Source organism: Stenotrophomonas sp. SMYL86 (assembly GCF_036320025.1).
In the GTDB taxonomy this organism is placed as follows: domain Bacteria; phylum Pseudomonadota; class Gammaproteobacteria; order Xanthomonadales; family Xanthomonadaceae; genus Stenotrophomonas; species Stenotrophomonas maltophilia_A.
This window is the reverse complement of sequence record NZ_JAWIRU010000029.1, coordinates 1-45,151: the sequence shown is the minus strand read 5'-3', so window position 1 is coordinate 45,151 and position 45,151 is coordinate 1. Positions and strand designations below refer to the sequence as shown.

40 protein-coding genes are annotated in these 45,151 nt (G+C 67.1%); 22 read left to right on the top strand and 18 right to left on the bottom strand.

What is annotated here, in order from left to right:
* Positions 1–183: 183 nt before the first annotated feature.
* From V3B64_RS21120 to V3B64_RS21090, 7 genes are all read right to left on the bottom strand, one after another.
* Entirely contained in the window at positions 184–690 is a 507-nt protein-coding gene (locus V3B64_RS21120; protein WP_012511394.1) for a hypothetical protein, read from the bottom strand.
* A gap of 81 nt (positions 691–771) precedes the next feature.
* On the bottom strand, positions 772–3,882 hold the full coding sequence (locus V3B64_RS21115) for an error-prone DNA polymerase (RefSeq protein WP_329914902.1): 3,111 nt from the start codon (positions 3,880–3,882) through the stop codon (positions 772–774).
* A 6-nt stretch (positions 3,883–3,888) separates the two neighbouring features.
* Positions 3,889–5,298: a DNA polymerase Y family protein gene (locus V3B64_RS21110; protein ID WP_329914901.1), complete on the bottom strand. Its 1,410-nt coding sequence runs from the start codon at positions 5,296–5,298 to the stop codon at positions 3,889–3,891.
* 9 nt (positions 5,299–5,307) lie between these two features.
* Positions 5,308–5,922 (bottom strand): translesion DNA synthesis-associated protein ImuA, encoded by a 615-nt coding sequence (gene imuA, locus V3B64_RS21105; protein WP_014037572.1) that lies wholly within the window; start codon positions 5,920–5,922, stop codon positions 5,308–5,310.
* A 296-nt stretch (positions 5,923–6,218) separates the two neighbouring features.
* Positions 6,219–7,226: a cyclase family protein gene (locus V3B64_RS21100; RefSeq protein WP_121503546.1), complete on the bottom strand. Its 1,008-nt coding sequence runs from the start codon at positions 7,224–7,226 to the stop codon at positions 6,219–6,221.
* A gap of 35 nt (positions 7,227–7,261) precedes the next feature.
* Entirely contained in the window at positions 7,262–7,912 is a 651-nt protein-coding gene (locus tag V3B64_RS21095; RefSeq protein ID WP_329914898.1) for a DsbA family protein, read from the bottom strand.
* A gap of 92 nt (positions 7,913–8,004) precedes the next feature.
* The gene (locus V3B64_RS21090) at positions 8,005–8,955 is read right to left on the bottom strand and encodes a LysR family transcriptional regulator (protein WP_329914896.1); all 951 of its coding nucleotides are present in this window, start codon (positions 8,953–8,955) and stop codon (positions 8,005–8,007) included.
* 131 nt (positions 8,956–9,086) lie between these two features.
* Here V3B64_RS21090 and V3B64_RS21085 point away from each other — a divergent pair, with 131 nt between their 5' ends.
* On the top strand, positions 9,087–9,977 hold the full coding sequence (locus tag V3B64_RS21085; protein ID WP_121503544.1) for a sterol desaturase family protein: 891 nt from the start codon (positions 9,087–9,089) through the stop codon (positions 9,975–9,977).
* 9 nt (positions 9,978–9,986) lie between these two features.
* On the opposite strand, the gene V3B64_RS21080 is transcribed toward V3B64_RS21085, so the two are convergent.
* Together V3B64_RS21080 and V3B64_RS21075 are read right to left on the bottom strand one after the other, a co-directional pair.
* Positions 9,987–10,691, bottom strand: a complete 705-nt coding sequence (locus tag V3B64_RS21080) for an AraC family transcriptional regulator (RefSeq protein WP_121503543.1) — start codon at positions 10,689–10,691, stop codon at positions 9,987–9,989.
* Between the two features lie 279 nt (positions 10,692–10,970).
* A complete protein-coding gene (locus V3B64_RS21075; protein WP_049429041.1) occupies positions 10,971–11,405 on the bottom strand; it encodes a glyoxalase/bleomycin resistance/dioxygenase family protein in 435 nt (144 codons plus the stop codon).
* A 337-nt stretch (positions 11,406–11,742) separates the two neighbouring features.
* Here V3B64_RS21075 and V3B64_RS21070 point away from each other — a divergent pair, with 337 nt between their 5' ends.
* Positions 11,743–14,538 carry a glycoside hydrolase family 3 C-terminal domain-containing protein gene (locus tag V3B64_RS21070; RefSeq protein ID WP_329914895.1) on the top strand — a complete coding sequence of 932 codons (2,796 nt, stop codon included), beginning with the start codon at positions 11,743–11,745 and terminating at the stop codon, positions 14,536–14,538.
* A gap of 100 nt (positions 14,539–14,638) precedes the next feature.
* On the opposite strand, the gene V3B64_RS21065 is transcribed toward V3B64_RS21070, so the two are convergent.
* Entirely contained in the window at positions 14,639–15,535 is an 897-nt protein-coding gene (locus tag V3B64_RS21065; protein WP_329914894.1) for a LysR family transcriptional regulator, read from the bottom strand.
* Between the two features lie 105 nt (positions 15,536–15,640).
* On the opposite strand from V3B64_RS21065, the gene V3B64_RS21060 reads away from it, so the two are divergent.
* Together V3B64_RS21060 and V3B64_RS21055 are read left to right on the top strand one after the other, a co-directional pair.
* A complete protein-coding gene (locus V3B64_RS21060) occupies positions 15,641–16,999 on the top strand; it encodes an MFS transporter (RefSeq protein WP_329914893.1) in 1,359 nt (452 codons plus the stop codon).
* The gene (locus V3B64_RS21055; protein WP_329914892.1) at positions 16,999–17,385 is read left to right on the top strand and encodes a DUF4440 domain-containing protein; all 387 of its coding nucleotides are present in this window, start codon (positions 16,999–17,001) and stop codon (positions 17,383–17,385) included. The genes V3B64_RS21060 and V3B64_RS21055 overlap by 1 nt, the downstream gene beginning before the upstream one ends.
* 49 nt (positions 17,386–17,434) lie before the next feature.
* On the opposite strand, the gene V3B64_RS21050 is transcribed toward V3B64_RS21055, so the two are convergent.
* Positions 17,435–17,824, bottom strand: coding sequence for a hypothetical protein (locus V3B64_RS21050; RefSeq protein WP_152593528.1), 390 nt, complete (start codon positions 17,822–17,824; stop codon positions 17,435–17,437).
* Positions 17,825–18,001: 177 nt separating this feature from the next.
* Between V3B64_RS21050 and V3B64_RS21045 the strand changes: the two genes are divergently transcribed.
* A complete protein-coding gene (locus tag V3B64_RS21045) occupies positions 18,002–19,912 on the top strand; it encodes a CocE/NonD family hydrolase (protein ID WP_180854594.1) in 1,911 nt (636 codons plus the stop codon).
* 325 nt (positions 19,913–20,237) lie between these two features.
* Here V3B64_RS21045 and V3B64_RS21040 read toward each other — a convergent pair whose 3' ends face one another.
* Entirely contained in the window at positions 20,238–21,191 is a 954-nt protein-coding gene (locus tag V3B64_RS21040) for an AraC family transcriptional regulator (RefSeq protein ID WP_032129614.1), read from the bottom strand.
* 57 nt (positions 21,192–21,248) lie between these two features.
* On the opposite strand from V3B64_RS21040, the gene V3B64_RS21035 reads away from it, so the two are divergent.
* The 9 genes from V3B64_RS21035 to V3B64_RS20995 all read left to right on the top strand — a co-directional run bounded on the left by V3B64_RS21035 (position 21,249) and on the right by V3B64_RS20995 (position 30,257).
* Complete coding sequence (locus V3B64_RS21035) at positions 21,249–21,542, top strand: hypothetical protein (RefSeq protein ID WP_125894599.1); 294 nt, start codon at positions 21,249–21,251, stop codon at positions 21,540–21,542.
* Positions 21,543–21,637: 95 nt separating this feature from the next.
* Positions 21,638–22,396, top strand: coding sequence for an SDR family NAD(P)-dependent oxidoreductase (locus tag V3B64_RS21030; RefSeq protein ID WP_049398446.1), 759 nt, complete (start codon positions 21,638–21,640; stop codon positions 22,394–22,396).
* Between the two features lie 159 nt (positions 22,397–22,555).
* Positions 22,556–23,008 carry an MgtC/SapB family protein gene (locus V3B64_RS21025; RefSeq protein WP_005410036.1) on the top strand — a complete coding sequence of 151 codons (453 nt, stop codon included), beginning with the start codon at positions 22,556–22,558 and terminating at the stop codon, positions 23,006–23,008.
* Between the two features lie 222 nt (positions 23,009–23,230).
* On the top strand, positions 23,231–24,889 hold the full coding sequence (gene lldP / locus V3B64_RS21020; RefSeq protein WP_121503536.1) for an L-lactate permease: 1,659 nt from the start codon (positions 23,231–23,233) through the stop codon (positions 24,887–24,889).
* Between the two features lie 53 nt (positions 24,890–24,942).
* Entirely contained in the window at positions 24,943–25,707 is a 765-nt protein-coding gene (gene lldR / locus V3B64_RS21015; protein WP_012480578.1) for a transcriptional regulator LldR, read from the top strand.
* Positions 25,708–25,711: 4 nt separating this feature from the next.
* The gene (gene lldD / locus V3B64_RS21010; RefSeq protein ID WP_014037557.1) at positions 25,712–26,851 is read left to right on the top strand and encodes an FMN-dependent L-lactate dehydrogenase LldD; all 1,140 of its coding nucleotides are present in this window, start codon (positions 25,712–25,714) and stop codon (positions 26,849–26,851) included.
* The gene (gene dld, locus V3B64_RS21005) at positions 26,848–28,554 is read left to right on the top strand and encodes a D-lactate dehydrogenase (RefSeq protein ID WP_329914889.1); all 1,707 of its coding nucleotides are present in this window, start codon (positions 26,848–26,850) and stop codon (positions 28,552–28,554) included. Before lldD ends, dld begins: the two co-directional genes overlap by 4 nt.
* Positions 28,555–28,646: 92 nt before the next feature.
* Entirely contained in the window at positions 28,647–29,255 is a 609-nt protein-coding gene (locus tag V3B64_RS21000) for an SMI1/KNR4 family protein (RefSeq protein WP_329914888.1), read from the top strand.
* A gap of 117 nt (positions 29,256–29,372) precedes the next feature.
* The gene (locus V3B64_RS20995) at positions 29,373–30,257 is read left to right on the top strand and encodes a hypothetical protein (protein ID WP_049398451.1); all 885 of its coding nucleotides are present in this window, start codon (positions 29,373–29,375) and stop codon (positions 30,255–30,257) included.
* A 163-nt stretch (positions 30,258–30,420) separates the two neighbouring features.
* On the opposite strand, the gene V3B64_RS20990 is transcribed toward V3B64_RS20995, so the two are convergent.
* Positions 30,421–30,717: an I78 family peptidase inhibitor gene (locus V3B64_RS20990; protein WP_006373100.1), complete on the bottom strand. Its 297-nt coding sequence runs from the start codon at positions 30,715–30,717 to the stop codon at positions 30,421–30,423.
* A 171-nt stretch (positions 30,718–30,888) separates the two neighbouring features.
* Here V3B64_RS20990 and V3B64_RS20985 point away from each other — a divergent pair, with 171 nt between their 5' ends.
* Entirely contained in the window at positions 30,889–31,545 is a 657-nt protein-coding gene (locus V3B64_RS20985; RefSeq protein WP_049463092.1) for a hypothetical protein, read from the top strand.
* A 67-nt stretch (positions 31,546–31,612) separates the two neighbouring features.
* Positions 31,613–32,389: a CDP-diacylglycerol diphosphatase gene (locus V3B64_RS20980; protein ID WP_164081234.1), complete on the top strand. Its 777-nt coding sequence runs from the start codon at positions 31,613–31,615 to the stop codon at positions 32,387–32,389.
* Here V3B64_RS20980 and V3B64_RS20975 read toward each other — a convergent pair.
* Positions 32,386–32,985, bottom strand: a complete 600-nt coding sequence (locus tag V3B64_RS20975; RefSeq protein ID WP_071229112.1) for a GNAT family protein — start codon at positions 32,983–32,985, stop codon at positions 32,386–32,388. The genes V3B64_RS20980 and V3B64_RS20975 overlap by 4 nt on opposite strands.
* Positions 32,986–33,204: 219 nt before the next feature.
* Between V3B64_RS20975 and V3B64_RS20970 the strand changes: the two genes are divergently transcribed.
* Positions 33,205–35,931, top strand: a complete 2,727-nt coding sequence (locus tag V3B64_RS20970) for a TonB-dependent receptor (RefSeq protein ID WP_329914886.1) — start codon at positions 33,205–33,207, stop codon at positions 35,929–35,931.
* A 110-nt stretch (positions 35,932–36,041) separates the two neighbouring features.
* Positions 36,042–36,668, top strand: coding sequence for a hypothetical protein (locus V3B64_RS20965; protein ID WP_049398455.1), 627 nt, complete (start codon positions 36,042–36,044; stop codon positions 36,666–36,668).
* Positions 36,669–36,695: 27 nt separating this feature from the next.
* Here the strand turns inward: V3B64_RS20965 and V3B64_RS20960 are convergent, their stop codons facing one another.
* Entirely contained in the window at positions 36,696–37,337 is a 642-nt protein-coding gene (locus V3B64_RS20960; protein ID WP_049398456.1) for a hypothetical protein, read from the bottom strand.
* 183 nt (positions 37,338–37,520) lie between these two features.
* On the opposite strand from V3B64_RS20960, the gene V3B64_RS20955 reads away from it, so the two are divergent.
* Positions 37,521–38,681: an amidohydrolase family protein gene (locus V3B64_RS20955; RefSeq protein WP_071229109.1), complete on the top strand. Its 1,161-nt coding sequence runs from the start codon at positions 37,521–37,523 to the stop codon at positions 38,679–38,681.
* Positions 38,682–38,796: 115 nt separating this feature from the next.
* Here V3B64_RS20955 and V3B64_RS20950 read toward each other — a convergent pair whose 3' ends face one another.
* Positions 38,797–39,234 carry a DUF3806 domain-containing protein gene (locus V3B64_RS20950; RefSeq protein WP_132810334.1) on the bottom strand — a complete coding sequence of 146 codons (438 nt, stop codon included), beginning with the start codon at positions 39,232–39,234 and terminating at the stop codon, positions 38,797–38,799.
* A gap of 173 nt (positions 39,235–39,407) precedes the next feature.
* Positions 39,408–40,289, bottom strand: a complete 882-nt coding sequence (locus V3B64_RS20945) for a LysR substrate-binding domain-containing protein (protein WP_329914883.1) — start codon at positions 40,287–40,289, stop codon at positions 39,408–39,410.
* 122 nt (positions 40,290–40,411) lie between these two features.
* On the opposite strand from V3B64_RS20945, the gene V3B64_RS20940 reads away from it, so the two are divergent.
* Both V3B64_RS20940 and V3B64_RS20935 read left to right on the top strand, forming a co-directional pair.
* The gene (locus tag V3B64_RS20940) at positions 40,412–41,113 is read left to right on the top strand and encodes an ankyrin repeat domain-containing protein (protein WP_121503527.1); all 702 of its coding nucleotides are present in this window, start codon (positions 40,412–40,414) and stop codon (positions 41,111–41,113) included.
* Between the two features lie 52 nt (positions 41,114–41,165).
* Positions 41,166–42,623 carry an amidohydrolase family protein gene (locus tag V3B64_RS20935; protein ID WP_329914882.1) on the top strand — a complete coding sequence of 486 codons (1,458 nt, stop codon included), beginning with the start codon at positions 41,166–41,168 and terminating at the stop codon, positions 42,621–42,623.
* Positions 42,624–42,674: 51 nt separating this feature from the next.
* On the opposite strand, the gene V3B64_RS20930 is transcribed toward V3B64_RS20935, so the two are convergent.
* Positions 42,675–43,604, bottom strand: coding sequence for a LysR family transcriptional regulator (locus V3B64_RS20930; protein ID WP_329914881.1), 930 nt, complete (start codon positions 43,602–43,604; stop codon positions 42,675–42,677).
* 93 nt (positions 43,605–43,697) lie between these two features.
* Between V3B64_RS20930 and V3B64_RS20925 the strand changes: the two genes are divergently transcribed.
* On the top strand, positions 43,698–44,891 hold the full coding sequence (locus V3B64_RS20925) for an MFS transporter (RefSeq protein WP_121503526.1): 1,194 nt from the start codon (positions 43,698–43,700) through the stop codon (positions 44,889–44,891).
* The last annotated feature ends 260 nt before the right edge of the window (positions 44,892–45,151 follow it).

Below are 45,151 nucleotides of genomic sequence, written 5' to 3'. Positions count from 1 at the left end.
TCGACGTTCGTGTGCGGGATGGGGATCGCTCGACTCGTCTGTCGGCTAGTATCCGCAGATGCATGCTTGACGGTCCCTCCACCCTGGCTCCTACATACCTCGTAGGAGCCGGGAGGAACATACAAGCATGGCTCGACTCTACATGACCGGTAGTCGAGCATGGTTCGACGCTACAGAAGCAGATCAAGGCGCGGCGTTCGCGCCCGGGCGCACGTAGTAGGACTGGCCGCTGTCATCGACGAACATCAGCTCCGGCTTGCCCTGCCAGGAGGTGAGCATGGCGCCGGTGTTGTTCTGGTGCTTGACCATCAGGCTGGCGCCACGGTCCGGGTTGGCGACGACCTTGAATACTTCGGTAGTGCCGGTGGCATCGTCCAGGGTCAGCAGCGCTTCGCCGCCGCGGTCGCTGGTGCCGTAGCCGCCGCGCTCTGAACCGTCGGGGCCGAGCAGGATCAGGCCGGACAGGGCGGTGGCGCGCGGCCCCTGGGTGCGGCCCTGGCTGAGCGGATCGGGAACCGGTGCGCCGAGAATCACCCGTGGCTGGCCGCTTGCATCGTGGATGATCAGCCCGCGTGCCTCGATGATGCGCTGTGGCGATTGGCTGCGATGCAGGTTCCAGGCGGTCCAGCCGGAAACAAGCAGGGCGAGGGTCGAGACCACCAGGGTGGTCAGCAGCAGCGCACGGGACATCGGGTCGTCCTTCCTTGGATGTGCCGACGATAGCGGATGCGGACCGGCAATGGCCAGTTCGTTGTGTGACGTTGTGTATCGTCAGTGGAAATCGCGACTGTGGCTGCGCAGTCCCTGCAGCAGTTCATCCAGGCAGTGCATGCGCTGCACGATGACGTGCTGCACGCCATCGACGCGTTCCAGGCGGCCATCGATCTGCATCAGCTGGGTATCGACCAGCACCCGGTGCTGGCGATCGGCCAGGTGCCGCCAGACCACGGCGTTGATCATGCCGGTCTCGTCTTCAAGGGTGAGGAAGGTGACGCCACTGGCGGTCTGCGGGCGCTGGCGCATGCGCACCAGGCCGGCGATGCGCACGCGCCGGCCATGGCCGTGGGCAGCCAGTTGTGCGGCATCCAGGCAGCCACGGCTGCGCAGTTGCGCGCGCAGGAACGAGATCGGATGGCGGCCCAGCGTGGTGCCGGTGCTGCGGTAATCGGCCTGCATGTCTTCCCAGGCACTGGGCAGCGGCAGCGGCACGCGGGCTTCGGTGGTGGCGCGGGCCTGGTCGAACAGCGGCAACCGGTTTTCCACACCGGAGATATCCCAGCGCGCACGATGGCGATGGCCGCTGAGCCCACGCAGCGCCCCGGCATCGGCCAGCAGGCCCTGCTGGCGGCGGTCCAGAGCGGTACGCTGGCACAGGTCACCCACATCGTCGAACGGGCGCCGCGCACGTTCACGCATGATGGCCTGCACGGCGGGCTCGTTGCAGCCATCGACCAGGCGCAGGCCGAGCCGGATCGCGGCCGGCCCCTTGCTGAAATCCAGCGTGCAGTCCCAGTCGCTGTGGCGCACGTCCACCGGCAGCACGCGGATGCCATGCCGGCGCGCATCCTGCAGCAGCTGGTCGGGGCTGTAGAAGCCCAATGGCTGGCTGTTGATCAGGCTGGCGGTGAACGCGGCCGGGTGATGGCACTTCAGCCAGCAACTGTTATAGGTCAGCAGGGCGAAACTGGCGGCGTGACTTTCCGGAAAACCGTAGTCACCGAAGCCCTTGATCTGTTCGAACAGGTGCTCGCCGTACTCGCGGCTGAAGCCGTTCTTGAGCATGCCGGCCAGCAGCTTCTCGCGATGCGGTTCCAGGCCGCCACGGCGCTTCCACGCCGCCATCGAGCGGCGCAGGGCATCGGCCTGGCCCGGCGTGTAGCCGGCCGCTTCCACCGCCAACTGCATGACCTGTTCCTGGAACAGTGGCACGCCGAGGGTGCGCGCGAACACGCGTTCCAGCCGCGCTGGATAGAGTGGATTGTCTGGATCGTTCAACGCGTCCGGTCCCTGTTCACGCAGGATCCGCCGCCGCTCAAGGTAAGGATGGACCATGTCACCCTGGATCGGGCCGGGGCGCACGATCGCCACTTCGATCACCAGGTCGTAGAAGGTGCGCGGCTGCAGGCGCGGCAGCATCGCCATCTGCGCGCGCGACTCGATCTGGAATACGCCGATGGTGTCGGCGGCGCAGATCATGTCGTAGGTCTTCGTATCCTTGGGAGGAATCGCATCCATGCGTCCTTCGTGCAGGCCATGCTGCTGCAGCATCGCCAGGCACTTGCGGATGGCGGTGAGCATGCCCAACGCCAGGCAGTCGACCTTCATCAGGCCGGTGGCATCGAGGTCGTCCTTGTCCCACTGGATGACGGTGCGGTCGGCCATCGCTGCGTTCTCCACCGGCACCAGGGTTGACAGCGGATGCTCGGAAATCACGAAGCCGCCCGGGTGCTGCGACAGGTGGCGCGGGAAGTCGATCAGTTCGGTGGTCAGCGCCAGCAGTCGCCGCATCAGCGGGGTTTCCGGATCGAAGCCGCGCTCGCGCAGGGTCTCCGGCAGCGGCACATGGCCGCCCCAGTGGTCCATCGCCGCGCCCAGTTCGTTGACCTGGTCCATCGGCAGGCCGAGTGCACGGGCCACGTCGCGGATCGCGCTGCGGCCACGGTAGCTGATCGCCACCGCAGTCAGGGCGGCGCGCTCGCGGCCATAGCGCTTGAATACATACTGCAGCACTTCCTCGCGGCGCTCGTGCTCGAAGTCGATGTCGATATCCGGTGGTTCGTCGCGCTCGGCGGAGATGAAGCGCTCGAACAGCAGGTTGCTGCGTGCCGGGTCGATCTCGGTCACGCCCAGTACGAAGCACACCGCGGAGTTGGCCGCCGAGCCACGACCCTGGCAGAGGATGTCCTGGCTGCGCGCGAAGCGCACGATGTCCTGCACGGTGAGGAAGTACGAGGCGTAGTTCTTTTCCCGGATCAATGCCAGTTCGTGCTCGATCTGTTTGCGTTGTGCCGGTTCGATGCCGCCTTTCCAGCGCCACGGGATGCCGCGCTCGACCAGCACGCGCAGCCAGCTGTCCGGGTCGTGGCCCTCGGGTACCAGTTCGCGCGGATAGGTGTACTGCAGCTGCTCCAGGGTGAAGTGGCAGCGCTCGGCGATGCGCAGGGTCTCGGCCAGCAGTTCGGGCGGATACAGCTGGGCCAGCGCAGTACGCGGGCGCAGGTGGCGCTCGCCGTTGGGAAACAGGCGCCAGCCGGCCTCGGCCACGCTGCAGCGGTGGCGGATGGCGGTCAGTGTGTCCTGCAGGGCGCGGCGGCGGCGCACGTGCATGTGCACATCACCACTGGCCACCAGCGGCAGGTGGTGGCGTTCGCCGAAGGCCTGCAGCTGCTGCAGGCGACGCGCGTCGTCATGCTCATGGTGCAGCTCCACCGCCAGCCACAGCCGATCATCGAAGCCGGTGCGCAACAGTTCCAGATCGATGGCGGCCGGTTGCCGGTCCAGCCACAGGCACAGCAGGCCGTCGGGCAGGCCGAGCAGGTCCTCGCGCAGGCAGCGGTATTCGCCCTTGGCCGCGCGCCGCCGGCAGGTGGTGATCAACTGGCACAAGCCGGCGTAGGCGGCCTGGTCGGTGCACAGCAGGGCCAGCTTCGGCCCGTCCTCGATCTGGAATTCGGCGCCGACGATCAGCGCCACGCCATGCGTCTTGGCGGCCTGCCAGGCGCGCACGATGCCGGCCAGCGAGCATTCGTCGGTGATCGCCAACGCGCGGTAGCCCTGGCCGGCAGCGCGCGCGAACAGTTCTTCGGCGATCGAGGCGCCACGCTGGAAACTGAAGGCCGACAGGCAGTGCAGTTCGGCGTAGCCGGGCAGTTCGCTGTGCATGGCGGCTCAGCCGAACCAGCCGTGCAGCATCCACGGGGCATGTGGATCATTGCGCTCACGGAAAGCCCAGCCGCGCTGGCCATGCGCGGTTTCCACCACGTAGTAATCGCGCCGCGCATCGGCCTGGTCCCACCAGCCCGATTCGATCCGCTCCGGCCCGGTGACGATGCGCAGGCGGGGATCACGCAGCGGTTGCGGCGTGTCCAGCAGCCAGCCCGGACGCAGCGGCCAGTACGACGGAGGCTTGACCGCGGGCTGGGTGCCACTGGCGCGTTCGGGGCGATGGTCGGCCTGCACCGCCAGCGGCTGCACGGCGTCATCGCCGAGCCGCGCCCGCAGGCGCTCGCGCAGCTGGTTCCAGGGCATCGCCTGTGCCGGCCGGGTATCGAAAAGATCCCGCGCAGCGGGCACGAATGGTGGCAGTTGCTCGGCCTGCAGGCGCAGTGCACGGCTGCCGGCGGGCAGGGCAAAGGCTTCCATGCGGTTGCGCGCGATCTCGAACAGCAGCGCGGGATCGCGCTCGGGTGCCAGCAGGCCGATGGTCAGCACGCTGGCCGGCAGCAGGTCATGCTCGAAGTGCAGGTCGAAGCGCTGTACGCCGCCATCGCGCGAGCACAGGAAGGCCGCCAGGTCCAGCAGCAGGCGGCGCAGCGGGAACAGCAGGGCCTGGCTGGATTCGATCTCGTATTCGAATTCGATGCGTGCATCGAAACGATCCGGTGGCTGGTAGTAGCGCAGTGGCGCGGTGGGCAGGCCGCGCAGCGCATCCAGTTGCTGCAGCACCTCGGGTGAGAAGCGCCGGGCCAGGCTGTCGCGCGGCAGTTCGAGCACCGCACCCAGCGTGCGCAGACCGGAACGACCGAGCACGGTCACCGCTTCGCTGGGCAGGCCACAGCGCGGCAATGGCAACTGCGCCAGTGCCGCTGGCAGCTGCTGCGCATCGATGCCGAGGCCGTCGTGGACGTTGGCCAGCACGCGCGCGGCATGCGCGGTGGGCGCGGCCACCAGGCGGTGGCGGAAACCGAGTTCATGCAGTTCGTTGCGTAGGCGCTTTTCGATCGTCAGCCAGTCACCGAACAGGGCGCGACTGGCGCCGATCTCCATGACCAGCGCGTGCGGAAAATCGAGGCTGACCTGCGAGCTGTAGGCGTAGGCCCAACTGGCCAGCAGCTGCCGGGTGTGCTGTTCGGCGTTCGGGTCGTAGTCGTGCAGGTACATGTCCTGCACCAGCACCTGTGCGGCCGACAGCAGCATGCCCGGGCGCAGTCCCGCTGCGCGTGCCGACGGGCTGACCGCTCGCAGCACGCGACGCTGCGCCGGCCCCTGCAGCAGCACCAGTGGCCGCTGCGGGTCCGGCTGCAGGCGCAGCACGCTGTCCAGTGCCAGCTGCGGCAACAACAGGCAGGCCCAATGCATGACGCGGCCTCAGTGGGCGATGGCCAGTGGCAACGGCTGCGCCGGTGGCAGGCCGCCACGGCACTTCAGCACCCGTACCTGGCCGTGGTCGAGCTGCAGGCGCAGGCTGGCCGGGGAGGGATTGCGCGCCGCCTGCGCCTCGCGGAACACGAAGCCCAGGCACTGGCCGCTGTCGGCAGCCACCTGCAGCCGGCGCAGGGCGCGATCATCGGCCTGGTGCGGCCAGCACAGTACCGCCGCGCAGGCGGCCGAGCGCAGGCATTGTTCGGTGGCCCACAGCGCCTGTTTCGGCGCGGCGTGGATGATCTGCAGCTGGGCCAGGTCCAGCCCGGCAGCCGCCCAGGCCGGGGCATGCGGGCGGTAGGGCGGGGCGACCAGCACGATCGGGCGGTCGCGCTGGCTCAGCTTCGCCAGCGCCGGCCAGACCAGGGCCAGCTCGCCCACGCCGGGCGCGGCCTGCAGCACCTCGCACAGCCCGCTGGCCGGCCAGCCACCGCCGGGCAGGCGCGCATCCAGTGCCGGGTGGCCGCTGGCCAGGTGATCGCTGGCCGGGCCCTGGCGGGCCGGGCCGCGCCACAGCTGGCGCCCGTCCAGCAGCCGGTCGAGGGCGACGACAGCACCCATCAGCCGATCCTCCAAGGGAGGCGCCGGGTTGGCTTGAAGCGGCAGGAACGGGCGGAAACGGCAGGCATGGCGCGAGTATCGACGGGCCGGTATCAGGGGCTGAGACCGGACATGCTACTCGCCTTGTGAGTAGAATTACTAATTAAATCGGAAGGTCGGGTTTCAGGTTGCTGAAGGGCTAAAGCATCCACGCATGGCGTGGATCTACCAGGGTTCTCTCCAGTAGATCCACGCCATGCGTGGATGGGAAAACGGTGCCGACCAGGGTCGGCACCTACAGGCACGGGCACTCCCGGTTACGGGCGCACCGGCAGCGCCACCGGGCGCAGCGGCGCGGCATCGCCGCCGCGGATCTTCAGCGGGCCACCGATGAAGGCGAACTCATAGACCTTGTCGCGGGCCAGTTCGTCCAGCGCCACCAGCTCGATGATCGGCGCGCCCTGCTGGGCCAGCAGGTAGGTGTGCAGCGGCACGTAGTCGTCGGACACCTCCGAGGGGAAGGTCTCGAAGCTGAGGTTGTCGGCGCCGACGATCATCGCGCCGCTGTCCTCCACCAGGAAGCGCGCCGCGTCCAGGCCCATGCCCGGCGGGTTGGCCATGTAGGCCTTGGGCTGTTCGAACAGGCGCATGCGGCCGGTGCGGATCAGCACCACGTCGCCCTGCTGCAGCTTCACCTGCTGGCGTGCCAGCGCATCCTTCAGGTCCTGGCGGGTGACGCGGTAGCTGTCCGGCAGCATGTCCACGCCCTTGGCGCCGGCCACGTCGATCAGCACGCCACGCGCGATCAGCGGCGGGAATTTCTCGATGCCGGTGACGTTCCAGCCACGGTCACCGAGGTGCTTGTCGGCCTCGAAGCCGTTCCAGATCTTTCCGTGGATGCCGAAGTGGTTCAGCGCATCGATGTGGGTGCCGGTGTGGCTGTACATCGAGAATGCGGTGCCGGTGTAGCTGCGGGTGAGGTTCATGGTCTCGCCCACGCCCATCGGATCATCCATCACCGTGCCGCGCGGGGTGTGGGTCATCCAGAACTGGTAGTGCGGGTCGCCGGCATCCTGCCAGCTGGGCATGCCGACGTAGTATTCGGTGGCCAGATCATAGGCCTTGCCGCCACTGACCCGCGACAGGATCGCTGCGCGCGAGGCGTCGGTGATCAGGTTGAGGCGGCCGATCTCGTCCTTCGGCCCCCAGGGGCTGGTGCCGACCTGCTGGCCGGAGGGAACGCGTTCGTGCGCGGACACGGTGGTGGAAGCGGCGGTGCCGGCCAGCAGCAGGGCCAGCGCGGTGGCCAGGGTACGTGAGGTCATGGGGAATCTCCTTGCAGGGTGGGGGACGGTGCGGCTCAGGCCGCGACCAGGTGCGCCAGGGCTTGGCGCAGTTGCGGCAGCGGCAGGGTCTGCAGGCGCAGGCCGTTGCCGCCGATCACGGTGGGAATGGAGCGGATGCCGAGGGTCGCGGCTTCGGCACGGTCGGCCTGCACGCGCTGGCGCACTGCGTCGCTGCGCATGTGGTCAGCGAAGGCGCCACGCGGGTGGCCCAGTGCTTCGGCGATATCCAGCAGTACTTCGGCGTCGCCGATGTTGCGGTGCTGGTGCAGGTGCGCCCACTGCACGGCATCGAACATCGCGCCATGGGCGTCGTTGCCACCGAGCATGCCGGCGGCCTGGCAGGCCAGTGCGCCGAGCCAGCCGGACGGATACTCGAAGTCCTGTGCACGCATGCCTTCGATATCGATGCGCGCGGTGTCTTCATGCGCAGCGCAGTCGGCCCAGTGGCGCAGGATGATCGCCTTGGCGCGCTCCATCGAGCCGAACACCTCGACCATCTGCGCGCGCGAGTCCTGCAGCACGAAGCTGCGGTGACGCACCTGGATGCCGATTTCGGCGGAGACCTGCTGCAGGCGCGGGGCCAGCACGAAGCACCAGCCGCAGACCACGTCGTGGAAGAAATCGACCACCGGCGCGGCGGTGGCGGGGGAAGGAACGGAAGACATCTGCCTGCCATCGGTGAGAGGGGAGGCGGCAGATTAGGCAGCGCGGCGTGGCTGAAACAGCACGCCGCGGGCAGCTCAGTTTTCGCTGGCGGTTACGAATCCAGGCCGGCGCAGCCGGGCAGCTCGGCGTGCAGGAAATCGATGAAGGCACGCACCTTGGGCTGCAGGTGGCGCGAGGTGGGATAGACCGCATGCACGAAACGTGGCGGATAGCGATGGTCGGGCAGCACCTGCTGCAGCTCGCCACGGGCCAGCGCCGGTGCCGCCAGGAACGAGGGCAGGGCGCCGATGCCCATGCCGGCCACCAGCAGGTCGCGCAGCAGCAGGCTGTTGTTGACGGTGACGCGCGCGGGCAGGGTGATCGTCACCTGGCCATCCGGGCCGAGCAGCGGCCAACTGCCGGGCGAGTCGGACAGGCTGTAGGCCAGCACGCTGTGCGCCTGCAGCTCGTCCACCGCCTGCGGTGCCGGGTGCTGCTGCAGGTAGGACGGGGCCGCGCACAGCACCTGCTGCAGCGAGGCCAGCCGGCGCGCCACCAGCCGCGAGTCGTCCAGCTCGGCACGCAGCCGCAGCGACACATCGAAACCTTCGCCCACCGCATCAAGCAGGCGGTCTTCCATCACAAGGTCCAGCGACAGTTGCGGATGCTGCTGCAGGAAGCGTGGCAGCAGCGGCGACAGCGTGCTCAGCGCGAACGACTGCGGCGCGTTCACGCGCAGGCGCCCGGCCACGTCGCCGCGCTGTTCGGCGATGCCGCGTTCCAGTGCTTCCAGCTCGTCGAGCAGGCGGCAGCATTCGCGGTAATAGGCGTGGCCGGTTTCGGTCAGGCTCATGCGCCGCGTGGTCCGCTGCAGCAGTACCACGCCCAGGTGTGTTTCCAGCGTGCGCAACTGCTTGCTCAACCCGGCCGGCGACATGCCCAGGTCTTCGGCGGCACGGGCCAGCCCGCCGCGTTCGACGATGCGGCGGAAGGCACGCATCAGGTTGAAGGAATCCATGCCGGTCCCGGGCGCGATGAGGGCGCCATTGTAGATCCACGCCATGCATGGATGTGGGAAACGTGGTGCGTCCATGATGGTCATCCACCGGGGAGCGCGCCGGGTTGCGCCGTTTGTTCAAGCCGGCGGCCCATACGCGGCGCCAGCATGCAGGCCCCTTACTTTCCGGATTGCCCATGAAGCACTGGATGCTCCGCCTGTATGCCCCGTTGTTCCTGCTGGGTTTCGTTGCCGCCGCCGTCGCCTGGATCGGCCACCTCCACGGCGACCCACTATGGCTGCTGGCCTTGCTGGCGGTTGCCATCGCGGTCTCGTTCGCTGCCGAACGTGCCTGGCCGTATGACCCCGCGTTCAACCACGATCACGGCGACAGCCTGCGTGACACCCTGCATGCGCTGGTCAACGAGAGCCTGAACCTGCTGTCGATCGCGGCGGTGCCACTGCTGGCAGCCATCATTCCGTGGCAGGCCTGGCCGCTGCAGTGGCCATTCGCGCTGCAGGTGCTGCTGGCCGTCATCTGCGCCGATCTCGGCATCACCCTGGTGCACTACGCCAGCCATCGCATCGGCTGGCTGTGGCGGCTGCATGCGGTGCATCACAGCGTGACCCGCATGTATGGCTTCAACGGTCTGATGAAACACCCGCTGCACCAGGCGGCCGAAGCGGTGGGCGGCGTGCTGCCGCTGCTGCTGTTGGGCCTGCCGATGCCGGTAGCCGCGGTGCTGGCGTTCGCCATTGCCATCCAGCTGCTGCTGCAGCATTCCAACGTGGACATGCGCCCCGGCGTGCTGGGCCGGGTGATGGCCTGGGCACCGCTGCATCGCTTCCACCACATGCGTTACGGCACCGCCGGCGACGTCAACTTCGGCCTGTTCCTGACTTTCTGGGATCACCTGCTGGGGACCGCCTTCGATGCGCCCGGCTATCGGCTGCAGCAACGCGACCTCGGCATCGGCAGCCAGCCGGACTATCCGCGCGATTATCCCGGACAGCTGCTGGCGCCGTTCCGCGAACTGCCGCATGGCGAGGTGCCGGAGCTGCCGGAAGGTCTGCGCAGGCGCGGATGATGGGGCGTGTCAGGCTGCGTGCAGCTGCAGGCCCTGCAGCTGCGCGGCACTGATGCCGAACATGCGGCGCAGGCTGCGCGACAGATGGGCCAGGTCAGCGAATCCGGCCGCGTGCGCGCTGTCGGTCAGGCTGTGCCCGCGCAGATGATGCATCAGTGCGCTGCGCAGCCGTTGCCACAGCACCCAGCCGCGCAGGGTCACCGCCAGATCGGACTGGAAGCGTCGATGCAGCTGGCTGGTCGACAGATGTGCCGCCTCGGCGATATCGGCGGCTGGCACCGGCCCGGGCAGGTGCTCGGCGATACGGGACAGCGCGGCCTGCACGCGGCGGTCCAGTGGTTGCGGGCGGCTCAGCTGCGGCAGCCGTTCCTGCAGGGCGGTGATGTCGGCCGGCAGGGTGTGCAACTGCTGCTGGATCTGTTCGGGATCGGCATGCGCCGGTTCGAGGAACAGCGTGCAGCCCGCTTCCGGCGCCGACAGAATTGCGTGCGGCTGGAATGACGGCAGCCACAGCCGCTGACCCTGCTGCTGTACGCCAGCGACCTCGACCTGCCAGAGCGCGCCGTCGCTCAACAGCAGCTGATGGGCGTAGTGCGCGTGCGTATCGCTGCCACCGGCGTGGCCCTGCAGTACGGCCACGTGAGCATCCAGCAGCAGCGTGCCATTCCAGGGCAGGGCGGGAGAGGACATGGAGGAATTGTAGATCCACGCCATGCGTGGATGGACCTCCACCGGAATCGAATATCTCGTGTTGATTTGAAAAGCATCCACGCATGGCGTGGATCTACTGGCCACCAGCCAGCTGTCGAAGGCGGGGCACTGTGGGTTTGCGGGGTGTGAGCCGCATGGATGCGGCGACCAAGGCTACATGGACGTACTTGCGCCGTCCCCGCAGACCCACAGTGCCCCGCCATCCCACGGAATGCGGCATTTGATTCTGCTGTAGCGTTGGCCGTTGCCTCTGCGGGTGCCGGGCGCAGCCCGGCCGTCACCTCACCGCCCCTGCGGATCCGGCCGGTGATGCACGTACTCGACCACGGTGCCATCGGGATGCACCGCATTGAACGCCGCCCCGGTCGGTACCACCTGCAGCGGGAAGATGATTTCAGCGCCAGCCGCCACCAGCTTGTCGTGATAGGGCCGAACGTCATCGACCAGCAGCGTCCCCGTGGTCGAAGTGAACGGCGCCAGCGCCGCCTCGCTGCCCTCGATCAACAGGAACGCACCGACCATCGCCAGGCGCAGGCCGGCCTCCGGAAACGGGAACCCGGCATCGGCCACCACGCCCTGCAACTGTTCGTAGAACGCCACGCTGCGCTCCAGCTCACCGGGGGCCACGAACACCCGGATCAGCACGCGCGGCGCGCGCTGGCTGGAGGTATCACAGCGGTCGCGCCAGAGATGATCGAAGTCGCGGTGTACGGTCATGGGCTCGATTCGTGGCCAGGGACCCTCATTATCAGCAGCCTCGCGCGGCGCGCTGATGACCGCCGGTGATGGCCTGATAACCAGTGGCTGGGGTCGGCCTGTGACTTAGGTCCTGTTGACAGGTGTGAACGCCCTCGCACAATCTTCACATGATTGGGTCGCCCTGCGCGGCCCGGACAGGCAGGTTGTCACGCCGGGAGGAGGGTCCCAGGCGCAGACCGGCCCGTCCTTCGGCCTGCGGGACGTTGCCTGGCAACCCCTGCGCGGCATGAACGCTGCACCCTTCGGCGGCACTTTCCCTGGACCGATTGCCTTGGCAACGGAATTACGCCTGCCGATGAAAACGTTTACAAAGCCGCTTGCACTGTCCCTGGCCCTGTCTGCTGCACTGGCTACCCCAGCCTGGGCCGACCCCGCCGCGTTCACTGTGCTGACCCTGGAACAGGCCCCGACCGCCGAGGCCATGCCGGCCCTGGCCGCCCAGCTGAAGACCCTGCAGGTGGACGCGGTGAGCGTGCGCCAGGTGCAGCGCGGCATCGGCCAGGTCGATCCGTTGCAGGTGCTGGCCGACGGCCTGGGCTACGAGTACCGCTTCATTGCGGCGGGCAAGGACGATGGCCAGACCCAGCGCGGTCAGGCCGTGCTGACCCGGCTGCCGATTGCCGCTGAGTCCGGCCCGGACCAGCCGGGATTGAACTACCTGCGCCTGGACGATGGTCGCCACACCGTGGCGGTGTACACCGATGCTGGTGCAGGTGCCGCGCAGCTGCCGGCGCTGGTCACGCGCTCGCGGCTCGGCGCACCGGCGGTGCTGCTTGGCGCAGTGGCCGGTGAATCGGCCAAGGCCGCAGGCTTCGACCCGGCACGTGTGGCGCTGGAAGCCGATGCCAGCTATTTCAGCGACGGCTTCCAGGCCGCCAGCAGTGCACCGTTCAAGGTGGAAGGCAGCGCCCTGCGTGCCACGCTGCTGACCCTGGCCTATGCCGCCGACAAGCACGGCGAAACGCCGTGGATGGACACCACCCTCAATGCCGATGCGCGCGCTGCGCTGCTGCTGAAGGCGATGACCGAGGATGAGAAGTTCCAGATGCTGCACAGCTACTTCGGGCTGGGCAAGGATGGTGGCCCGCTGCCGGAAGGTGCGGTCGGCTCGGCCGGTTTCGTGCCGGGCGTGGCGCGCCTGGGCATTCCGTCGCAGCAGTCGGCCGATGCCGGCGTCGGCGTGACCAATCCGGGTGGCATCCGCCCGGGTGACTTCGCCACGGCAATGCCGTCGGGCCCGTCCACCGCCTCCAGCTGGAACCGCGAAGTCGCCTTCGCTGGTGGTGCAACGATGGGCCGCGAGGCGTGGCAACAGCGCTTCAACATCCTGCTGTCGGGCAGCGTCAACCTGCAGCGCGACCCGCGCAACGGCCGCAATTTCGAGTACGCCGGCGAAGACCCGCTGCTGGCCGGTTCGATGGTCGGCGCGCTCATCCAGGGCGTGCAGAGCCAGCACGTGATCTCCTCGATGAAGCACTTCGCACTGAACGACATGGAGACCCGCCGCAACTTCCACGACGTGCGCATCGGCGAACAGGCCATGCACGAGTCCGACCTGCTGGCCTTCGAGATCGCGCTGGACGCCGGCCGCCCGGGCGTGGCGATGTGCTCGTACAACAAGATCAACGGTACCTACGGCTGCGAGAACGGCTACCTGATGAATCAGGTGCTGAAGCAGGAATGGAAGTTCCCCGGTTTCGTGATGTCCGACTGGGGCGGCGTGCACAGCGGTTCCAAGGCAGCGCTGGCCGGCCTGGACCAGCAGTCTGCCGGTGAAGTATTCGATGCAGCGGTGTTTTTTGATGAGCCGCTGCGCCTGGCCGTGCATGGTGGCGTGGTGCCGCAGGAACGCCTGAACGACATGGTGGCGCGCATCCTGCGCACGATGTTCCTGCACGGCAACTTCGACAACCCGCCGCAGCACCAGAAGGTCGATGCCGAGGCTGGCTTCGCCGTCGCCCAGCGCACGGTGGAAGAAGGCAGCGTGCTGCTGCGCAATGAAGGCAACCTGCTGCCGCTGGCCGACAGCGTGAAGCGCATCGTCATCATCGGTGGCCACGCCGACAAGGGCGTGATCGGTGGCGGTGGTTCGTCGATGGTGGGCGTGACCGCCAAGGGCACCAACGCGGTGCCGGGCGTGCTGCCGACCACCTGGCCGGGCCCGGTGATCTTCCACCCGTCCTCGCCGCTGGAATCGCTGCGTGCGGCGCGTCCGGATGCAACCATCGAGTATGTGGACGGTACCAACGCCGCCGCTGCGGCCAAGGCCGCCGCGCAGGCCGACGTGGCCATCGTGTTCGCCACCCAGTGGGCGGCCGAATCGGTGGACCTGCCGGACATGCAGCTGCCGGACAACCAGGACGCCCTGATCTCGGCGGTGGCCAAGGCCAACCCGAAGACCGTGCTGGTGCTGGAAACCAACGGCCCGGTGCGCACGCCGTGGCTGGCGCAGGTGCCGGCGATGCTGCAGGCCTGGTACCCGGGCATCCGCGGTGGCGAAGGCATTGCCGCGCTGCTGACCGGCCAGGTCAATCCGTCGGGCCGCCTGCCGGTGACCTGGGTGGTGGACGAATCGCAGCTGCCGCGCCCGCACATCGACGGCCTCGGCTTCAAGCCGGCCAAGCCGTTCGGTGATGTGTTCGATTTCGATATCGAAGGCGCCAACGTCGGCTACAAGTGGATGGCGGCCAAGGGCCTGACCCCGACCTTCGCCTTCGGCCACGGCCTGTCCTACACCTCGTTCGCTTACGAGAATCTGAAGGTGAGCGTGGAAGGATCGCGCCTGGTCGCCAGCGTCGACATCCGCAACACCGGCAAGCGCGCCGGTGCCGACGTGGCCCAGCTGTACCTGAAGCTTCCGGCTGGCAGCACCACGCCGATCCGCCTGATCGGCTACGACAAGGTGACCCTGCAGCCGGGCGAACAGCGCCGCATCCGCATCGAAGCCGAGCCGAAGACGCTGGCTCACTACGATGCGCAGGCCCGCCAGTGGAAGATCGATGGCGGCACCTACCAGGTGCAGCTGTCGCGCAACGCCGCCGAACCGCTGCAGACGGTGGACGTACAGCTGGTGGAGCAGGTGCTGCGCTGATGCCTGAAGGCATGGCCCCGCAAGGGGCCATGCAAAAAAGGGGACGGAGGGGATTAAGTCGTTTATGCATAAACGACTTAATCCCCTCCGTCCCCTTTTTTCAGGTGACAAACCACCCGTGCAGGAAATCGATCAGCTGCCGCACCTTCGGTGAGGGCTGCGTGCTGTGCGGGTAGACCGCGTACACGCTCTGCTGCGGGAACCGGTGCTGGCGCAGCACCGGGCGCAGCCGGTCCTGGGCCAGGTCGTCCTCGATCAGCCAGCGTGGCAGCACGGTGACCCCGGCGCCGGCCACGGCGAAGGCGCGCAGGCTGCTGGCACCATCCACGCGCACCACCGCGTTGCCCGGGTTGGTGGCGAACAGGGCGTCGCTGCCGTCAGGTGCAATCACCGGCACGTCGGCCAGGCGTGGGTAGCCGAGGCGGGGCAGGGTGCCCAGCTGCACGGGGTCATCGGCAGCATCGGCAGAGGGCAGGCGTGCCAGCAGGGACGGAGCCGCCACCGCGCATAGTGGGTGCCGTTCCAGCTCACTGGCATGCAGGCCGGAATCGGGCAGGCGGCCGAGGCGGATCGCCAGGTCGAAACGTTCGGGAATCAGGTCCGCCGGCGCGGGTGACGTCGACAGGTGCAGCTGCAGAGCCGGATGCCGCGCACGGAACGCCTCCAACGCAGGAATCAGACGCAGCTGCGCGTACTCCGGGGTGGTGGTGAGGCGTAGCACACCCTGCAGCTGATGCTGGTCGCGGCGGGCGGCATCGATCGCCGCCTGTGCGGCGTCCAGCGCCTGCACGCAGTGCTGCAGGAACTGTTCGCCGGCCTCGGTCAGGGCCAGGTGGCGGGTACTGCGCAGCAGCAGGGTCACGCCCAGCTCCTGCTCCAGCCGTTTCAGGTTGAAGCTGACCACCGCGCGGCTCAGGCCCAGGCGATCGGCGGCGGCGGTCAGGCTGCCGGCCTCGACCACTGCACGGAAGATATCGAAGCGATCGAGGCTGACCATGGCAATTCATTGTCAAAGCAGATTTGACAGTGTTGCAGTTGCTGTCGTGTTTTTCCAACAAGGTCCGGACGGCATGCTGGCCGCTTCCCCGCTGGAGCGCCGCCGATGCCGTCCCCCCGCCTGCGCCATGAGGCGATCTTCCTGCTGGTGTTCGCCCTGGATCTGGTCAACATGTTCATCGCCACGGTGGCCTATCCGGCGCTGGCGGCGGAACTGCATGCCGACGTCGGTACCCTGGCCTGGGTCGGCACCGCCTACATGCTGGGCCTGAGCGTGGTGATTCCGCTGGCACCCTGGCTGGCCGCGCGCTGTGGTGAGCGCCGCTTGTTGCTGGTGGCGTTGCTGCTGTTCGCCACCTCCGCAGTGTTGGCCGGGGCTGCACCGGGTATTGGCTGGCTGTTGGGCTGGCGCCTGCTGCAGGGCCTGGCTGGTGGCCTGCTGATTCCGGTGGCACAGGCGGCAGCGTACCGACAGTGCACGCCTGACCAGCGTGGCGCGCTGACCCGCCGCATCCTGCTGGTGGCGCTGCTGGTGCCGGCACTGGCGCCTGCGCTCGGTGGGCTGCTGGTGCAGTGGTTGTCCTGGCGCGGTGTGCTCTGGGCCAGCCTGCCGCTGGCCGTGGTGGCGATTGGACTGGTGCTGGCGTGGATGCCGGCCGATGGCGCGCGTAGTGCGCCACGCCTGCAGGCCTATGCGCTGTCCACCGCGATGGCGGCGCTGGGCGCGCTGCTGCTGGCGTTGACCTGGCTGGGCGAGCCCGGACATCGGACCGCCGGTGCCGTACTGCTGTTGATCGCAATGCTGTTGGCGGCGGCTCACCTGCGGCATGCACGGCAGCAGGCGCAGCCACTGCTGCGCTGGTCGCTGCTGTCCCATCGCGGGCTGCGCCTGGCGATGCTGATCTACCTGGCAGTACCCGGTGTATTCATCGGCAGCCAGCTGGTCAGTACCCTGCAGTTGCACCAGGCCGGCTATAGTGCCGCGCACATCGGCGCGCTGATGCTGCCGTGGGCGCTGGCCTCGGCCATTGCGATCACGGCCAGCAAGCGCCTGCTGGCTCGCTTCGGACCAGCCACGGTACTGCGTACGGGCATGCTTCTGCAGGCCAGCGGCCTGCTGTTGATGGCGCTGCTGCCACACCCGGTCTTTGCCATTGCAGCATGGCTGTTTGCCTTGATGGGCGCCGGCGGCAGCCTGTGCAGCAGCACGGCGCAGACGCTGGCCTTCCATGGGGTCGAGGGCGAAGCATTGGGCGATGCCAGTGCGCTCTGGAACCTCAATCGCCAGCTCAGCTTCTGCCTGGGTACCGCTGCCATCGCGCTGCTGCTGGCCTTGGCCATGCAGTGGCTGCCGGCCCGCGCCACCGGCGTGGCGCTGGGTCTGGCCGCTCTGCTTACCCTGCTGCCGATGGCGTTGCTGCGCCGGCCGCAGTTGCTCACCCTTTCGCAACCGGAGAACACCTGATGGATACCACCGCAGAACACGAAGTCCACCACCTGCACGACAAGCTGCAGGCCTGGTTCCGCGCCGACGCCGGCACCGACGCGCTGGAGGACCTGATGGCGCATTTCTGCGCGGACTTCAGCATGGTCGGCATCGCGGGTCGCAGGCTGGACCGGAAGGCCGTGCAGGCACTGTTCGCGGGCGGTCATGGCGCGCGTCCAGGGCTGCAGATTTCCATCGATGCCGTGCAGGCGGTGGAAGCGCCATCACCGCTGGCGGTGCTGCGCTATCGCGAAGGACATGCGATCGATGGCGGCGAGCCCGTATGGCGGGAATCGCTGGCGGTGCTGCGGCAGGAAGAGGGGCGTTGGCGCTGGCTGGCGCTGCATGAGGCCATTGCGGGATGATGAATACGCGCTAATTTCGGTGAACCGCAATCCCGCAAGGCCTGAAAGATCAGTGAGTGTTCTGAAAGTACACGTGTATCTGGTCGCTATCGATCAATGCAACCCGCTCCGGTTGCCCGTCGAAACAGGGGGAAATCAACATAGGTCGAAGGTCGTCGCAATGACAGGCGTCGTGCAGGAATGGCCGTAATAGCGTCAAGGTTGATGTCACGGTCTTACCTTTGAACATCTCAGCTTTCCCGCGATGTGCGACGTGATTGCTGGCGACATAGTATTCGCCTGGCGGCATATGCATCCAAAGATCATCGAGCGTAGGCAACGAAAGAGATGTCGCCGCGATGGAGCAGAAGCTTCGCATCATGAAGAAGATCCGTCGTTCTTCCTCCGCGCTGGCGAGAGCTGTGTGCTTGAGGCCGGCTAGCCGGTAGTGATTGGTCATGGTGTATGAGCTTAACGCGGCCCGCGTGGCAAGAGGAGAGGAGCTCTCGACCATTCTCGCCGACCCGCACATGTGCCATCAGTCCTGCCTGCATCCACCGCAGAACGCAAAGCCTGCACACACTTCACGGCTCAAGGCAGGAGTAGGCTTGAGACTTTCCTGCCGGGAGGGGTTTCCATGCGTGTGCGTGCCGTTGCTGTAGCCATTGCCCTTTGCCTGTCCAGCACCGTGCTGGCCGCCGAAACCCCGCCGATGACCCCGGACATCAGCGGCAAGCCCTTCGTTGCCCCTGATGTCGGTCGTGACTACGACAAACGCGTGGTGATGGTGCCGATGCGTGATGGCACCAGGCTGTATACGGTGATCGTGGTGCCCAAGGGTGCGCGCAATGCGCCGATCCTGCTCACCCGCACGCCCTACGACGCTGCCGGTCGCGCCAGCCGCAGTGATTCGCCGCGCATGCGCGACCTGCTGCCGCAGGGCGACGAGGTATTTGTCGATGGCGGTTACATCCGCGTATTCCAGGACATCCGCGGCAAGTACGGCTCCGAGGGCGATTACGTGATGACCCGGCCGCTGCGCGGACCGTTGAACAACACCAAGGTGGACCACTCCACCGACGCCTGGGACACCATCGACTGGCTGGTGAAGAACGTGCCGGAGAGCAACGGCAAGGTCGGTATGCTCGGCTCGTCGTACGAGGGCTTCACCGTGGTGATGGCGCTGACCGACCCGCACCCGGCGCTGAAGGTGGCCGCGCCGCAGAGCCCGATGGTGGATGGCTGGATGGGCGACGACTGGCTCAACTACGGCGCGTTCCGCCAGGTCAATTTCAACTACTTCGCGATGCAGACCGAGAAGCGCGGCAAGGGCACGCCGTTGCCCAGCCTCGGCTACGACGACTACAGCACCTTCCTGCGTATCGGTTCGGCTGGCGACTACGCGCGTTTCACCGGCGTGGACCAGCTGACCTGGTGGAAGAAACTGGTGGAGCACCCGGCCTATGACGGCTTCTGGCAGGGCCAGGCGCTGGACGCGGTGATGGCGAAGACGCCATTGAAGGTGCCGACCATGTGGCTGCAGGGTCTGTGGGATCAGGAGGACATGTGGGGTGCCAACCACGCCTACCAGGCAATGGAAGGGCGCGACAGCGGCAACAACCGCAACTATCTGGTGATGGGGCCGTGGCGGCACAGCCAGGTGAACTACAGTGGCAGCGAGCTGGGCGCGCTGAAGTTCGATGGTGATACCGCGCTGCAGTTCCGCCGTGATGTGCTCAAGCCGTTCTTTGACCAGTACCTGGTGGACGGTGCGCCGAAGGCGGATACGCCGCCGGTGCTGATCTACAACACCGGCGAGAACCACTGGGATCGCCTGAAGGGCTGGCCACGCAGCTGCGACAAGGGTTGTGCTGCCAGCAGCAAGCCGCTGTACCTGCGTGCTGGCGGCAAGCTGGCGTTCCAGGCACCGGCGGCGGGCGAGGGTGACTTCGAGGAATACGTGTCCGACCCGGCCAAGCCGGTGCCGTTCGTGCCGCGCCCGGTGCGTTTCGGTGACCGCGACATGTGGACCACCTGGCTGGTCAAGGATCAGCGTTTCGTTGATGGCCGCCCGGACGTGCTGACCTTCATCACCGAACCGCTGACCGCGCCGCTGCGCATCGGCGGCGCACCGGTGGTGCACCTGCAGGCGTCGACCAGCGGCACCGACAGCGACTGGGTGGTGAAGCTGATCGACGTGTATCCGGACCAGGAAGCGTCGACGCCGGAGATGGGCGGCTACGAGCTGCCGGTGTCGCTGGCGATCTTCCGTGGCCGCTATCGCGAGAGCTTCAGCGATCCGAAGCCGCTGGCGGCGAACCAGGTGCTGCCGTACCGCTTCGACCTGCCCAACGCCAACCACACCTTCCAGAAGGGTCACCGGGTGATGGTGCAGGTGCAGTCCAGCCTGTTCCCGCTGTATGACCGCAATCCGCAGACCTACGTGCCGAACGTCTACCTGGCCAAGCCCGGCGATTACCAGAAGGCCACGCAGCGGGTCTGGCACAGCGCGGCGCAGGCCAGTTACATCGATCTGCCGGTGTATTGAGGTTGATGAGGTGCGCCGGGTGCGCGATACCCGGCGGTGCGCGGTCGTACCGGCCGCTGGCCGGCTTCCGTGATGGTGTGAAAGCGTGTCGACCAAGGTCGACACCTACCAGAGCGGAGCCATGGCAGGTTGATTAGGCGGCTGCGGTCGTGCCGGCCGCTGGCCGGCTTCCGTGATGGTGTGAAAGCGTGTCGACCAAGGTCGACACCTACCGGAGAGCGGAGCCATGGCAGGTCGATTAGGCAGCTGCGGTCGTGCCGGCCGCTGGCCGGCTTCCGTGATGGTGCCAAAGCGTGTCGACCAAGGTCGACACCTACCGAGGCCTTCAGACCACTTTCGATGGGCCCGTGCGCCAGCGGCTGGGTACCAGGCCGAAACGCTTGCGGAACGCAGCCGCGAAGTTGCTGGGGTGGCGGTAACCACTGGCGGCCGCAGCCTGCTCGACAGTCCAGCCGTCCTCGCGCAGGCCCTGCTCGGCGTGGCGCATGCGTTGTTCGTGCAGGTAGTCGAACACCGAGCAGCCGTACTGCTGGGCGAAATGACGGCGCAGCGAACTTGGGCTCATGCAGGCCAGCTGGGCCAGTTCGATCAGACTATGCGCGTGGCTGGGATCGTCATGCAGGTAGGCACGCACGCGCTCCAGGCGCTCGCGCTGGCCAGCCCGCAGCGTTCGCACATGATCGGTCTGCAGATCCTCGGCCTTCAGCCCAACGGCCAGCAGCTGCAGTGCGACGCCTTCGCGCCACAACGCGTCGATGCCGTCCTCCCATGGGCTTTCGAACAGCTGGCCCAGCACCGGCAGCAGGGTATGCGGAATGGCCCAGTGGCGGCATTCCAGGTGGGTGTTGAGCGCGGTCTCCAACTGTGGCAGCTGGAACAGGTCCGGATCGATCTGGCCGGGCACCATCACGCTGACGCCGCGCATGCGCGTTTCGCCAGGATGCGCACCGGTCATCTCAACCTGTTCGCGGTGGTGCGCGGTCATCGCCGTACCAGCACGCAGGGTGAAACCACCGCGTCGCGGAATGCGCACATCGACCTGGCCCTGCAGCATCACGCGGATGGCCAGGCCGGGACTCTGCTGGGCGGTGGCGACATAAGGGAAGCGATTATGGACGTCGGAGGCGATCAGGCTCATGCCGCCGCGCAGGAACTGCTCGTTGACCTCGCCATGGCCGGCCCACTGGTCGTCACGCAGGTGCTCCGGGTCGGCGCGGTAATCGAAGCCATGGCGGTGGCCGAAGCGGCGGTAATCAGCAAAAGTGAAATATCGGGACATCGCTCGGCACGTGCTTTGGAGGTGGACGCTGGCATTAGCTCGCCCACGCGCTCTGCAATGCAGATGCAGATCCCGTCGTTACCCGTGCAGACATGCTGGGAAGCAGGGGCGTGGGCACGCTGGATGGTGGGGGAACACCAGGTTGAATGGAATGTGTCGAAGAAACTGGAAACGTTTCCCATTGTCGCCTTGATTCGCGCGCTTTTGATTTCAATATGGTCAAAACGATTGACGATTACGGCCAAAGTGAAAATGCCGCCGAACATACGCCAGCGTTTTGCATGCATATCCGTACGCAATTCCATACATCAACTTGAGTTGAGGTTTCATGGCTGGAACGATCACCCGTAGACGCGATGTCGGCCGGGCCATCACGAGCGGGCGCGTAGGGTGGGGCGGTTGGCCATTGCAGGTCACATCGATACCCCCACTGATGGAGAACGCAGATGATTGACTACCAGCTCACCGGCAAGACCGCGATCGTGACCGGCGGCGTGTCCGGTATCGGCCTGGCCGTGGCGCAGACGCTGGCCGCATCCGGTGCCCGTATTTCGGTCTGGGACCTGAAGCAGGATGCAGTCGATGCCACCGTGACGCAGCTGCGCAGTGCCGGTGCACAGGCCATCGGCATTGCGCTGGACGTTACAGACGACGCGGCCGTGGAGGCGGCGGTGCAGCGCACGATCAAGGAACTCGACGGCCTGCATGTGGCAGTCAACAACGCCGGTATCGGCGGGCCGGCCGCAAGCAGCGGTGACTATCCGATCGATGGCTGGCAGCGGGTAATCGACGTCAACCTCACCAGTGTGTTCCTGTGCCAGCGTGCGCAGATCCAGGCGATGCGCACGGCCGGAACCGGTGGCAGCATCATCAACATGGCCTCGATCCTGGGCCAGGTGGGCTATGCCGGTTCCACCGCGTACGTGGCGGCCAAGCACGGCGTGGTCGGGCTGACCCAGACCGCCGCCTGGGAGCATGCGGCCGACGGCATCCGTGTCAACGCGGTCGGCCCGGGCTTCATCAGCACACCACTGCTGGAGAAGATGGACCCCAAGGTGCGCGCCACGCTGGAAGGCCGCCACGCGTTGAAGCGGCTGGGCACGGCCGAGGAAGTGGCGGCGCTGGTTGCCTGGCTGGCCAGCGACGACGCCTCGTTCGCGACCGGCACATACTATGCGATCGATGGTGGATATCTGGCGCAATGATCGAGTGCGTGAAGGTTACGCATGGCGATGGCCAGTAGATCCAGGCCATGCGTGGATGAGCGCATGCGGTGAAGCATGCGGTGAAGAGGGCGTGCCATCGTCTTCACCGCCATCCCACGGCTGCCGAGCAACGCTCCGGGAAACGCCCGGAGCCTGCCCATGGAACTCACCCAGGATGTCTCGATCCTGCTGCGCGTGGCCGCAGCAATGCTGTTCGGCGGCGTGCTCGGTGTCGAGCGCGAGATGGGCAAGCACGCTGCGGGCCTGCGCACCCACATGCTGATTGCCGGCGCTGCTGCGCTGATTGTTGGACTCGGCGATTCAGTGGCAGAGCATTTCCAGCAGGAGCGTTACCGCGACCTGCTGCAGGTCGACCCGGTGCGCCTGATCGAAGCCGTGGTCGCCTGCGTCGGCTTCGTTGCCGCCGGCACCATTCTGCGTGGGTCACGCGAGGATCAGGTCAGCGGCCTGACCACGGCAAGCTCGCTGATCATGGCGGCGGCCATCGGCATCGCCGTGGGCATCGGCAAGTACGTGATTGCCATCGGGGTGAGCGTGCTGTGCGTGCTGGTGCTGGCGGTGATGCGGCGGTTGGAGAAGCGGATTTCGTAGGGAATCTCGAGTTGCCGGCAAGCGGCCGGCACTATCACGGGAACTGAATGGTCGGACCAATATGGCATCTAGCCCTATGGTCTAATAGGCGCTTCGTCGGAGCGGCGGTTAAATCCGCTGCAAGTGGTCTGATCGAAATCATTATTGGTAATACCAATAATCGACGGCCATGGCGACCCACCGCCTGCGGTGGAGCACATCCCGCCCCAGTCGAGAGCCCCCATGCAGCCCTGGCAACACCTGTACGACCCCGCCGGCAACCTGTGGTTGTCCAGCCTGATCGCGCTGCTGCCGATCGCGTTCTTCTTCGTCGCCCTGGCCGTGCTGCGGATGAAAGGCTGGCTGGCCGGCACGATCACCGTGGCCATCGCGCTCGGCGTCGCCCTGCTGTTCTACCGCATGCCGCTGAGCCAGGCGCTGGGCGCGGCCGGTTTCGGCTTCGTCTACGGCCTGTGGCCGATCGCCTGGATCATCATCGGCGCGGTATTCCTCTACAAAGTCTCGGTCAAGACCGGGCAGTTCGACATCATCCGCGCCTCGATCCTGTCGGTCACCGAGGACCAGCGCCTGCAGATGCTGATGGTCGGCTTCGCCTTCGGTGCCTTCCTGGAAGGCGCGGCCGGTTTCGGTGCGCCGGTGGCGATCACCGCGGCACTGCTGGTCGGGCTGGGCTTCAAACCGCTGTATGCCGCCGGCCTGTGCCTGATCGTCAACACGGCGCCGGTGGCGTTCGGTGCAATGGGCATTCCGATCATCGTGGCCGGGCAGGTCACCGGCCTGGATGCATTCGAGATCGGCCAGATGGCTGGGCGCCAGCTGCCGTTCCTTACGATCATCGTGCTGTTCTGGATCATGGCGATCATGGATGGCTGGCGCGGCATCAAGGAAACCTGGCCAGCAGTGCTGGTGGCCGGTGGCTCGTTCGCCATCGCGCAGTACCTGACCTCCAACTTCATCGGCCCGGAGCTGCCGGACATCACCGCGTCGCTGGCCTCGCTGGTCTGCCTGACGCTGTTCCTGCGCCGCTGGAAGCCGGTGCGGATCTTCCGTTTCGACACCGAAACCAGCGCCGAGGCGGCCGCACAGGCACTGGAGGCGCCGCGCTACAGCGTCGGCCAGATCGCCAAGGCTTGGTCCCCGTTCCTGATCCTCACTGCGATGGTCACGCTGTGGAGCATCAAGCCGTTCAAGTCGCTGTTCGCGGCGGGCGGCCCGCTGGAAAGCTGGGTGCTGAAGATCCCGGTGCCGGGGCTGGACCAGATGGTGCAGAAGATGCCGCCGATCGTGGATGCACCGCTCAGCTACGAGGCGATCTACAAGTTCGACTGGTTCTCGGCCACCGGTACCTCGATCATCCTGGCCGCGGTGATCGCCATCATCGCGCTGCGCATGCCGGCCCGTTCGGCGCTGCAGACCTTCGGTGAGACCGTGCGTGAGCTGCGCATGCCGATCTACTCGATCGGCATGGTGCTGGCCTTCGCCTTCATTGCCAATTACTCGGGCCTTTCGGCGACGCTGGCGCTGGCACTGGCGCACACCGGTGATGCGTTCCCGTTCTTCTCGCCGTTCCTGGGCTGGTTGGGCGTGTTCCTGACCGGCTCGGATACTTCGTCCAATGCCTTGTTCTCGGCACTGCAGGCGACCACCGCGCAGCAGATCGGCGTGTCCGACGTGCTGCTGGTGGCGGCCAACACCACTGGTGGCGTGACCGGCAAGATGATCTCGCCGCAGTCGATCGCCATTGCCTGCGCGGCGGTCGGCCTGGCCGGCAAGGAATCGGACCTGTTCCGTTTCACGGTCAAGCACAGCCTGATCTTCACCACGATGGTCGGCCTGATCACCCTGGCCCAGGCTTACTGGCTGACCTGGATGATTCCCTGAGCCATGCACGGTCAGCCGACCACCCGCTGCGCGCTTCGGGCCACAATGACGCCATGAGCACGCAACGTATTTCGGACAAGGTGGCCGCGCAGCTGCGCGGCCTGGTGCAGGAACAGCGGCTGCAGCCGGGTGACCGGCTGCCGGCCGAACGCACCCTGGCGGTGCAGCTGGGGGTCTCGCGAACGGCGCTGCGCGAGGCCATCGCGCAGTTGGCCAGCCAGGGCCTGCTGACCGCACGGGTCGGAGGCGGCACCTACGTGGCCGAACCCGCGGCGCGCGCGCGGCAGGCGCTGGATGAACCGCTGGCGCCGTACCTGCCGCTGTTCCAGGGCGACCCGGAATACCGCTTCGACGTGCTGGAGATCCGCCACGCGCTGGAAGGTGCCACCGCCTGGCATGCAGCGTTGCGCGCCACCGATGAGGATCGTACGCGCATCGCGCAGGCGTTCCAGACCATGATGGACGCGCACGGCAAGGATGACCCCACCGGCGAAGCGGAGGCCGACGCGGCCTTCCACCTGTCCATCGCCGAGGCCTCGCACAACCTGGTGCTGCTGCAGGTGATGCGCGGGCTGTTCGAACTGCTGCAGACCAACATCTCGCAGAGCCGCGAAAAGCTCTACACCTCGGCGAGGACCTTCTCGCCGTTGTCCGACCAGCACCGCGAGATGATGGACGCGGTGCTGGCCGGCGACCCCGAACGCGCGCGCGCCGCCGCGCATGCCCACCTCGAGTTCGTGCACACCACGCTGCGCACCCTCGATGACAACGAAGCCCGGCGTGCGCGGGCCTCGCGTCTACCTTCCCCACACGGTTGACCCCATGATCATCTCCGCCTCCACCGATTACCGTGCCGCAGCGCAACGCCGGCTGCCGCCGTTCCTGTTCCATTACATCGATGGCGGCGCGTATGCCGAGCACACGCTGAAGCGCAACGTTTCCGACCTGTCCGACATCGCGCTGCGCCAGCGCATCCTGCGCAACATGTCCGACCTGAGCCTGGAAACCGAACTGTTCGGCGAAACGCTGGCGATGCCGGTGGCACTGGCGCCGGTCGGCCTGACCGGCATGTATGCCCGGCGCGGCGAGGTGCAGGCGGCGCGCGCGGCCGACAGTCGAGGCATCCCGTTCACCCTGTCCACCGTATCGGTGTGCCCGATCGAGGAAGTGGCACCGGCCATCCAGCGGCCGATGTGGTTCCAGCTGTATGTGCTGCGCGATCGGGGCTTCATGCGCAACGCGCTGGAGCGGGCGCAGGCCGCGGGCGTGACCACCCTGGTGTTCACCGTGGACATGCCGGTGCCGGGCGCGCGCTACCGTGACGCGCACTCGGGCATGAGCGGACCGAATGCCTCGCTGCGCCGCATCGGCCAGGCCATCACCCACCCGCACTGGGCGTGGGACGTCGGCCTGTTCGGCCGCCCGCATGATCTGGGCAACATCTCCACCTACCGCGGCAACCCGACCGGGCTGGAGGATTACATCGGTTGGCTGGGCAGCAACTTCGATCCGTCCATTTCGTGGAAGGACCTGGAGTGGATCCGCGAATTCTGGAAGGGCCCGATGGTGATCAAGGGCATCCTCGACCCGGATGACGCACGTGATGCGGTCAAGTTCGGCGCCGATGGCATCGTGGTCTCCAATCACGGTGGCCGCCAGTTGGACGGCGTGCTGTCCACCGCACGCGCACTGCCGGCGATTGCCGATGCGGTACAGGGCGATCTGAAGATCCTCGCCGATTCCGGCATCCGCACTGGCCTGGACGTGGTGCGCATGCTGGCGTTGGGTGCCGATACCGTGCTGCTGGGCCGTGCCTTCGTCTATGCACTTGCAGCGCAGGGTGAGGCGGGCGTGGCCAACCTGCTGGACCTGATCGCGAAGGAAATGCGCGTGGCGATGACACTGACCGGTGCGCGCCGCATCGCCGACATCGGTCGCGATTCGCTGGTCAGCCTGCCATGAGTGGCCACGATGCCGTGCTGGCGCAGTTGCGCGATGCGGTCGGCAACCGCCATGTATTGACCGGCGACAAGGCCACCCGCCGTTTTCGCCGTGGCTACCGTTTCGGCGACGGCCCGGTGCTGGCGGTGGTGCGCCCGGGGACGCTGCTGGAGCTGTGGCGTGTGCTGCAGGCGGCGGTGCAGGGCGGAGCGGCGATCATCCTGCAGGCGGCCAACACCGGCCTGACCGGTGGCTCGACCCCGGATGGCAGCGACTATGGGCGTCCGATCGTGCTGGTCAGCACGCTGCGCCTGACCGGCATCCAGCTGTTGAACGAAGGCCGCCAGGTGCTGTGCCTGCCTGGCGCGACGCTGGACCGCCTGGAGCAGACGCTGGCACCGCTCGGCCGCGAACCGCATTCGGTCATCGGCTCGTCCTGCATCGGTGCGTCGGTACTCGGTGGCATCTGCAACAACTCCGGCGGCGCGCTGGTGCGCCGTGGCCCGGCCTACACCGAGCTGGCACTGTATGCGCAGGTCGATGCGCAGGGCCAGCTGCAGCTGGTCAACCATCTGGGCATCGCGCTGGGCGATACGCCCGAGCAGATCCTGCAGCGCCTGCAGGCGGGTGACTACCGTGCTGCAGACGTTGGGGACGGCGATGGCCGCGCCGCCTCCGATCCACGCTACGCCGAGGAAGTGCGCCGGGTCGATGCCGATACGCCGGCACGCTTCAATGCCGACCCCAGCCGCCACTTCGAGGCAGCGGGGTCTGCCGGCAAGCTGGCAGTATTCGCGGTGCGCCTGGATACCTTCGAGAAGGAGGCCGCCGAAGTCTTCTACATCGGCAGCAACCGCACCGACAGCCTCACCGCGATCCGGCGCCAGCTGCTGACCGGCTTCGAACGCTTGCCGATTGCCGGCGAATACATCCACCGCGATGCCTATGACATCGGCGAGCGCTACGGCAAGGACAGTTTCCTGCTGATCGATCGCCTCGGCACCGCGCGTGTGCCGGCCGCGTTCGCATTGAAGAGCCGGGTTGACGGCTGGTTCGAGCGGCTGGGGCTGCGCGGGGTGACCGATCGGGTGATGCAGGTGCTGACCGGCCTGCTGCCCTCGCACCTGCCCAAGCGCATGGGCGAGTTCCGCCAGCGCTACGAGCATCATCTGTTGCTGAAGGTCTCCGCGCAGGACGCCGCGGAAACCGAGGCCTGGCTGCGCGGCTTCTTCGCCGACCATGAGGGCGGCTACTTCCACTGCACGGCCGATGAGGGGCGCAAGGCGTTCCTGCATCGCTTCGCTGTGGCCGGCGCCGCGGTGCGCTACCGCGAGGTACACCGCGACCAGGTGCAGGACATCGTCGCGCTGGACATCGCCCTGCGCCGCGATGATGCCGACTGGTTCGAGCAGTTGCCGGTCGATATCGATGGCCGCCTGCTGCACAAGCTGTATTACGGCCACTTCCTGTGCCACGTGTTCCACCAGGACTACATCGCGCGCAAAGGCGAAGACCCGATGGCGATCGAGCATGCGATGTGGGCGTTGCTGGACCAGCGTGGCGCCGAGTATCCAGCCGAGCACAACGTCGGCCACCTGTACCCGGCCAAGCCGGCGCTGGCCGGGTTCTACAGGCAGTTGGACCCGAGCAATACCTTCAACCCGGGTATCGGCCAGACGTCGAAGGCGAAAGGGTGGGGTGGCTGCGACTGTAGTGGGCATTAGCGGCGCACTCTCTGAAAATTCGGATCTCTTGCATTCATCACTGATCGGGTTCGCACTAGGCTGAGGTCTTGGCTGAAACGGATACAGAACCAATGCAGAGTGCGGATCAGATATGGGCGTCCATCAAAGCGTCGCTTCACGAGAAGAATTGTCTGGATGAAGTGCAGTTGCGGCCGGGAGCTTCCGAAAGCGAGCTGGTTGAACTGGAAGCTCAGCTTGGAGTCGCTTTGCCAGATCTGCTCAGGCAGCTGCTGATGATTCACGACGGGCAGGATGGGGCCGGGCTTCTGTTCGGCACTCAGATGCTCTCGTCCATGGAGGTCAGGCGGCAGTGGCAGGGTTGGCGTGAGATCGAGGCCGACGGCATGAACGAGGACTGCGCGGAGTTCATGAAGTCCAGTCCTGCGGGGGTGGTGAAGCCGATGTATACCAATGCACGTTGGATACCGCTGACTCACGATGGTGGCGGCAATCACATGGGATTGGATTTCGATCCCGATATTGACGGTGCTGAAGGACAGATGATTGCCTTTGGTGCGGATGAAGACACCAAGTACCTTCTTGCTCCCACTTTCGCTGACTTCGCTGAGAAGGCTGTGGAGTGGATCACTCAGGCAAGCTGGGATGGTGAGAATCTCGAGTCGTCAACTGATGACGGCTTCGCTCCCCCGGCCATTCTCCGTACTGCTGGAGGGGCGTAGTTGGGAGCGCCGTTCTGACAGGTAGTGTGCCGCTTGGGTTCCGGTTGACCCGGCTGGTCGCGATCGTTCCGTTATTCCTGCGCTACCATCTTGATTCCACGAGCAGGAATCTCATCCATGCCCCCCGTCCTTGCCCGCACGACCGTGTGCGTTGCACTGCTGGCCACCCCGATGCTGGCGCTGGCGCAGGGCTCGATCCTGCCGCAGCAGCGTGACGCTGCGGGCAACGTGATGGAGCCGTTGGGGCAGGTGCTGATCGCCCATGAGACGGGGCCGGCGGGGCTCTACGAGTGCACGCGGGACGGCAACTGGTGCGTGCGCGTGCAGCCGGTTGCCAAAGATGGTGACCGGCCGACCGTGCTGGAAGTACTTGAGAAGGAACCGGGCCAGGGCACGCCACACACCTACCACGTCAGCATCGACGTGCCGCAGGAAAGCGAGCTGTCGCTGTGGCCGTGGATCGTGCGGCTGGCACCTGGCGTGGGCAGCGATGAACCGGTGACCGACCCGCAGCAGCGCGCCCGCCAGAATGTGCTGGTGGGTGGCATCGTCACGTTCAGCGCCATGTACTCCGGTGGAGGTGCCGACGCGTCCACGCTGCAACTGGCACGCGTGCGCCACCTGCAGGACGACATCCAGGTGGACGACGACGTGTTGACCGTGCCATGGCTGGGCAATGCGATGATCCGCGCCTGTTTCAGCGAACAGGACATCAAGCAGCGCGCAGGTGCCTGCCATGACGAATACGGCTTCTCGGCGAAGCTGGCGCTGGATACGGTCGCCGAGGGCATGCCGGTGCTGCGCTACCAGACCGTGGCGACCCGGTTCCCGGCCGGTGTTTCGCGCTTCGAGGATTCGCTGGCCAAGGGGCCGTTGAAGAAGCAGGATCTGCGCACCGAGCAGGACCCGGCGTGCACCTACACGCGGCTGTTCCGCTTCAGCGATGGGGTATTCCACCCCGACCAGGCGCTGCCGGATTGCGCGGGGTATACCGAACCCTGAAATGTAGAGTCGAGCCATGCTCGACTGGTGTTTTTGGGGGGCCCGCCGCGCAACACAGGCGCGGGGGGCGAGGGAGAACCCCCCGGCCCCGTGTGGTTGCCCGCCCCCCCCCCCCCCACCCCCCCCCCCCCCCCCCCGACTCTACAAAAGCCTGCTGCCGCGCTTACTCGCAGCGGGTGGACGTGATGATGTTGTCCTTGTCCACGAACACGCGCAGGCGGTCCGGGCGGATGTCCTTGGTGGTGATGGTGCTGGGGCCGATCGGGTTGACCAGGCCGGCACCGCTCTCGCGGGACAGGCGACGGATGTTGGGCTCGTTGGCCGGCTGGCCGATCGCCCAGCCCAGCTGGCTGGCGTCGCAGCGGCCACTGCCTTTGACTTCCGGGCCAGGGGTGCTGACGCAGGCCGACAGCAGCAGGGCGGAGGCCGGCAGCAACAGGGACAGACGGAATGCAGACATGTGAGCGCTCCTGCGCAGGGGACGATGGCGGGAACGATAGCACCGAGCGTGCGAAAGGCGTCAGCGCCCCGGTCATTGCCGGCACAGCGTGGTCATTGCATAGTGGGAGGAATAGCTGGCAGTACGCCAGCGGGCAGGCCGGGCCTTTCCGGCGCAGGTGTTGGATACGGTATGACGGCAGGCAGTTTCCGCGGCAAGGACAAGACAATGACGGCCCTGATGTTGTCGTTGCTGGGCGTGGCGTTTGCCGCCTCCGCTGCCGATCCGGAACCCGAGCAGGTCCAATCCCCGGTATTCGGCGCCTGGCGCAACCTGCAGACCGAATCCGGCTACGCGCCGGCGCAGCGTAACCTGGCCTTCGCCATGCTGCCGCAGGCGGCCACCCGCGGCGACCGTTTCGCCATCCTCGACCGCGAGGGCAAGCGGGCGGTGTGCTGCCTGCAGGTGGCCAGCCCCTCGCTGGGCGTCGCTGCGCTGCGCGGGGAGTACCACCTGCCGCAGGCCTGGGTGACGGACCTGAGCAATGGCCGTAGCCCTGCACGACCCTATGTGCCGCACGTCTATGCGATGCAGCGGGTGGACGAGCTGGCCGACTACAGCTTCGCCGATGTACCTGGCGCCTACAGCGACCTGGGCGGTCTGCTGATTCCGGAAGGTGCCGCGCTGGAGGCCGACGGCAGTGCCGTGCGCCTGGGGGACAGCCGCTATCCGCTGCATTTCCAGCGCCAGCCGCACGCCGATGACGATGGCGCGCTGGACCGCTACAGCCTGCAGGCCGGAGAGGGTGCCGCCCCGATCGTGGTTGAAGTGCCGTTCGGCACCTACTGATTGCAGCGTTGCACTGGCTAGAATGCAGCGCGGCGCTGTCTGCCGTGCCTGCTCCGTGAGTCGTGCCGTGTCCTTGCGCCCCTTCCTGCTGTCGTCCCTGCTGCTGTTGTCTGCCTGTGCCAGCGCGCCTCCGCCGCCGGCCCATTCCGATGCATTGTGGCGATTGATTGAACGTGACTGCCAGGGCGCCGAAGGCCCGCGTGGCGATTGCCTGCGGGTGGAGACGGCAGCAGACCGCCGCGATGTGCTGGTCAAGGACGCGCACGGCGACTACCAGTTCCTGCTGATGCCGCTGGACAAGGTCAGCGGCATCGAGAGCCGCAGCCTGTACCAGCGTGGTGCACCCAACTACTTCGGCGCGGCCTGGCTGGCCCGCACCCACACCGAACGGGCGCTGGGCCAACCGCTGCCGCGCAACGTCGCCAGCCTGGCGCTGAATTCACCGCATGGCCGCTCGCAGCACCAGCTGCATATTCACGTGGATTGCCTGCGTGCCGACGTGCTGCAGGCGCTGGACACGCATGCTGCCGCTCTGGGCAGCCAGTGGACACCGCTGCCGGGGCTGCTGCGCGGCCATCAGTACCAGGCACGCCTGCTGCCGGGCGCAGAACTGACCGCCAATCCGCTCAATCTGCTGGCCTACGACCTCGCAGGCGTGGACGACGTCGGCCAGTGGAGCCTGGTTGTGGCGGGCCGGGACGCCGTGCAGGGCGTCCCGGGCTTCATCCTGCTGGCCACCCGTGTGGACGCGGGCACCGGCAACGAGGCCAGCGCCGAAGAGCTGCAGGACCACGCCTGCTCGGTGCTGACCGGTGCCGGCAACGCGCTGGAGCGGGTGCGCTAGTCCAGCATCCTGTGCTTGCTCCGCCACATGGGTGCGGTCAGCGCCAGCAGCTGGCGATCCTGCCAGCCATCCAGATCCAGATGATGGTCGCGCAGCAGGCCTTCCTGCTCGAAGCCGAAGGCCCGCAGCGCGGTGGCGAACGGATCACTGCAGTCCGGTGGCAGCATCACGAACAGGCGATGCAGGCCGACGTCCTCGAACAGGAAAGGACACAGCGCCTGCAGCGCCGCGTCGGCATGCGGGTGCCAATGCTGCAGCGACAGCAGTTCGGCGCTGCGCGCGTGTAGTGATTGCAGCCGTACGTGCAGCTGGTCCAGTACGTTGCCGTGCTCGTCATCGAACACCCCCAGCAGCAGCTGGTCGTTGTCCTGTTCCAGGCGTGAGCGATGCATGTGGGCGAGGAAGCGCGCTTCCTCATCGATGACGGACGGATCGCGGCGGCCGCGCCGGCGGCGGTCATCGAACAGGCGCCAGCGCGGCAGGTCGGCACGCTGGAAAGGGCGCAGGGTGACCGGTGCGGCCTGCAGCTGCAGCAGGTGACGGCGCAGCACCGGGCGCAATGGGGGAAGGAGGGAAGTGGGGTACGGGGTCATCATCCCGGGCACGATGGCCGTGCCTGCAGCCCTGCACCATTCAAAACATTGCAAAAGTGTGGTGGATGGCACTGCGGGTCTGATTCGGTTCAGGCATAAGGCCATCAGGCCTGGTCATTTCCGTTGAACCCCCCCATTCAGGACACTTTCGTTACGGGATCGTTATGCGCCGTACAGGCCGCTGCCCCCGTACCACCACCCGCCCAACTCCCCAGGAAGCCCATGTCCGCCTCCCACAAGGCGCTGCGCCCGCGTCCGCTGGTGCTCGCACTGTCGTCCCTGATGCTGGTCTCGCTGCCGGCCTTCGCGCAGGAAAGCGCACCCACCACATTGCAGGAAGTGAAGGTCACCGGCTCGCGCATTCCACGCGCCAGTGTCGAGGGCCCGTCGCCGGTGACGGTGATCAGCCGCGAACAGATCGATGCGCAGGGCTACCGCAATGCCTTCGACGCACTGAGCGCGCTGACCGAGAACACCGGCAACGTACAGGGCGAGGACTTCGGCAACACCTTCACCCCGGCCGCCAACACCATCAACCTGCGCGGGCTGGGCCCGAACCGCACGCTGGTGCTGGTCAACGGCCGCCGCCAGGCCGACTACCCACTGGCCTACGAAGGGTCGGTGAACGTGGTCAACCTGGCCAACATTCCCAGTGCGCTGATCGAGCGCATCGAGGTCCTGGCGGCAGGTGCGTCTGCGGTATACGGCTCCGACGCCATCGCCGGCGTGGTCAACATCATCCTCAAGGACCGCTTTGAGGGCGTGGATGTGAACGTGCGCGCCGGTGGCACCCAGCAGGGCGGCGGCGACAACCAGCGCGCGCAGGTGGTCGGTGGTAGTTCCGGCGAGCGCTGGGATGCGCTGTTCGGCTTCGAGTTCGATGTGCGCAAGGCGATCCACGCGCGCCAGCGCGATTTCATGGATTCGCTGGACGATGATCCGGCCGGCAAGGCACCGCAGGCGACCGCGATCGCCTATCGCCGCAATGCCGCCACCGGCCGCAACAGCGATCCGGGCGTCACTGGCTGCGACGGGGCGTCTGCCATCTATGGCGGCAGCGTGTTCCGCGCCTTCAACCCTCGCCAGGGCTGGTACTGCGGCAGCAACGAGGCCGCCGCCAGCTACTGGACCGTGCAGACCCAGAAGCGCAACCTCAATGGCTATGGCCTGCTGACCTTCCACGTCAACGAGACCACTGACCTGTTCGCCGATGTCGCCGTGGGCAGCGCGCGGATCTACAACAACACGCGTGCGCCAACCTGGACCTCGGCCCGCAACTACTTCTACAACCAGACCACCGGCAACCTGGAAAGCTGGTACCGCCGCTTCGCGCCGGAGGAAATCGGCGGCCTGCCGCGCAATGCCAACCGCTTCCTGGAAAACTCGTGGTCGTTCAACGTCGGTGCACGTGGCCAGATCGGCGACAGCGGCTGGGACTATGAGGCGGTCTACAGCCGCTCGCGATACGAGAACCGCACCCGCCGCCCGGTACTGCTGGCCGGCATCAACGAATACCTGCTCGGCCCCAAGCTGGGTGTGCGCAACGGCGTTGAGGTCTATGCACCGGATCCGGCGCGCCTGTTCCAGCCGTTGACCCCGAACGAGTACGAGGGGCTGTCCGACTACCAGGAAAGCCGTAACGCGGCATGGCTGCAGACCTTCAGCGCCAGCGTCAACGGCCGCCTGTTCACGCTGCCTGGGGGCGATGCGGCGTTGGCAGCGGTGGTCGAGGCCGGCAGCCAGGGGTATCGCAACCGACCGGACCCGCGCCTGGGCAGCGGCGAGTTCTGGAACACCAGTGCAGGCGTCGGCGCCGGTGGCGAGCGTGACCGCTACGCTGCAGGTGTGGAGCTGCAATTGCCGCTGCTGCAGTCGCTGACCACCACCCTGGCCGGTCGTTATGACCAGTACCGTGCCGGTGGCGAGCACATCGGCAAGGCCACCTGGAGTTTCGGCGTCGAGTTCCGTCCGATCGAGAGCCTGCTGATCCGTGGTACGGCGGCGACCAGCTTCCGTGCGCCGGACATGAACTACGTGTTTGCCACCGAAACCCGCGGCTACAACCCGGGCATGACCGATTACTGGCGCTGCCGCACTGCGGGCCAGTCGTACGACAACTGCGACTACAACGGCCTGTCGATTGATTACAGCAACCGCGCCAATGCGCAGCTGCAGCCGGAATCGGCCAAGTCGTATGGTTTCGGCGTGGTCTGGTCGCCGCTGTCCGGCCTGGATTTCAGCGCTGACTACTACGACATCCGCATCGACAACGAAGTGACCAGCCTCGATACCAGCCGCATCCTGCGTGATGAGGCCGATTGCCGCCTGGGCCGGACGCTGGGCGGCGAAGCGCGCGATATCGGTTCGCCGCTGTGCCAGGACGCGCTGTCGCGGGTGATCCGCAATCCGTCCAATGCCACCGTGCAGCCGGACCAGGTGACCCGCGTGCTGATCAATCCGATCAACGCGGCCTCCGAATCGGTTCGCGGCCTGGACCTGAAGGGCAACTGGCGTTTCGATGCCGGCCGCTATGGCCGCTTCACCACGCGCCTGGCCTACACCGTGGTGCTGGAGCACAAATACCGACAGTTCTCCGATGATCCGGAGCGTGACATTCGCAATTCGCTGGATGACTACCAGTGGCGCAGCAAAGCCAACGGCAGCATCACCTGGAACCAGGGCGACTGGACCACCACGCTGTACGGCAACCGCTTCGGCTCGCTGCCGAAGACCGATGGCAGTGGCCGCATCGCGCCGTACATGACCTACAACGCCAGCGTGTTCCGCCAGTTCGGCGAGAACCTGTCGGTGGGTGTGATCGTCAACAACCTGCGTGACAGCCGCCCGCCGGCGGACAAGAACGGTGGCGGCTGGCCGTTCTACCCGGTCGGCAACTACGACCCGTATGGCCGCCAGTACTGGGTGCAGCTGGACTACCGGTTCCGCTGATCCGGCAGGCGAACGAAAGGCCCGGCATTGCCGGGCTTTTCTTTGTGCAGTGCATCCGTGTTGCCGCTGCGCGCGTGGCATGCTGTGGCGCTACCCGGAGGAGGATGCGCATGGATGTCAGGGTGTGGAGCGTGATTGCAGTGGTGGCCATTGCAGGTTGCAGTGGCAGGCAGGCGGCCAGCGTGGAGGATGCCGCGGAGGTGGCCAATGCCGCGCCTGCGCAGTCTCACGCGCAGCCAGCGGAGCACGCTGGGCCATCGCGCGCGGCAACGGCATCGAGTGCCACGACGGCTGCCGCTGGGCTCGCGCAACCGGAGGGGCACTTCCTCGAGGGCGAGCGTATGCTGCTGAGCGAGGGTGCGGTGTCCGTGCAGAAGAGCGAGGCGCTGCTGGGTTCCGACAAGGCTTTCGCGCAGGCGATCAGCCAGTTCGAGCGCGATGCGGCCGGGCACCCGGAAGTGCAGGACCTGACCCGGCTCTACAGGACGGCCGCGACCCGGCTCATCGGCAGCGACGGCACGCTGGTGTCTTTCGCCTGTGGCTACAGCCTGTGTGTTGGCGAGATCCGAAGCCGTACCGATGAGGATTTCAGTGCCTGGTCCGAGGCGATCGGCACGGACAAGGCGGCCCCGGTCTACAGTCTGACCACGGCGCCGATGACATGGGGCAGGGACCAGCGTGGTGGGCGCTTCGTGTTCTCGGTGGATCCTGCAGCCAACGCCATCACGGGCCCGTAGCCGTCGGATGCCCGGCGCCGCGGCGCGTTACGGAAGCGCCTGCTGCAGGTACGACTCGATGACGTAACTGAAAGGCTGCTGCTGGCGGTCGCGCAGCAGGGCACGCACTTCCAGGATCACGCCGTGATCGCCTTCGCCCCGCGGCGGCCAGAACGTCTGGTCAGCCAGGGTCTGGCGCTGGAAGCCGAGCGGGCCGACCACGCGACCGAACGGTTCGTCGGTGCTGTCCAGCACCTGGTTCATGGCCGGGCTGAGGTGACCAGGCAGGTACCAGTTGTCGGCCTCGGACAGCACGCGGCTGCCGCAGACCAGCTGCACGCGGCGATAGCGCAGGTCGGTACCCGGCTTCACGCCCAGCGCCTGCAGCACGTCGGCGGGGGCAGGCTTGTCCTGGCCGTGTATGCGCACGGCGCGCACCCGCGCCTGTTCGGCCAGGCCGTGCTCTGCGCACCAGTGTTCCAGCGTGGCGGTGGCGCTCTGCCCGGACAGCACGCGCTGGTGCAGGCGCTCGACCAGCGCAGCCGGGGCGATGCGCTGCTGGCCTGGCGGCGACTGCAGCGGCGCGGCGGCCGCAGCATCAGTGGCGGACAGGCTGGCGATCGGAGCGGCGGCAAGCAGGGACGCGGCCTGCCAGCGGCGGAGACGATCGTGGCGGTCGGACGGGCCCATGCGGCATCACAGCGGAAACAGGCGCCCATGTTACCCGTTCAGGGGTGTGCACGGCGTGGCTGCGACCGGTTGTCGCAGGGGGAATCATCGTTCTGATGAATGTGTGGCATCCAGATATTTCGTTGGCCGATGGCACTATCGAGGCGCAGGATGGCGCCAATCTTGGCTTTCCGGGAATTCCCGATGACCCTGCAGTTCATCCACGGCGGTGTCGACCGCGACGGCGCGCCACTGCATTTCCATATCCGTGATGGCCGCATCAGCGGGCTCAATGGCGAGGCGGCGCCGGCTGAAGGGGCGGAATGCGTCGACCTGCAGGGCTTCGCGGTGCTGCCCGGGCTGGTCGACGGCCACATTCACCTCGACAAGAGCTTCGTCGGCGACCGTTGGCACCCGCATCAGCCAGTGAACAGCCTGCGTGAGCGGCTGGCGGTGGAAAAGGCGGCAGTGGCGGCTGCGGCGCCGATGGTCGATCGCGCCGAGGCGCTGATTCGCCAGTGCAGCGGCTTCGGCACAGTGGCGATGCGCTGTCATGTTGATATCGATGGCAGCACCGGCCTGGGCCACCTGGAAGCGGTGCGCGAGGCCGCGCTGCGCTGCGCCGGCATCATGCGCATCCAGCTGGTGGCGTTCCCGCAGGCCGGGGTGATGTCCTGCGCGGGTACCGCAGCGGTGCTTGAGCAGGCCCTTGCAGCGGGTGTGGACGTGCTGGGCGGCATCGATCCGACCACGCTCGATGGCGATGCCGAGGGCCAGCTGGCACTGTTGTTCGGCCTGGCCGAGCGCTATGGCGTGCAGCTGGACATCCACCTGCATGAGCCTGGCGAAACCGGCCTGGCCCAGCTGCTGCGTATCGCCGCGCGGACCCGGGCCGCCGGCCTGCAGGGAAGGGTGGCGGTCAGTCATGCTTATTCGCTGGGCGAGGTGCCGCTGGCACGCGCGCTGCAGGTGGGCGAGGCGCTGGCGACGGCGGGTGTGGCGATCATGAGCAACGCGCCGGGCGATCATCCATTCCCGCCGCTGCGCGCGCTGCATGATGCCGGTGTGCGCGTGTTCGCGGGCAACGACAACATCCGTGACTGCTGGTGGCCGTATGGCAACGGCGATCTGTTGCAGCGGGCGATGCTGCTGGGCTACCGCTCCGGCTTCCATACCGATGCCGACCTGATGCTGGCGCTGGACATGGTGACCACCCATGCCGCGCAGGTGATCGGGCTGCCGCAGTACGGTCTTGTGGAAGGGCATCCGGCCACTTTCGTGGCGGTGCGTGCCGACCACGGCCCGGCCGCTGTGGCCGGGGTGCCGGTGGAGCGCCGCGTGGTAGTTGATGGCCGTTGGCTGTAGATCCAGGCCATGCGTGGATGAATGTGGCCGCGCGGTGGTTCCATCCACGCATGGCCTGGATCTACCCACGACGCCACGCCAGTTCCGGTTGCGCCGAGCCATGCTCGGCAGCTTTTCAGGCGTAATCGTCGGCGCGGGTGGCGACAAATTCCTCAAGCCACGCCAGCAGATGTGCGATGTCGATGAGCTCGCCCTGCTCGATGCGCTTGAGCAGCAGCGTGCTGGCGCCGATCTGCAGGCTGCTGTCGGCATAGCGCAGCACCGCGTCGATGCCCCAGGCATCGGTGACCTGCATCCAGGCCAGGCCCGGCACGCGCTGGGCCAGGGTGTCACCGAACGCCACGCCCAGTGCTTCCCAGCCATCGCAGTCGTCGCGGTCGATCAGCTCGGCATCGACCACGCGCTGCAGCGTGGTGGCCGCCAGCGGCCACTGCACCGGCAACGTCGGAAAGCCGGCGGCCACGCGCGCAGCGATCAGCAAGCGCTGGTGCTGCAGATGCGTCTGCAGTGCAGCGGGCAGGGGATCGAAGCGGGTGGGGATTTCATCGGACATGGCGAGGCGCCGTGGGGCACGGAAACTAGGGCGACTGTAGCCTGCGATGTAGTGCCCTGGTGCGGCAGGTCTGATCAGATATCGATGATCAATGCGCTAGATCCATGCCCGCGCTGGACAATGTGGCTGTCGAGGTTGCCGGCCAGCGGCCGGCACTACCTCATGTGCGGTGCTCAGTCCGGTTCGCGCTGCACCTGGCGCCACAGTTCGCTGGCCAGCGCGCGCACGGCATCATCTGCGTCGGCACGATGCAGCAGGCCGATCTCGTAATTGTCGATCACCGGCAGCTCGCGTTCGCCATCGATGATGCGGTGATCGCGGGTGACCGCGCGGCGTGGCAGCAGGCTGATGCCGATGCCATCGGCCACCGCACCCTGGATGCCACTCAGCGACGAACTGGTGAAGGCGATGCGCCAGCGCAGGCCCAGCGCCTCCACGGCGTGGATCATCTCGTCGCGGTACAGCCCGCGTGGCGGGAAGGTGACCAGCGGCAGCGGGTCCAGCTGCAGGCAGCTGCTGCGCAGGCTGTCGATCCAGTGCATCGGCTCGCGCCGGCAATGCACCGCCTGGCGGCTGTTGCGGCGTTGCTTGACCAGCACCAGGTCCAGCTCGCCGTGGTCGAAGCCCTGCGCGAGGTCACGGCTGAGGCCGCTGCTGATCTCCAGCTTCACCTGCGGGTGGCGGCGGCTGAAAGCGGCCAGCATGCGTGTGGTCTGCGCGTTGACGAAGTCCTCGGGGACACCGATGCGCACCGCAGTTTCCACGGTGGCGCCGGCCAGCGCCTGTGCCATTTCCTCGTTCAGGTCGAGCATGCGCCGCGCGTAGCCGAGCAGGGTGTGGCCGGCATCGGTGGGGTGTACGTCGCGGTGGCCGCGTTCGAGCAGGCGATGCCCGGCCAGTTCCTCCAGCCGGCGCACCTTCTGGCTGACCGTGGACTGGGTCGAATGCAGGCGCGTGGCCGCCGTGGTGAAGCTGCCGCAGTCGGCCACCATCACCAGCGCCCGCAGCAGGTCCAGTTCGAACAGGGTTCTATTCGATTTGGCACTGTCTTGCATTTGAACATTTCACTTCTGGATACCCAGGCCGACTTCTACCATGCAGGGCAGGGGCCGGCAATGCCCGGCTGTTGCTACCGTCGCACGGCGTTCCGTGGCGACGGTCATGAGGAGACACCGTCATGCGCGTCCATCGTTCCCCTGGCTGGCCTGCGCCGTTCGCGCGCGTGCTGCTGTTGTTCCTGCTGGCCATGGTCTCCCCGGCCTGCACCGCAACGTCCAAAGCCGACGTCGATGGCCGCCTGCGCGATGCTGCCAGCCGTGGCGATGCCGATGCGGTGCGACAGGCAATCGAGGATGGCGCCACGCTGGAGGCGCGTGATGGCCAGGGCCGTACCGCGCTGCTGCTGGCCACGCATGGCAACAATGTAGACGCCGCGCGTGAACTGATCGAAGCCGGCGCCGACGTCAATGCCAAGGACGCCATGCAGGACAGCGCCTACCTGTACGCCGGCGCGCGTGGACTGGACGAGATCCTGGCGATGACCCTGGCGCATGGCGCCGACCTGCGCAGCACCAACCGCTACGGCGGCACCGCCTTGATTCCCGCCGCCGAGCGCGGCCACGTCGCCACCGTGCGCACGCTGCTGCGTGCCGGCGTCGCTGTAGACCATGTCAACCGCCTGCACTGGACCGCGCTGCTGGAAGCGATCCTGCTCGGTGACGGCGGCGCGCGCCACGTGCAGATCGTGCAGCTGCTGCTGGAGGCCGGCGCCGACCCCGAGCTGGCCGACGGCGACGGTGTGACGCCGCTGGCGCACGCGCGCCAGCGCGGCTATACCGGAATTGAAACCCTGCTGCGCCAGCACGGCGCGGTGCGCTGAAGACTGTTCCCTTCCACCCCGCACGCTGGTCGTGCCCATCAGGATGCTGTCCATGTTCCGTTCCCGTCCGTTGTCCCTTGCCATCCTCCTTGCAGTGGCCCCGCTGTCGGCGTCTGCTGCCGAGCGCGCCGACCTGCTGATCCGCAATGCCACCGTGGTCGATGTCGAGCACGCCAGCACCCTGGCGGGGCAGAGCGTGGTGATCCGTGGCGAGGATATCGTGGCCGTCGGCCCGGACGCGCAGCTGCGCAGCCAATGGAGCGCGGCCCGCCAGATCGATGCCAAGGGCAAGTACCTGATTCCGGGGCTGTGGGACATGCACGTGCACTTCGGTGGTGGCCCGGCGCTGATCGAAGAGAACAAGGCGCTGCTGCCGCTATATATCGCGCACGGCATCACCACCGTGCGCGACTGTTCCGGTGACCTGCCCGAGCAGGTGCTGCAGTGGCGCGGCGAGATCGCCAAGGGCACGCTGTTTGGTCCGCGCCTGCTCAGTTCGGGCGCGAAGATCGAAGGCATCAAGCCGGTCTGGAAGGGTACGATCGAAGTGGGCAGCGAGGCCGACGCCGACAAGGCGATCGCCCGCCTGCAGCACGACAAGGTTGATTTCGTGAAGATCACCGACAGCACGCTGAAGCCGGAGCTGTTCCTGTACTCGGCCAGTGCTGCGCGCAAGGCCGGCTTCAAGGCCTCGGGGCATATTCCGATGGCACTGACCGTGGAGCAGGCGGTCGATGCGGGCCTGGCCTCGATCGAGCATCTGGATTATGCATTCAAGGCCGGCAGCAAGGACGAAGCGCAGATCGCCGCCGACTTCGGTGCCGGTCGCATCGACCGCGCCGAAGCCAACCGCCGCCTCGACGCCAGCTTCGATCGTGATACGGCGATGCACGCCTACCGCGATTTCGCCAAGCGCGGCGTGTTCGTGACCCCGACCCTCAACGGTGGCCGCATCCTCGATTTCCTTGACCAGGATAACCACGCCAACGATCCGTACCTGGCCTACATCGGCCCGGGCCTGCGCGCGACCTACCAGTGGCGCGTGGACCGCGCGGCGAAGGCCACGCCGGCACAGATCGAAGCGCGCCACGCGCAGTACCACCAGGTGGCCGCGGTGCTGCCGATGCTGCAGGAAGCCGGTGTGACGATCATTGCGGGCACCGATGCGGGCTTCCTCAACTCGTTCAACTTCCCGGGCATCGCCCTGCACCAGGAATTGCAGCTGTTCGTGAAGGAAGGCCTGAGCGCACCGCAGGCGCTGTCGGCCGCAACCCGTTCCGGCCCGGCCTGGTTCGGCCAGATGGACCGCTACGGTGGTGTCGCACAGGGCAAGGCCGCCGATCTGGTACTGCTGACCGCCAACCCACTGCAGGACATTGCTGCCACCGAAAAGATCGACAGCGTGATCCTGCGCGGCAACGTGTATGACCGCGCCGCGCTGGACAAGATGCTGGCCGACACCAAGGCCAGGGTCGCAGCGTGGAATGCCGAGGCGGCCAAGGCCAACTGATTGCGGGGCGGGGCAGAATCCACGCATGGCGTGGATGATGCGGCCGATGACCTAACGCGGCGCCGGCCGCATTCCATGCAATTGCGGCAGCGCGGCCTTCATCGCATCGATGAAGGCGCGCAGCCGCGGCGGCTGATGGCGCGCGGCGGGAAACACCACGTGTACCGGCAGTGCCGGCGCCTGCCAGTCCGGCAGCAGCTGCACCAGCCGCCCTTGTGCGAGATCGTCGGCCACCAGCCAGGCCGAGACCACCGCTGCGCCCAGCCCCGCACATGCGGCCTGCTGCACCACGAACAGGTTGTCGCTGAGCAGGCGCGGGCTGATCGACAGCGTATGCGCGCGGCCCTGTGCGTCATGCAGCAGCAGGCGTTCGCGGTAGTAGGTGACCAGCGAGATCCACGGCAGTGACTGCGCCTGTTCTGGAGTGCTGATCGCGGTGGCCTGCACCAGCGAGGGTGCTGCCACGACGATGCGCGGCACTTCGGCGAGCGGTAGTGCGACCATGCGCGGTTCGTCGACGGGGCCCACCCGCACCGCGCAGTCGATGCCTTCTGCGATGAAGTCCGGGCGCCGATCCTCGAGGATCCACTCCAGGCTCAGCTGCGGGTGCTGGGCGAGGAACGCGAGCATGGTCGGCAGCAGCTGCGCCTGGCCGAAGGCGTGCGGCACCATCACCCGCAAACGTCCACGCAGCGTTTCCGGTTCGCCGTGCAGTTCGGCCTGTAGCGACTCCCATTCGTCGACCACGCGTTGCGCATGACGCTGGCAGCGCAGGCCATCCTCGGTCAGCTGCAGGCCGTGGGTGGAGCGCTGCAGAAGGCGCAGGCCTAACTGCCGCTCCAGGGCCTGAAGGCGGCGGCTGACCGTCGGCTGGGTGGTGCCCAGCTGCACGGCCGCAGCAGACAGGCTGCCGGCATCGACGATGCGCAGGAAGGTGCGCAGCAGATCCAGACGATCGGCGCCGGTGGCGAGGTCATTCATGCGCTTTACGTATGAAGTGTATGTGCGGAAGCCTACTACAGACGCCTCGCGAATACCGGCAGGATACGCCCACTTCCCCCACCGGACTCTCCCATGTCTACCCCCTCGCTGTCCGTCGCTGCGGCACCCACGACCGCACCCTCCACCCCGCTGGTGATGGCGATGGCAGCCGGCGCCGGCTTCTCGGTTGCCTCGCTGTACTACAGCCAGCCGATGCTGGGCCTGATCGCCCAGGATCTCGGCGCCGGCGAGCGCGCTGCCGGCCTGGTACCGACCTTGACCCAGCTGGGATATGCGCTTGGCATTCTGCTGCTGGCGCCGTTGGGCGATCGGTTCGACCGCCGCAACCTGATCCTGTGGAAGTCCGCGTTGCTGGCGTTGGCGTTGGGCGCTGCTGCGATGGCTGGCCACCTGCCGGGCCTGCTGATGGCCAGCCTGCTGGTCGGGCTGATGGCCACGCTGGCGCAGGACATCGTGCCGGCTGCAGCGGTGCTGGCGCCGGATGTGCAGCGCGGCCAGATCGTCGGCCGGGTGATGACCGGCCTGCTGCTCGGAATCCTGTTGTCACGGGTGGTCAGTGGCGTAGTGGCCGAAGCGTGGGGTTGGCGCACGCAGTTCGTGCTGGCCGCGGTATCAGTGGCGGCGATGGGAGCGGTGATGGCGCGTGCGCTGCCGCGCTTCGCACCGACCAGCACACTGCGCTATCCGGCGTTGTTGGGTTCGTTGCTGGCGTTGTGGCGGGAGCAGCCACAGCTGCGCCGTGCGGTGGCCAGCCAGTCGCTGCTGGCGGTGGGCTTCAGCGCGTTCTGGTCAACCCTCGCGCTGATGCTGCATGCACGGTTGGGGCTGGGTAGTGCCGCAGCGGGTGCATTCGGCATTGCCGGTGCGGCCGGCGCATTGGCCGCGCCGTTTGCGGGTCGATTCGCCGATCGCTTGGGTTGCCACGCCGTGGCGCGGCTGGCGATCGCAGTGGCGCTGCTGGGCTTTGGCCTGCTGTTGACCGAGTCGTGGCTGCCGGCCGCTGCGCTGCTACCGCTGCTGGTGGTGAGCGCGCTGCTGTTCGACTTCGGCTTCCAGTCGGCGCTGGTGGCGCACCAGACGTTGGTCTACGGACTGGTGCCGCCGGCACGCAGCCGGCTCAATGCGTTGCTGTTCACGGGCATGTTCATCGGCATGGCCGCCGGTGGTGCGCTGGGCAGCCTGGCGCTGGCGCAGTGGGGTTGGAACGGCGTGGCCTGGCTGGCGGTGGTGTGCGCGGGTGGCAGCCTGCTGCTGCGTTTGAGGTAAGGATGGTGTTCGGCAGGGCTTGCAGCCCTGCACCTGCTGGAAGCTGGAGCAACAGCAACAGCAACAGCAACAGCAACAGCAACGGCGGGTTTCCTGTGGGGTGGTGGGGGGGGGGGGGGGGGGGGGGGGGCGGCGGGCGGCCCCCCCCTCCCGCCTGTGGGGGGCGCCCCCCCCCCCCCCCCCCGCCCCCCCCCCCCCCCCCCCCCCCCCCCCGCCCCACCTCTGACAGATTCCGGTGGCTGTTGGTAGGTGTCGACCTT

Bases quoted from the DNA above. Each gene is read 5' to 3' on its own strand.
- V3B64_RS20970 (WP_329914886.1), top strand. From the start codon at position 33,205: ATGTCCGCCTCCCACAAGGCGCTGCGCCCGCGTCCGCTGGTGCTCGCA.
- V3B64_RS21090 (WP_329914896.1), bottom strand. From the start codon at position 8,955: ATGGCGTGGATCTACAATGGCGCCCTCATCGCGCCCGGGACCGGCATG.
- V3B64_RS20995 (WP_049398451.1), top strand. From the start codon at position 29,373: ATGCCCCCCGTCCTTGCCCGCACGACCGTGTGCGTTGCACTGCTGGCC.
- V3B64_RS20965 (WP_049398455.1), top strand. From the start codon at position 36,042: ATGGATGTCAGGGTGTGGAGCGTGATTGCAGTGGTGGCCATTGCAGGT.
- V3B64_RS21100 (WP_121503546.1), bottom strand. From the start codon at position 7,226: ATGACCTCACGTACCCTGGCCACCGCGCTGGCCCTGCTGCTGGCCGGC.
- V3B64_RS20930 (WP_329914881.1), bottom strand. From the start codon at position 43,604: ATGAATGACCTCGCCACCGGCGCCGATCGTCTGGATCTGCTGCGCACC.
- lldR (WP_012480578.1), top strand. From the start codon at position 24,943: ATGAGCACGCAACGTATTTCGGACAAGGTGGCCGCGCAGCTGCGCGGC.
- V3B64_RS20940 (WP_121503527.1), top strand. From the start codon at position 40,412: ATGCGCGTCCATCGTTCCCCTGGCTGGCCTGCGCCGTTCGCGCGCGTG.
- V3B64_RS21110 (WP_329914901.1), bottom strand. From the start codon at position 5,298: ATGCATTGGGCCTGCCTGTTGTTGCCGCAGCTGGCACTGGACAGCGTG.
- V3B64_RS21115 (WP_329914902.1), bottom strand. From the start codon at position 3,882: ATGCACAGCGAACTGCCCGGCTACGCCGAACTGCACTGCCTGTCGGCC.
- imuA (WP_014037572.1), bottom strand. From the start codon at position 5,922: ATGGGTGCTGTCGTCGCCCTCGACCGGCTGCTGGACGGGCGCCAGCTG.
- lldP (WP_121503536.1), top strand. From the start codon at position 23,231: ATGCAGCCCTGGCAACACCTGTACGACCCCGCCGGCAACCTGTGGTTG.
- V3B64_RS20950 (WP_132810334.1), bottom strand. From the start codon at position 39,234: ATGTCCGATGAAATCCCCACCCGCTTCGATCCCCTGCCCGCTGCACTG.
- V3B64_RS20960 (WP_049398456.1), bottom strand. From the start codon at position 37,337: ATGGGCCCGTCCGACCGCCACGATCGTCTCCGCCGCTGGCAGGCCGCG.
- V3B64_RS21070 (WP_329914895.1), top strand. From the start codon at position 11,743: ATGAAAACGTTTACAAAGCCGCTTGCACTGTCCCTGGCCCTGTCTGCT.
- V3B64_RS21060 (WP_329914893.1), top strand. From the start codon at position 15,641: ATGCCGTCCCCCCGCCTGCGCCATGAGGCGATCTTCCTGCTGGTGTTC.
- V3B64_RS20975 (WP_071229112.1), bottom strand. From the start codon at position 32,985: ATGATGACCCCGTACCCCACTTCCCTCCTTCCCCCATTGCGCCCGGTG.
- V3B64_RS20925 (WP_121503526.1), top strand. From the start codon at position 43,698: ATGTCTACCCCCTCGCTGTCCGTCGCTGCGGCACCCACGACCGCACCC.
- V3B64_RS21085 (WP_121503544.1), top strand. From the start codon at position 9,087: ATGAAGCACTGGATGCTCCGCCTGTATGCCCCGTTGTTCCTGCTGGGT.
- V3B64_RS21075 (WP_049429041.1), bottom strand. From the start codon at position 11,405: ATGACCGTACACCGCGACTTCGATCATCTCTGGCGCGACCGCTGTGAT.
- V3B64_RS21080 (WP_121503543.1), bottom strand. From the start codon at position 10,691: ATGGCGTGGATCTACAATTCCTCCATGTCCTCTCCCGCCCTGCCCTGG.
- V3B64_RS21065 (WP_329914894.1), bottom strand. From the start codon at position 15,535: ATGGTCAGCCTCGATCGCTTCGATATCTTCCGTGCAGTGGTCGAGGCC.
- V3B64_RS21035 (WP_125894599.1), top strand. From the start codon at position 21,249: ATGCAGATGCAGATCCCGTCGTTACCCGTGCAGACATGCTGGGAAGCA.
- V3B64_RS21000 (WP_329914888.1), top strand. From the start codon at position 28,647: ATGCAGAGTGCGGATCAGATATGGGCGTCCATCAAAGCGTCGCTTCAC.
- V3B64_RS21055 (WP_329914892.1), top strand. From the start codon at position 16,999: ATGGATACCACCGCAGAACACGAAGTCCACCACCTGCACGACAAGCTG.
- V3B64_RS21045 (WP_180854594.1), top strand. From the start codon at position 18,002: ATGCGTGTGCGTGCCGTTGCTGTAGCCATTGCCCTTTGCCTGTCCAGC.
- V3B64_RS20945 (WP_329914883.1), bottom strand. From the start codon at position 40,289: ATGCAAGACAGTGCCAAATCGAATAGAACCCTGTTCGAACTGGACCTG.
- dld (WP_329914889.1), top strand. From the start codon at position 26,848: ATGAGTGGCCACGATGCCGTGCTGGCGCAGTTGCGCGATGCGGTCGGC.
- V3B64_RS21040 (WP_032129614.1), bottom strand. From the start codon at position 21,191: ATGTCCCGATATTTCACTTTTGCTGATTACCGCCGCTTCGGCCACCGC.
- V3B64_RS21050 (WP_152593528.1), bottom strand. From the start codon at position 17,824: ATGACCAATCACTACCGGCTAGCCGGCCTCAAGCACACAGCTCTCGCC.
- V3B64_RS20985 (WP_049463092.1), top strand. From the start codon at position 30,889: ATGACGGCAGGCAGTTTCCGCGGCAAGGACAAGACAATGACGGCCCTG.
- V3B64_RS21120 (WP_012511394.1), bottom strand. From the start codon at position 690: ATGTCCCGTGCGCTGCTGCTGACCACCCTGGTGGTCTCGACCCTCGCC.
- V3B64_RS21030 (WP_049398446.1), top strand. From the start codon at position 21,638: ATGATTGACTACCAGCTCACCGGCAAGACCGCGATCGTGACCGGCGGC.
- V3B64_RS20990 (WP_006373100.1), bottom strand. From the start codon at position 30,717: ATGTCTGCATTCCGTCTGTCCCTGTTGCTGCCGGCCTCCGCCCTGCTG.
- V3B64_RS21095 (WP_329914898.1), bottom strand. From the start codon at position 7,912: ATGTCTTCCGTTCCTTCCCCCGCCACCGCCGCGCCGGTGGTCGATTTC.
- lldD (WP_014037557.1), top strand. From the start codon at position 25,712: ATGATCATCTCCGCCTCCACCGATTACCGTGCCGCAGCGCAACGCCGG.
- V3B64_RS20935 (WP_329914882.1), top strand. From the start codon at position 41,166: ATGTTCCGTTCCCGTCCGTTGTCCCTTGCCATCCTCCTTGCAGTGGCC.
- V3B64_RS21025 (WP_005410036.1), top strand. From the start codon at position 22,556: ATGGAACTCACCCAGGATGTCTCGATCCTGCTGCGCGTGGCCGCAGCA.
- V3B64_RS20955 (WP_071229109.1), top strand. From the start codon at position 37,521: ATGACCCTGCAGTTCATCCACGGCGGTGTCGACCGCGACGGCGCGCCA.